This is a genomic window from Streptomyces sp. NPDC059917, from assembly GCF_042730635.1.
GTDB lineage: Bacteria > Actinomycetota > Actinomycetes > Streptomycetales > Streptomycetaceae > Streptomyces.
Window position 1 is genome coordinate 66,378 of sequence record NZ_JBHWLC010000019.1, and the last position, 56,689, is coordinate 123,066.

49 protein-coding genes and 2 pseudogenes (1 of these 51 running past the window's edge) are annotated in these 56,689 nt (G+C 71.7%); 17 read left to right on the plus strand and 34 right to left on the minus strand.

The window, feature by feature from the left end:
- A pseudogene (locus ACFWAR_RS14040) lies at window positions 1-497 on the minus strand (hypothetical protein); the annotation flags it as partial.
- A 343-nt stretch (window positions 498-840) separates the two neighbouring features.
- A complete protein-coding gene (locus ACFWAR_RS14045; RefSeq protein WP_385776604.1) occupies window positions 841-1,623 on the minus strand; it encodes an IclR family transcriptional regulator in 783 nt (260 codons plus the stop codon).
- Between the two features lie 134 nt (window positions 1,624-1,757).
- Here ACFWAR_RS14045 and ACFWAR_RS14050 point away from each other — a divergent pair, with 134 nt between their 5' ends.
- From ACFWAR_RS14050 to ACFWAR_RS14065, 4 genes are all read left to right on the plus strand, one after another.
- The gene (locus ACFWAR_RS14050; protein ID WP_385776606.1) at window positions 1,758-3,344 is read left to right on the plus strand and encodes an aldehyde dehydrogenase (NADP(+)); all 1,587 of its coding nucleotides are present in this window, start codon (window positions 1,758-1,760) and stop codon (window positions 3,342-3,344) included.
- A 107-nt stretch (window positions 3,345-3,451) separates the two neighbouring features.
- Window positions 3,452-3,673 carry a hypothetical protein gene (locus ACFWAR_RS14055; protein ID WP_354382227.1) on the plus strand — a complete coding sequence of 74 codons (222 nt, stop codon included), beginning with the start codon at window positions 3,452-3,454 and terminating at the stop codon, window positions 3,671-3,673.
- Window positions 3,674-3,760: 87 nt separating this feature from the next.
- Window positions 3,761-4,954: a TerD family protein gene (locus ACFWAR_RS14060; RefSeq protein ID WP_385776608.1), complete on the plus strand. Its 1,194-nt coding sequence runs from the start codon at window positions 3,761-3,763 to the stop codon at window positions 4,952-4,954.
- Window positions 4,955-5,068: 114 nt separating this feature from the next.
- A complete protein-coding gene (locus tag ACFWAR_RS14065; protein WP_354382225.1) occupies window positions 5,069-5,248 on the plus strand; it encodes a hypothetical protein in 180 nt (59 codons plus the stop codon).
- A 125-nt stretch (window positions 5,249-5,373) separates the two neighbouring features.
- On the opposite strand, the gene ACFWAR_RS14070 is transcribed toward ACFWAR_RS14065, so the two are convergent.
- Window positions 5,374-6,813 carry an alkaline phosphatase PhoX gene (locus ACFWAR_RS14070; protein ID WP_385776611.1) on the minus strand — a complete coding sequence of 480 codons (1,440 nt, stop codon included), beginning with the start codon at window positions 6,811-6,813 and terminating at the stop codon, window positions 5,374-5,376.
- Between the two features lie 149 nt (window positions 6,814-6,962).
- Entirely contained in the window at window positions 6,963-8,501 is a 1,539-nt protein-coding gene (locus ACFWAR_RS14075; RefSeq protein ID WP_385776613.1) for a hypothetical protein, read from the minus strand.
- Between the two features lie 258 nt (window positions 8,502-8,759).
- Here ACFWAR_RS14075 and ACFWAR_RS14080 point away from each other — a divergent pair, with 258 nt between their 5' ends.
- Window positions 8,760-10,604 (plus strand): endonuclease/exonuclease/phosphatase family protein, encoded by a 1,845-nt coding sequence (locus tag ACFWAR_RS14080; protein WP_385776616.1) that lies wholly within the window; start codon window positions 8,760-8,762, stop codon window positions 10,602-10,604.
- Between the two features lie 276 nt (window positions 10,605-10,880).
- Entirely contained in the window at window positions 10,881-11,135 is a 255-nt protein-coding gene (locus tag ACFWAR_RS14085) for a hypothetical protein (RefSeq protein WP_385776618.1), read from the plus strand.
- A gap of 101 nt (window positions 11,136-11,236) precedes the next feature.
- Here ACFWAR_RS14085 and dapD read toward each other — a convergent pair whose 3' ends face one another.
- Together dapD and ACFWAR_RS14095 are read right to left on the minus strand one after the other, a co-directional pair.
- Window positions 11,237-12,217, minus strand: coding sequence for a 2,3,4,5-tetrahydropyridine-2,6-dicarboxylate N-succinyltransferase (gene dapD / locus ACFWAR_RS14090; protein ID WP_385776620.1), 981 nt, complete (start codon window positions 12,215-12,217; stop codon window positions 11,237-11,239).
- A gap of 43 nt (window positions 12,218-12,260) precedes the next feature.
- Complete coding sequence (locus ACFWAR_RS14095) at window positions 12,261-13,496, minus strand: MFS transporter (protein WP_385776622.1); 1,236 nt, start codon at window positions 13,494-13,496, stop codon at window positions 12,261-12,263.
- A gap of 89 nt (window positions 13,497-13,585) precedes the next feature.
- On the opposite strand from ACFWAR_RS14095, the gene ACFWAR_RS14100 reads away from it, so the two are divergent.
- Window positions 13,586-14,461 (plus strand): winged helix-turn-helix transcriptional regulator, encoded by an 876-nt coding sequence (locus tag ACFWAR_RS14100; RefSeq protein ID WP_385776624.1) that lies wholly within the window; start codon window positions 13,586-13,588, stop codon window positions 14,459-14,461.
- Window positions 14,462-14,540: 79 nt separating this feature from the next.
- On the opposite strand, the gene ACFWAR_RS14105 is transcribed toward ACFWAR_RS14100, so the two are convergent.
- Both ACFWAR_RS14105 and ACFWAR_RS14110 read right to left on the minus strand, forming a co-directional pair.
- Window positions 14,541-15,098: a TetR/AcrR family transcriptional regulator gene (locus ACFWAR_RS14105; RefSeq protein WP_385776626.1), complete on the minus strand. Its 558-nt coding sequence runs from the start codon at window positions 15,096-15,098 to the stop codon at window positions 14,541-14,543.
- Window positions 15,098-15,418, minus strand: a complete 321-nt coding sequence (locus ACFWAR_RS14110) for a multidrug efflux SMR transporter (RefSeq protein ID WP_354382216.1) — start codon at window positions 15,416-15,418, stop codon at window positions 15,098-15,100. Before ACFWAR_RS14110 ends, ACFWAR_RS14105 begins: the two co-directional genes overlap by 1 nt.
- Before the next feature lie 224 nt (window positions 15,419-15,642).
- On the opposite strand from ACFWAR_RS14110, the gene ACFWAR_RS14115 reads away from it, so the two are divergent.
- Window positions 15,643-16,542, plus strand: a complete 900-nt coding sequence (locus ACFWAR_RS14115) for a GNAT family N-acetyltransferase (protein WP_385776629.1) — start codon at window positions 15,643-15,645, stop codon at window positions 16,540-16,542.
- A gap of 69 nt (window positions 16,543-16,611) precedes the next feature.
- Here the strand turns inward: ACFWAR_RS14115 and ACFWAR_RS14120 are convergent, their stop codons facing one another.
- The 11 genes and pseudogenes from ACFWAR_RS14120 to ACFWAR_RS14170 form a co-directional block, all read right to left on the minus strand.
- Window positions 16,612-17,940 (minus strand): hypothetical protein, encoded by a 1,329-nt coding sequence (locus ACFWAR_RS14120; protein ID WP_385776702.1) that lies wholly within the window; start codon window positions 17,938-17,940, stop codon window positions 16,612-16,614.
- Between the two features lie 44 nt (window positions 17,941-17,984).
- Entirely contained in the window at window positions 17,985-19,406 is a 1,422-nt protein-coding gene (locus tag ACFWAR_RS14125) for a DUF3616 domain-containing protein (RefSeq protein ID WP_385776631.1), read from the minus strand.
- 222 nt (window positions 19,407-19,628) lie between these two features.
- Entirely contained in the window at window positions 19,629-19,973 is a 345-nt protein-coding gene (locus tag ACFWAR_RS14130) for a metal-sulfur cluster assembly factor (protein WP_053681645.1), read from the minus strand.
- A complete protein-coding gene (gene sufU / locus ACFWAR_RS14135) occupies window positions 19,970-20,431 on the minus strand; it encodes a Fe-S cluster assembly sulfur transfer protein SufU (RefSeq protein WP_330329784.1) in 462 nt (153 codons plus the stop codon). The genes ACFWAR_RS14130 and sufU overlap by 4 nt, the downstream gene beginning before the upstream one ends.
- A 31-nt stretch (window positions 20,432-20,462) precedes the next feature.
- The gene (locus ACFWAR_RS14140; RefSeq protein ID WP_385776634.1) at window positions 20,463-21,719 is read right to left on the minus strand and encodes a cysteine desulfurase; all 1,257 of its coding nucleotides are present in this window, start codon (window positions 21,717-21,719) and stop codon (window positions 20,463-20,465) included.
- Window positions 21,716-22,483: a Fe-S cluster assembly ATPase SufC gene (gene sufC, locus ACFWAR_RS14145; RefSeq protein WP_385776636.1), complete on the minus strand. Its 768-nt coding sequence runs from the start codon at window positions 22,481-22,483 to the stop codon at window positions 21,716-21,718. Before sufC ends, ACFWAR_RS14140 begins: the two co-directional genes overlap by 4 nt.
- A gap of 7 nt (window positions 22,484-22,490) precedes the next feature.
- Window positions 22,491-22,808 carry a non-heme iron oxygenase ferredoxin subunit gene (locus tag ACFWAR_RS14150; RefSeq protein ID WP_385776638.1) on the minus strand — a complete coding sequence of 106 codons (318 nt, stop codon included), beginning with the start codon at window positions 22,806-22,808 and terminating at the stop codon, window positions 22,491-22,493.
- Window positions 22,808-23,986 (minus strand): Fe-S cluster assembly protein SufD, encoded by a 1,179-nt coding sequence (gene sufD, locus ACFWAR_RS14155; RefSeq protein ID WP_385776640.1) that lies wholly within the window; start codon window positions 23,984-23,986, stop codon window positions 22,808-22,810. The genes ACFWAR_RS14150 and sufD overlap by 1 nt, the downstream gene beginning before the upstream one ends.
- 68 nt (window positions 23,987-24,054) lie before the next feature.
- Window positions 24,055-25,470, minus strand: coding sequence for a Fe-S cluster assembly protein SufB (sufB, locus tag ACFWAR_RS14160; protein ID WP_385776643.1), 1,416 nt, complete (start codon window positions 25,468-25,470; stop codon window positions 24,055-24,057).
- Window positions 25,467-26,246: a helix-turn-helix transcriptional regulator gene (locus tag ACFWAR_RS14165; RefSeq protein ID WP_385776645.1), complete on the minus strand. Its 780-nt coding sequence runs from the start codon at window positions 26,244-26,246 to the stop codon at window positions 25,467-25,469. Before ACFWAR_RS14165 ends, sufB begins: the two co-directional genes overlap by 4 nt.
- A 110-nt stretch (window positions 26,247-26,356) precedes the next feature.
- Window positions 26,357-27,091, minus strand: a pseudogene (locus ACFWAR_RS14170) (formate/nitrite transporter family protein); the annotation flags it as partial.
- Between the two features lie 162 nt (window positions 27,092-27,253).
- On the opposite strand from ACFWAR_RS14170, the gene ACFWAR_RS14175 reads away from it, so the two are divergent.
- From ACFWAR_RS14175 to ACFWAR_RS14190, 4 genes are all read left to right on the plus strand, one after another.
- The gene (locus tag ACFWAR_RS14175; RefSeq protein ID WP_385776647.1) at window positions 27,254-28,180 is read left to right on the plus strand and encodes an ABC transporter ATP-binding protein; all 927 of its coding nucleotides are present in this window, start codon (window positions 27,254-27,256) and stop codon (window positions 28,178-28,180) included.
- The gene (locus ACFWAR_RS14180; protein WP_385776649.1) at window positions 28,177-28,944 is read left to right on the plus strand and encodes an ABC transporter permease; all 768 of its coding nucleotides are present in this window, start codon (window positions 28,177-28,179) and stop codon (window positions 28,942-28,944) included. Before ACFWAR_RS14175 ends, ACFWAR_RS14180 begins: the two co-directional genes overlap by 4 nt.
- 125 nt (window positions 28,945-29,069) lie before the next feature.
- The gene (locus ACFWAR_RS14185) at window positions 29,070-30,227 is read left to right on the plus strand and encodes a hypothetical protein (RefSeq protein ID WP_385776651.1); all 1,158 of its coding nucleotides are present in this window, start codon (window positions 29,070-29,072) and stop codon (window positions 30,225-30,227) included.
- Window positions 30,228-30,231: 4 nt separating this feature from the next.
- On the plus strand, window positions 30,232-31,221 hold the full coding sequence (locus ACFWAR_RS14190; protein WP_385776653.1) for a heme A synthase: 990 nt from the start codon (window positions 30,232-30,234) through the stop codon (window positions 31,219-31,221).
- Window positions 31,222-31,232: 11 nt separating this feature from the next.
- Here ACFWAR_RS14190 and ACFWAR_RS14195 read toward each other — a convergent pair whose 3' ends face one another.
- The 3 genes from ACFWAR_RS14195 to ACFWAR_RS14205 all read right to left on the minus strand — a co-directional run bounded on the left by ACFWAR_RS14195 (window position 31,233) and on the right by ACFWAR_RS14205 (window position 34,486).
- Complete coding sequence (locus ACFWAR_RS14195) at window positions 31,233-32,357, minus strand: amidohydrolase family protein (protein WP_385776655.1); 1,125 nt, start codon at window positions 32,355-32,357, stop codon at window positions 31,233-31,235.
- 146 nt (window positions 32,358-32,503) lie between these two features.
- On the minus strand, window positions 32,504-33,520 hold the full coding sequence (locus ACFWAR_RS14200) for a hypothetical protein (protein WP_385776657.1): 1,017 nt from the start codon (window positions 33,518-33,520) through the stop codon (window positions 32,504-32,506).
- A gap of 24 nt (window positions 33,521-33,544) precedes the next feature.
- A complete protein-coding gene (locus tag ACFWAR_RS14205) occupies window positions 33,545-34,486 on the minus strand; it encodes a heme o synthase (RefSeq protein ID WP_385776659.1) in 942 nt (313 codons plus the stop codon).
- Between the two features lie 280 nt (window positions 34,487-34,766).
- Between ACFWAR_RS14205 and tkt the strand changes: the two genes are divergently transcribed.
- From tkt to pgl, 5 genes are all read left to right on the plus strand, one after another.
- A complete protein-coding gene (gene tkt, locus ACFWAR_RS14210; RefSeq protein WP_385776661.1) occupies window positions 34,767-36,869 on the plus strand; it encodes a transketolase in 2,103 nt (700 codons plus the stop codon).
- A 34-nt stretch (window positions 36,870-36,903) separates the two neighbouring features.
- A complete protein-coding gene (tal, locus tag ACFWAR_RS14215) occupies window positions 36,904-38,022 on the plus strand; it encodes a transaldolase (RefSeq protein WP_385776663.1) in 1,119 nt (372 codons plus the stop codon).
- 2 nt (window positions 38,023-38,024) lie between these two features.
- The gene (gene zwf, locus ACFWAR_RS14220; protein WP_354382306.1) at window positions 38,025-39,557 is read left to right on the plus strand and encodes a glucose-6-phosphate dehydrogenase; all 1,533 of its coding nucleotides are present in this window, start codon (window positions 38,025-38,027) and stop codon (window positions 39,555-39,557) included.
- Complete coding sequence (opcA, locus tag ACFWAR_RS14225; protein ID WP_385776665.1) at window positions 39,554-40,606, plus strand: glucose-6-phosphate dehydrogenase assembly protein OpcA; 1,053 nt, start codon at window positions 39,554-39,556, stop codon at window positions 40,604-40,606. The genes zwf and opcA overlap by 4 nt, the downstream gene beginning before the upstream one ends.
- Window positions 40,607-40,721: 115 nt before the next feature.
- Window positions 40,722-41,504, plus strand: a complete 783-nt coding sequence (gene pgl / locus ACFWAR_RS14230) for a 6-phosphogluconolactonase (protein WP_385776667.1) — start codon at window positions 40,722-40,724, stop codon at window positions 41,502-41,504.
- Between the two features lie 84 nt (window positions 41,505-41,588).
- Here pgl and pgi read toward each other — a convergent pair whose 3' ends face one another.
- The 12 genes from pgi to ACFWAR_RS14290 all read right to left on the minus strand — a co-directional run.
- Entirely contained in the window at window positions 41,589-43,241 is a 1,653-nt protein-coding gene (gene pgi / locus ACFWAR_RS14235; RefSeq protein ID WP_385776704.1) for a glucose-6-phosphate isomerase, read from the minus strand.
- 189 nt (window positions 43,242-43,430) lie between these two features.
- Window positions 43,431-43,766 carry an RNA polymerase-binding protein RbpA gene (locus ACFWAR_RS14240; RefSeq protein ID WP_008741068.1) on the minus strand — a complete coding sequence of 112 codons (336 nt, stop codon included), beginning with the start codon at window positions 43,764-43,766 and terminating at the stop codon, window positions 43,431-43,433.
- A 179-nt stretch (window positions 43,767-43,945) separates the two neighbouring features.
- A complete protein-coding gene (secG, locus tag ACFWAR_RS14245) occupies window positions 43,946-44,185 on the minus strand; it encodes a preprotein translocase subunit SecG (RefSeq protein WP_385776669.1) in 240 nt (79 codons plus the stop codon).
- Between the two features lie 119 nt (window positions 44,186-44,304).
- Window positions 44,305-45,081: a triose-phosphate isomerase gene (gene tpiA, locus ACFWAR_RS14250; RefSeq protein ID WP_385776671.1), complete on the minus strand. Its 777-nt coding sequence runs from the start codon at window positions 45,079-45,081 to the stop codon at window positions 44,305-44,307.
- Window positions 45,082-45,087: 6 nt separating this feature from the next.
- Complete coding sequence (locus tag ACFWAR_RS14255; RefSeq protein ID WP_385776673.1) at window positions 45,088-46,299, minus strand: phosphoglycerate kinase; 1,212 nt, start codon at window positions 46,297-46,299, stop codon at window positions 45,088-45,090.
- Window positions 46,300-46,439: 140 nt separating this feature from the next.
- Window positions 46,440-47,444, minus strand: coding sequence for a type I glyceraldehyde-3-phosphate dehydrogenase (gap, locus tag ACFWAR_RS14260; protein WP_385776675.1), 1,005 nt, complete (start codon window positions 47,442-47,444; stop codon window positions 46,440-46,442).
- A gap of 209 nt (window positions 47,445-47,653) precedes the next feature.
- Window positions 47,654-50,617, minus strand: a complete 2,964-nt coding sequence (locus ACFWAR_RS14265; protein WP_385776677.1) for a M14 family zinc carboxypeptidase — start codon at window positions 50,615-50,617, stop codon at window positions 47,654-47,656.
- 141 nt (window positions 50,618-50,758) lie between these two features.
- Window positions 50,759-51,754 (minus strand): DNA-binding protein WhiA, encoded by a 996-nt coding sequence (whiA, locus tag ACFWAR_RS14270; protein WP_385776680.1) that lies wholly within the window; start codon window positions 51,752-51,754, stop codon window positions 50,759-50,761.
- Window positions 51,745-52,815: a uridine diphosphate-N-acetylglucosamine-binding protein YvcK gene (gene yvcK, locus ACFWAR_RS14275; RefSeq protein WP_385776682.1), complete on the minus strand. Its 1,071-nt coding sequence runs from the start codon at window positions 52,813-52,815 to the stop codon at window positions 51,745-51,747. Before yvcK ends, whiA begins: the two co-directional genes overlap by 10 nt.
- A complete protein-coding gene (gene rapZ / locus ACFWAR_RS14280) occupies window positions 52,812-53,759 on the minus strand; it encodes an RNase adapter RapZ (RefSeq protein ID WP_385776683.1) in 948 nt (315 codons plus the stop codon). The genes yvcK and rapZ overlap by 4 nt, the downstream gene beginning before the upstream one ends.
- Complete coding sequence (uvrC, locus tag ACFWAR_RS14285) at window positions 53,756-55,834, minus strand: excinuclease ABC subunit UvrC (RefSeq protein WP_385776684.1); 2,079 nt, start codon at window positions 55,832-55,834, stop codon at window positions 53,756-53,758. Before uvrC ends, rapZ begins: the two co-directional genes overlap by 4 nt.
- Window positions 55,835-55,919: 85 nt before the next feature.
- Window positions 55,920-56,689, minus strand: partial view of a hypothetical protein gene (locus tag ACFWAR_RS14290; protein ID WP_385776706.1) — the 3' portion only. It continues 61 nt past the right edge of the window; only the last 770 of its 831 coding nucleotides appear in the window; its start codon lies beyond the right edge, outside the window; its stop codon occupies window positions 55,920-55,922.

The following is a 56,689-nucleotide window of genomic DNA, read 5'->3' on the forward strand; positions in this document are numbered from 1 at the left end:
CGCGGGTACAGCCGGGCCGAGCCGCCCACCCCCATGAACAGTAACGACGCCCCCACCCCCTGCCCCACCACCGCCGCGGCCCCCCCCACCCCCCCGGTGGGTGCGGGGAGCCGCCGGCCCGGCACGCCCTGCCACCGGTGTCCCCAGCGCCGCGACGCGTAGGGCACGAACAATCCGGCGAGGGCGAGTCCTTGAACGATGAAGCCGCCGTAGACGAGGTCGAACACCCACGGTTCGAGGAAGGGCTTGCGGACGGCCCGCGCCGAGGCCGTGTCCGTCTCCACCCCCAGCACCCGTATGAGCAACTGCCCCGGGTACCCCGCGAGGATCGGCGTCAGCAACCCGGTGGCCACGAAGGCCGGGGTGATCAGCAACCAGCCCGGCACCCGCAGCCCCCAGGGCCGGGTGAGCACGAGAACGAGCACGATGACGCACGCGTCCATCGCCAGCGTGACGGAATTGGCCACGACGAAGAAGGACCCGGGATCCAGCAGCACGCTCCCCTCCGGTATCCCGATCCTGCCCCCGCCCAGCCAGACGGCTTTGAGCGCCAGGTAGGGCACGGTGGCGGCAACGGCCGCCGCCCGCAGGACCCTTCGCGCGGTACCCAGGTGTGCCGGATGTACCGGATGTACCGGGTGTTTTGACTGTGTCGGGTGTGTCGGGTGTGTTGGCTGTGCCGTCTCCACGGCGTTCGTGGCGACGGCCCTCGTCTTCGTGGCTCGCGTGTTCATGGGTCAACGGTCCCGCCCCGGCCGCCCCGCCACCTCCCCCGCGAAGGTGATCCGTCTCCCCCAGGTGGGGGAGACGCATCACTTGCGACGCACCACATCCGTGGCGTCACATCCGACGCGTCACGACCGCCAGCCGGTCCCGCGCCTCGAACAGCGCCGCCTTGATCGCCCGTTCGTGCCCGGGCGTCAGCCGTGCCACCGGCACCGAGCAGCTCACCGCGTCCCGCGCCGGAGTGCGGTACGGCACGGCCACCCCGAAGCAGCACAGCCCCAGCGTGTTCTCCTCCCGGTCCACCGCGTACCCCTGCTCGCGCACCAGCGCCAGCTCCTCGATCAGCACCTCCCGGTCCGTGATCGTGTGCTGCGTGACGGCCTGCAACCGCTCCGGCAGCAGCAGCCGCACCTCCTCGTCCGTGTGCGTGGCCAGCAGCGCCTTGCCGAGCGCGGTCGAGTGCACGGGCAGCCGCCGCCCGACCCGGGTGAAGGGCCGCAGGTAGTGCTGGGACTGCCGGGTGGCGAGGTAGACCACGCTCGTCCCGTCGAGCCGGGCCAGGTGGATGGTCTCGGTGGTCCCGTCCGAGAGCCGGTCCAGGGCCGGCCGGGCGGCCGCGACCACCTCGTCCCCGTCGATGTACGAACTGCCGACCAGCAGCGCCCGTACGCCGATCCCGTACCGGGTCCCCTGGGCGTCCGTCTCCACCCACCCCATGCCCACCAGCGTGCGCAGCAGCATGTACAGGCTGGACTTGGGCAGTCCGAGGTCGTGCTGGATGTCCGCCAGGCTGTGCAGCCCGGGCCGCGCCGCGAAGTGCTCCAGCAACTGCACCGTCCGCACCGCGGACTTCACCGGAGCACCCGGCGCCTCGACCCCCGACTCGGCTGTCGTCATGCGCGTTATCGCCCCTCTGCCTTGTCAACCCCGAAGACACGGAAATAGAGTCCGCAGCGGACGTGATCATTCATCCACCGGAACGGCGTTCAGAATACTGAACGATCCATCTCCAGCCCAGGAGGCAGTGAGTCATGGCAGGAACACCAGTCTGGAGTGTGGACCCCCGTACCGGGAAGCAGCGCGAGCAGGTTGCGGTCGAGGCCACGCCCCGCGAGGTGGACCGGGCCGTTCGGGCGGCGGACGCCGCCCGCGGCGCGCTCGCCGACCGCGCCGCCCGCATCGGCTTCCTGCGCGCCGCCGCCGATCTGCTGGACGCCTCCGCCGCGCAGGTCGTCGAGGCGGCCGACGCCGAGACGGCGCTCGGCCCCGGCCGCCTCACCGGCGAGCTGGCCCGGACGACGTACCAGCTGCGGGCGGTCGCCGACGCCGTCGAGGACGGCGCGTACCTCGACGTCCGGATCGACCGTCCCGACCCCTCGCTCGCCCCGCCCCGCCCCGATCTGCGCCGCTACAAGGTGCCGCTCGGCGTGGTCGCGGTCTACGCCGCCTCCAACTTCCCGCTCGCCTTCTCCGTCCCGGGCGGCGACACCGCCAGCGCGCTCGGCGCGGGCTGCCCCGTGGTCGTCAAGGTCCATCCCGACCACCCGGCCACCTCCGAGCTGTGCGCCTCGCTGCTGCGCCGCGCCGCCGAGGACAGCGGGCTGCCGGCGGACGTCGTGTCCGTCGTCCACGGGTTCGACGCGGGCCTGGAGCTGATCCGTCACCCGCTCGTCGCGGCGGCCGGGTTCACCGGCTCCGTCCGCGGCGGCCGGGCCCTGTTCGACGCGGCCGCCGCCCGGCCGGTCCCCATCCCCTTCCACGGCGAACTCGGCTCCCTCAACCCCGTCGTGGTCACGCCCGCGGCGGCCGCCGAGCGCGCCGAGGAGATCGGCGCCGGGCTCGCGGGCTCGGTGACGCTCGGCGTCGGCCAGTTCTGCGTCAAGCCCGGACTGGTGCTCGTACCCGAAGGAGCGGACGGCGACCGGCTCACCGGTGCGCTCACCAAGGCGCTCGGGGAGACCGAGCCGGGGGTCCTGCTCGACCACCGGATGCGGGACGGCTTCGTCGCCGGGGTCGGCGAGCGGGCGGCGCTGCCCGGGGTCGTCGCCCCGGTCACGCCCGGCGCCGGCGGCGACCACACGGTCGGCGCGGGCTACCTGACCCTCGCCGCGCGCGGTCTGCTGGCCGATCCGCGGGCGTACGGGACGCTGCTGGAGGAGTGCTTCGGCCCGGTCACCGTCGTCGTGCGCTACGCCGACCAGGGCGAGGCGTCCGCCGTACTGGCCCTGCTCCCCGGCAACCTCACGGCCACCCTCCAGCTGTCGGCCGCGGAGTGCGCCGGCGACACCGCCACGGCCACGCCCACGCCCGCTCCCACGTCCACTCCCACTCCCGCGCCCGCCCCCGCGGAGCAGCTGATCGGGCAGGTCACGCGGCTGGCCGGGCGGGTCGTGGTGAACGCCTGGCCGACCGGGGTCGCGGTGGCACCGGCCCAGCACCACGGCGGCCCGTACCCGGCCGCGACCTCGCACTCCACCTCCGTCGGCGGGACCGCGATCGAGCGGTGGCTGCGCCCGGTGGCCTACCAGTCGGTGCCGGACCCCTTGCTGCCGCCGGAGCTGCGCGAGGCCAACCCGCTGGGACTGCCCCGCCTGGTGACGGGCGCGCCCACGGCCTGACCGGGCCGCGCTCCTCGCGGCTCCTCGCTCCCGGCCGCCCCGGCGTTCCCGGCCGCCCCGGCCAAATGCGGTTGCCCGCCCCGCCCCCCGCGGGGCAGGCTGCCGCCATGCCGAGACCCCACGGATTCACGTACGCGCAGCGCCACGACGGCACGGTCGTCATCACCCATCAGGGCCGCGAGGCGAGCACGCTGCGCGGGTCCCGGGCGGAGAAGTTCCTGGCCGAGGTGGAGTCGGGGGACGCCCAGCTGGTCATGGCCCGCTGGACCGGCGCGTACAAGTTCGGCAACGAGCGAATGGCGAAGAACCACCCCCGCAATCGCCGCTAGGACTCCCTTCCCGGCCCCGCGGCCGCCGTCCGGGGAAGGGACCCTCGGGTAAGGGAACGGCAAAGGGCCTTCGGTCGTTCTCCGGGCATGACCGCTATGACCCCTGGTTCGAACCTGCCGCTCAATGCCGTCCGCGTGACGGTGGATGTGGCTGCTCCGGTACGGCTGGATGTATCCGGGCTCCTGCTCGCCGCGGACGGCAAGGTGCGCTCCGACGCCGACTTCATCTTCTACAACCAGCCCGCCGGCCCCGGTGTCAGCTACCGGTCCGGCGGCGGTTCGGCGCCGGACTCGATCACCGTGGACACCTCCGCGGTCCCGCCCGGCATCGAGCGCATCGTGGTGACGGCCAGCCCCGACGCCGCCGGGCAGAGCTTCCAGGGCGTCGAGCCCACGGCCACCGTGCGCAACGCCGACGGCGGCGCGGTGATCGCCAGCTTCACCCCGCCGCAGCTGGGCACCGAGACCGCGCTCGTCGTCGTCGAGGTCTACCTGCGGGGCGGCGTGTGGAAGGTCCGCGCCGTCGGCCAGGGCTACGCCAACGGGCTCGCCGGGATCGCCACCGACTTCGGCGTCTCCGTGGACGAGGAGCCCGCCGCCCCGGCTCCCGCGCCCGTCCCCGCGGCCGCCTTCCCGTCGGCGCCGCCCGCGCCGCCCGTCGCCCCGCCCGTGGCCCAGCCCGCCGCGCCCGCCCCCGGCGCCGGAAAGGTCAACCTCGACAAGGGCCGGGTCAGCCTCCAGAAGAACCAGACCGTCTCCCTGGTCAAGGGCGGCCGCCCGCTGCTGTCCCAGGTCAAGATGGGCCTCGGCTGGGAGCCCGCGTACGGCGGCCGGGACATCGACCTCGACGCCTCGGTCATCGCCTACGGCCCGCAGCGCAACCACATCGACAGCTGCTACTTCGGCAAGCTCTCGATCCTGGGCGGCGCCATCAAGCACTCCGGCGACAACCTGACCGGTGAGGGCGCCGGGGACGACGAGGTCATCGTCGTGGACCTCGGCCGCATCCCCGCCGAGGCCACCGGCCTCGTCTTCACCGTCAATTCCTTCTCGGGCCAGAAGTTCAGCGAGGTCGCCAAGGCGTACTGCCGGCTGATCGACGCGGCCAGCGGCGAGGAGCTCGTCCGCTTCGACCTCACCGGCGCCGAGCCGCAGACCGGCGTGATGATGGCCAAGCTGATCAAGCAGTTCTCCGGCGAGTGGGAGATGACGGCCATCGGAGAGTTTGTGAAGTCCCGCACAGTGCGCGGCATGGTCAAGCCCGCCGCCCAGGCGCTCTGACGCAGGTGGGCGGGGACTGACCGCTCCCCGCGGAGGGCCCGGGGTGACCCATGCCACCCCGGGCTCTCCTTAATACGGAGGTTGTTGTCAGTGCCCGCCCGTAGCCTTGACCCCATGTACAAGTCACTCCCGACCGCGGGTCCCGCCCGCCCGTCCGCCTCCGAGGCGAACGAGGCGATACGGCACCTCGTCGAGACCGGGGTGGACAGCGAGTGGCCCTCCGAGGCGTATGAGTTCCTCCTCGGCGAATGGGCCGCGGGAAGCCGCGAGGAAGTCGGCTCCGCGGCCCTGTAGGCCACCCGCCGCTCCCCCGGTCCCGGCGACGGCGCCTCGCCCACCACCGCCGCCGGCCCGGTCGGCCCCCCTCCGTCGGCACCACCGCCGACCCGGTCGGCCCCCGCCGTCGGTCCCTCCCCGCGTCAGTGCTTGCGCCGCCACGGTCCGGTGACGGCCAGCATGATGCCCGGGTCCTGGATGTTGGCGAAGAGGGTCCGCCCGTCCGGGGAGAAGCAGACGCCCGTGAACTCCGAGTACTCGGGCTCCGCCGCGGTCCCGATGTTCAGCTCGTTGCGCGCCAGCGGGTAGGTGCGCCCCTCCTCCGTCGCCCCGAAGAGGTGCTGGAGGCCGCTGCCGTCCTCCGCGATGATCAGGCCGCCGTACGGCGAGACCGTGATGTTGTCGGGGCCGTCCAGGCCGCCCTCCGCCGCCGGGTCGGCGTTCACGCCGAGGATCACGACCAGCTTCATCGTGCGCCGCTTCGGGTCGTAGAACCACACCTGTCCGTCGTGCGCCGCGCCCGGGCTCTCCGTGCGGGCGTAGGAGGACACGAAGTACGTCCCCCCGTCGGCCCACCACATGCCCTCCAGCTTCCGCGCCCGGGTCACCGCGCCCGTCGCGAACTGCTTGCGCACCGGGAGCGTGCGCGCGTCGCGGTCGGTGACCTCCGCCCAGTCCACCCCGTACACGGTCCCGACCTTGGTGGCGCGCGAGAGGTCGTCCACGAACTGCCCGGCCTTGTCGAAGCACTTGGCCGCCGCCAGCACGCCCGCGTCGGCCGCGAGCGTACGCAGCTTGCCGCGCCCGTGCCGGAAGCCCTGGGGCGGGGTCCAGCGGTACAGCAGCCCGTTGGGGCCCGAGGCGTCCTCGGTCAGGTAGGCGTGGCCGCTGCGCGGGTCGATCACCACGGCCTCGTGGGCGTAGCGGCCGAAGGCCTTCACCGGGCGCGGGTCGCGGTTGGCCCGGCGGTCGTGCGGGTCGACCTCGAAGACGTAGCCGTGGTCCTTGGTCATCCCGTTCTTGCCCGCGAGGTCCTCGGTCTCCTCGCAGGTCAGCCAGGTGTCCCAGGGGGTGGCCCCGCCCGCGCAGTTGGTCGACGTACCGGCGACGCCGACCCATTCGGCGACCTCGCCGCCGCGCCGGACCTCGACGACCGTGCAACCGCCCGCCGCCGCGGGGTCGTAGACGAGGCCCTCGGTCAGCGGGACGGGGTGGGGCCAGTCGGCCCGCTTGCCCTTCAGCTCGTGGTTGTTGACCAGCAGGGTGACCCCGCGGTGGCCCTCGAAGGCGGCCGTGCCGTCGTGGTTGGACGGGGTGCTCTCCCCGGAGTCCAGCTTCGTCACGCCGGTGCGCGTGATCACGCGGTACGAGAACCCGGCCGGCAGGGCCAGCAGCCCGGCCGGGTCCGGGACGAGCGGGCCGTATCCGGGCCGTCCCGGGCGGCCGCGCTCGTCCTGGCGGGCGGTGTCGTCGGCGGCGAGGGCTCCGGGCGCGGTGGCGAGGGCTCCGACCGTACCGGTGAGCGCGACGCCCGCTCCGGCGAGGACGGTGCGGGCGGTGAAGTCTCTACGGCTGAGCGGCATGGGGTCTCCAGGCTCGGGAGTGGGCTCGAATCGTGCGGTCGGCGAGGCCAGAATTCCGCCCCCGCGTGAACGGCGGCTGACTTCCCCACCAAGAGCAGTGGTCCCCTTCTCCGCCGCCGATTGGCCGACTCCCGACCAGGAACGGCGCGTTACGCCCCGGAGGACTGCCGCGAACGCGCCTTGAAGGCGGCCTTGCGGGCCTCCTTCGCCGACTTGCGGTCCGGGTGGAGCCGCCCCATCGCCTCCAGCACCTGCGCCGTGTACGGGTGCTCCACCCGCCACGCCGCGTCGAAGAAGCCGGTGTGATGTGCCGTCAGATTAGCCATCAATGCGGGCAGTTCGTCGGATTCGACGCCTTCGGCGAGCTGCGCCGCGATCGTGTCGACGGTCAGCCAGAAGACCATGGCCTCGGAAGGGGCGGGAACGTCGGTCGCGCCGCGCTCGGCGAGCCAGACGCGGGCGAGCCCGCCGAGTTCGGCGTCGTCCAGGACCGCCCTGATGACCGGTTCGGCGACCGGTCCGGCGGGGGCGAGGGCCTGCTGGCAGCGCAGCCGCCGCAGCGGCCCGCCCGGGTCGCCGCCGCGCGCGGCGGCGAGCAGTTCGCCGACGGCCTCGGGCAGGTCGCGACCCTCGATCCACTGCTCGATCTCGGCCTGCGCGGCGCCCTCGGGGTAGCCGGAGACGGCGTCGAGCAGCGCGTCCGCGCCCTTGTCGGCCAGGTCGCCGATGGCGGGCGCCTCGACCCCGGCCTCCCGCATGCGGGCGCGGATCCCGTACAGGCCGAGCGGGGTCAGGCGGACCATGCCGTAGCGGGAGACGTCCTCGTCGTCGAGGTCGTCGGACCCGTGGAGCAGCTCCTCGTCGTCCGCTTCGGCCATCAGCTCCTCGTCGACCGGACGGAAGTCGACCAGCCCGATCGGCTCCAGCTGCCGGAACTGGTCGTCCAGGCGCATCATCGCGTCCGAGACCTGCTCCAACACCTCGTTCGTGGGCTCGACCATGCCGTCGGGCACGACCATCGAGGCGGCCAGGACGGGCAGCGGTACGGGCGCGTCGGTGGCGCCGCCCTCCGCGACGGTCAGCAGGTACAGGTTGGCGAGCACCCCGTCGAGGAAGTCGGCCTCGCGTTGCGGGTTCCAGTCGAGCCGGGTGAAGTCGATCTCGCCGCCGGAGTCGAGGGCGTCGACGAGGTCGTCGAGGTCGGGCACGGCCGCGTCCGCGAGCACCGCGTCGAGCGCGGCGAGCCACAGGTCCAGTACGTCGCCGGGCGCTCCGCCGGTCACCAGGGCCAGGTCCTCGCCCGGCCCGGCGACCCCGAAGACGCCGTCGTCGTCGGCCGGATCCGCGACGTCCGGCTCGGCGCGCTCGGCGGCGGGGCCCTCGCCGCTCCCCTCGGCCAGGTCCTCGATGTCCGTCACCTCGACGAGGCCGGTGTCCACCGCCACCCGCCAGGCCTCGCTCGCGTACGCCGCCCCGTCCTCGTCGCCCTCGAAGCCGAGCAGCCGCACCGCCTCGGGCAGCCGGTCGGCCAGGAGTTCGCCGCCGGAGCCGACGGGGGTGCCGGGGGCGGTCCAGCGGGCCAGCCGGACGGCGCGGGCGAACAGCGGTGCGGCGAGGGCGTCGCGCGCCAGTTCGGCCTCGGAGTGCAGCCGGACCGGCGGCAACGTGGGGTGCGCCTCAGCGGACATGGGGTGGTTCTCCTCGCGTGAACTGTGTGACAGCGCTCACCAGCGTAGACGCACGGGGCCCGCTCTCCGGGGGTCATCGCCTTTGGTTCATCCCACAGTCGGCCGCCGTATTCCCTGGAGGCCTTGACAACGTCGCTGGCCAGGAACGAAATTGACGCGCGTAGATATGTACGTGGACCTGTTCGGCGTCCCCTGCGGACCCCGGACGGATCGCGCGACCGCTCCGCTTCACCCACCCACACACCGGAGTTCCTGCCCATGCGCTCCTCGCATCCCCGTTCCGCCGCCGTCGCGGCCCTCGTGGCCACCGCTCTGGCCACCGGTCTGCTCGCCGGGTCCGCCGACGCCGCCGAAGGCGGCGCGAGCGCCGACCCGGTACGCATCCACGACATCCAGGGCACCACCCGCATATCGCCCCTGAACGGCAAGGCGGTCGCCGACGTCACCGGCATCGTGACCGGCGTCCGCACCTACGGCTCGCGCGGATTTTGGATCCAGGACCCCGACGCGGACGACAACGACGCGACGAGCGAGGGCATCTTCGTCTTCACCAGCTCCGCGCCGACCGTCGCCGTCGGCGACGCGGTGAAGGTCTCGGGCACGGTCGGCGAGTACATCCCCGGCGGCGTGTCCTCCGGCAACCAGTCGGTCACCCAGATCGCCAAGCCGGTCGTGACCGTGGTCTCCTCCGGCAACGCGCTCCCGGCCGCCGTCTCCGTCAACGAGTACTCGGTCCCGGCCGAGTACGCCCCGGCGGGCGACCCGGCCGCGGCGGGCAGCATCAACGCGCTGACCCTGGACCCCTCGCGCTACGCCCTGGACTACTACGAGTCGCTGGAGGGCATGAACGTCAAGATCGGCACCTCCCGCGTGGTCGGCGCGACCGACCCGTACTCGGAGCTGTGGGTCACCGTGAAGGGCTGGGAGAACACCCTCAAGCGCGGCGGCACGCTCTACGGTTCGTACGAGTCCCAGAACACGGGCCGCCTCCAGGTCCAGCAGCTCGCCCCCGTCGCCACCCAGCCCTTCCCCGTGGCGAACGTCGGCGACAAGCTGACCGGCACCACCGAAGGCCCGCTGGACTTCAACCAGTTCGGCGGCTACACCCTGGTGGCCCGCACCCTCGGCACGGTCAAGGCGGGCACCCTCGCCCCCGAGAAGACCAAGCCCCAGGCCGCGGGCGAGCTCGCGGTGGCGACGTACAACGTCGAGAACCTCGACCCGACCGACCCGCAGACGAAGTTCGACAACCTGGCGAAGGCCGTCGTCGAGAACCTCGCCTCCCCCGACGTCCTCGCCCTGGAGGAGATCCAGGACGACAACGGCGCCAAGAACGACGGCACGGTCTCCGCCGAGCAGACGCTGACGAAGTTCACCGCGGCCATCACCGCCGCGGGCGGCCCGGCGTACCAGTGGCGCACGATCAACCCGGAGAACAACAAGGACGGCGGCGAGCCCGGCGGCAACATCCGCCAGGTCTTCCTCTTCAACCCGCTGCGCGTCTCCTTCACCGACCGCGCCCCGGGCGACGCGCTCACCCCGACCGCCGTGACCACGGGCGACAAGGGCCAGGCGGCCCTGACCCACTCCCCCGGCCGGATCGACCCGGCGAACCCGGCGTGGGCGGACAGCCGCAAGCCGCTGGCGGGCGAGTTCGTCTTCCAGGGCAAGACGGTCTTCGTGATCGCCAACCACTTCTCCTCGAAGGGCGGCGACGAGGGCCTGACCTCGGTGCACCAGCCCCCCGTGCGCTCCTCGGAGGCCAAGCGGCTGCTCCAGGCGCAGGCCGTGAACGGCTTCGTCAAGAGCCTGCTGGCCACGCAGAAGGACGCGAAGGTCCTCGCGGTCGGCGACATCAACGACTTCGACTTCTCGGGCACCACGGCCGGGCTGACGGACGGCGGGGCCCTGTACCCGGCGATCCAGTCGCTGCCGAAGGCGGAGCGCTACTCGTACGTCTACCAGGGCAACGCCCAGGTGCTGGACCAGATCCTGACCAGCCCGGCGGTCAAGGGCTTCACGTACGACAGCGTGCACATCAACGCCGAGTTCTCGGCGCAGAACAGCGACCACGACCCGCAGGTGCTGCGCTTCCGCCCGTGACCCGTGTCGCGTGATCCGGGTCGCCCGACCCGCGTCGCGCGACCCGCGTCAGCCGACGCACACCCCGTGATCCGCAGGGGGCCCGGCCGCCGTCCCGGCCGGGCCCCCTGTCGTGCGCCCGGGGCTCCGCGGAGCCGGTCGAAACGGGCCCTCCACTGCACAGGTCGGGGCTTTCGGCCCTGGCGTGATACTGGCCACACCCCTACTCAATCCGCGATTTGTCGTGTTGAGTATCCCCACGCCCGATCTTGTACCCCCGCACCCTTGGAGGACCGCGTGTTCCCCTCCATCTCCCTCGCGCAGGAAATCGGCATCGCCGTGCTGCTCGTGGCCTCCTTCGTCTGGATCCTCGGCCTCGGCCACATGATGTTCGACAGTCGGTTCCACCACCCGGAGCCAGGCGCCTTCGAGGGGCTCGCGGTGATCCCGGCCCAGCGCGATTCCAGTGCCCACCCCCTGGAACGCGTCGAGCTGACCGAGGCGGAGCAGCAGGCCTTCGCGGGCCTGGTCCGCACGATCCCGCTGCACTGACGCGTACGACGCACACCGCTGACGCGGAAGCGGCCCCCGGAAGGATCTCCGGGGGCCGCTTCCGCGTCGGCGCGGGGCCGCGGACCTGCCGCGGACCGGCGTCAGTTGTGGCTGTGCAGGACCTCGTTGAGGCCGCCCCAGACCGCGTTGTTCGGGCGGGCCTCGACGGCGCCGGTGACCGAGTTGCGGCGGAAGAGGATGTTGCTGGCGCCCGAGAGCTCCAGCGCCTTGACGATCTGGCCGTCCGGGAGGGTGACGCGGGTGCCCGCGGTCACGTACAGACCGGCCTCGACGATGCACTCGTCGCCCAGCGCGATGCCGACGCCCGCCTCGGCGCCGACCAGGGTGCGCTCGCCGATCGAGATGATCTGCTTGCCGCCGCCGGACAGGGTGCCCATGGTGGAGGCGCCGCCGCCGATGTCGGAGCCGTCGCCGACCACGACGCCCGCGGAGATGCGGCCCTCGACCATGGAGGTGCCGAGGGTGCCCGCGTTGAAGTTGACGAAGCCCTCGTGCATGACGGTGGTGCCCTCGGCGAGGTGCGCGCCGAGGCGGACGCGGTCGGCGTCGGCGATGCGCACGCCCTTGGGGGCGACGTAGTCGGTCATGCGCGGGAACTTGTCGATCGAGGTGACCTGGAGGTGCAGGCCCTCGGCGCGCGCGTTCAGCCGTACGGTCTCGACCTGGTCGACGGCGACCGGGCCGAGCGAGGTCCAGGCGACGTTGGTCAGCAGGCCGAAGACGCCGTCCAGGTTCTGGCCGTGCGGCTTGACGAGGCGGTGGCTGAGCAGGTGCAGGCGCAGGTACGCGTCGTGCGCGTCCAGCGGCTTGTCCTCCAGGGAGGAGATCACGGTGCGGACCGCTACGACCTCGACGCCGCGGACCGCGTCCTGGCGGATCGCCTTGGGCGCGGTGGCGCCCAGCAGCTCCACGGCCTGTTCGGCGGTGAGGCGCTCGGTGCCGGCCGGGCCGGGCTCGGCGACCAGCTGGGGGGCGGGGAACCAGGTGTCGAGGACGGTGCCGTCGGCGGTGAGGGTGGCAAGGCCGGCGGCGACGGCGCCGGTGGTACGCGTAGCAGTCATGCCCGAAACCTAACCGGCGACGGCCCGCCGGAGCGAACCGGTCTCATGTGCCGGTCGCGGCGCGCGTCCCCGTGCCGGTCGCGGCGCGCGTGTCACGTGCCGGTCGCTCGCCCCGGGCGGACGCGTACAGGACGGCCGCCCCCGCGCCGCCCGCGAGCAGGGCGCACACCGGCCACAGCAGCCCGGGCGCGGCGTCGTACAGCGCTCCGCCCAGCGGCGGGCCGAGCACCACGCCGCTGACCGAGACCCCGGCGTACAGGCTCTGGAAGCGGCCGACGGCGTGTTCGGGGGCCCGGTCCGCGACGTAGGCCGTGGCGGTGGTCTTGTACAGGATCTCGCCGACGCTCAGCAGCAGCATCATGGTGACCGCGGCGGCCACTCCGGCGCCCAGGACCAGCGCCCCGTACCCCGCCCCCACCAGGAGCAGTCCGGCGCCGATGACGCGCAGCGGCGGGTGGGCGCGCAGGGCGACGGCGGCGGGCATCTCCAGCAGCAGGACGACGGCGCCGTTGAGGGCGACGGCGAAGCCGAAGACGCGGGCGTCGAAGCCGTGGTCGGCGAGGAAGACGGGGAAGGCGCCGTACTGCTGGCGGTAGACGAGGTCGACGACCAGGATCGCGCCGAGCAGCAGGAGCACGGCGGGCCGCGCGCGCAGCTGCGACCAGAGGCCGCCGCGGCCCGGACCCCCGTCCCGGGCCGCGGCGGAGCGGGGGGCGCCGCGGGCCGGCACGGCCCGGGCGGTCCACAGGGCGAAGAAGAGCGTGCCGAGACCGTCGGCGACGAAGAGCCAGTCGTACGAGATCCCGGTGGCGACCAGGGCGCCGAGCGGCGGGCCGATGGCGAAGCCGCCGTTGGAGGCGCTGCGCACGACGGCGTACGCCTGGCGGCGGGAGCCTTCGGGGACGGTCACCGCGACCAACGCGGAATTGGCGGCGCGGACCACTCCGGAGGCGTACTGGGCCAGGGGCAGGGCGCCGAACAGCAGCGGGGTGGGCAGCAGCGGAAAGGCCATCAGGACGAGCCCGCCGAGTCCGGAGGCGGCCAGCAGCACCCGGCGGTGGCCGAAGCGGTCGCCGTACCAGCCGCCGGTGAAGTTCCCGGCGACCAGGCCGATGCCGCCGACTCCGGTCGCCAGGCCCGCTCCGGTGACCGCGAGTCCGCGCGGGCCGGTCAGGTAGAGGAAGACGAAGACGAAGGTGAAGCTGACGACGGCGTTGACGAAGACCCCCGCCGCCAGGAGCCACACCGCGCGCGGCACGTCCTTGAATCCCCGCAACACGTCCGCCCCCGGATCCCATCGAGTTAGTTCCTTTTGGGAACGGACTATGTCAGCATGACAGCCTCGGGTCAACGGACGAAGGAGTTCCCATGGCCCAGCGCACCCAGCTCGGCGACGCCGACTGCGCCATCGCCCAGGCCCTCGACGTCGTGGGCGACTGGTGGACGCTGCTGATCGTGCGCGACGCCGCGCGCGGCGTCGCCCGCTTCGACGCGTTCCAGCGGGAGCTCGGCATGTCCCGCAAGGTGCTGACCGAGCGACTGCGGCTGCTCGTCGAAGCGGACGTGCTGACGCGCGAGCCGTACCAGGACCGTCCGGTGCGGCACGAGTACCGGCTCACCCCGCGCGGGCGGGCGCTGCTGCCGGTGCTGGTGGCCCTCCAGGACTGGGGGGACACCTGGATCCTGGGAGAGGGAGAGATGACGGCGACCACCGAAGAGGCTTCGCGCGAGGCGGCGCGGGTGCGGGCGCTCAAGGGCACGCGGGTGCCGGAGCTGCTGCTGCCGGACGCCGCCGGGGAGCCGCGCGACCCGGTCGCGGACAGCCCGTTCACCGTCCTGTACTGCTTCCCCGGCGCCTACGCCCGCGCCGAGTCCTACCCGCCCGGCTGGGCCGGGATCCCGGGGGCGAAGGGCTGCACGCTGGAGTCGTGCACCTACCGCGACCAGCTGGCGCAGTTCACGGCGGCGGGGGCGACGGTGCACGGCGTCTCGACCCAACGGCCGGACGAGCAGCGGGAGTTCGCCGCGGCCGAGGAGCTGCGCTTCCCGCTGCTGTCGGACGCGGGGCTCGACCTGGTGACGGCGCTGCGGCTGCCGACCTTCCGGGCCGCGGGGGTGAGCCGGATGAAGCGGCTGACCCTGGTGGTGGCCCGGGACCGGACGGTGGTCGAGGCGATCTACCCGATCACGGACATCGAGGCGAGCGTCTCGGCGGCCCTCGCCGCGGTCCGCTCGGCCTCCTGACACCGCGCCGAGCACCGCACCGAAGCACCGCGTCGAGCACCCCACCGCGCCGAGCACCCCGCGGCGCGCCGCGGCGCGGTCAGCCGGCCGTCGGCCGCAGCACCCGGGCGAGGACCTCGCGGGCGTACGGCTCGTCGTAGTCGGAGCCCGTCAGGAGCACCTGGAGGCCGATCCCGTCCAGGGCCGCCACCAGCGCCCGCGCCGTCAGCGCGTCCGTGCGCCGCGCGAGGATCCCGGCGACCGCCTCGCCCCACTGCGCGGCCACCGGCCGCAGCGCGGGGCGGCGCAGGGCGGCCAGGTAGAGCTCGTACTCCAGCTCCACCCGCCCCCGGTCCGCGGCCAGGGCCTCCCCCAGCACCCGGGCCAGCGCGGCCGCCAGGTCGGCCGTCGGATCGGCCAGGGCGGGGCTGTCGGCGAGGGCCCGCGCGAAGCCCTCGTTGGCCTGGCGCAGGGCCGCGACCAGGAGCTCGTCCAGGGTCTTGAAGTGGTAGGTCGTCGAGCCGAGCGGTACGTCCGCCGCCGCGGCCGCGCTGCGGTGCGTCAGCCCGGCGATCCCCTTGTCGCCCACGACCCGGATCGCCGCGTCGATGATCCGCTGCCTGCGCTCGGGGTCGTGGCGGCGCGCGCCCGCCGCCATCAGTGCGCACCGCCCATGTTCAGCAGGACCACCCCGCCGATGACCAGCGCGATCCCCGCGATCTTCGCCGCCGTCGCCGGTTCGCCCATGAAGACCATGCCGATCGCGGCGATGGCGGCGGTGCCGACCCCGGCCCATATCGCGTACGCCGTGCCGACCGACATGCTCTTGAGGGTCTGCGCCAGCAGGGTGAAGGCGATGACGTAGCCGAGCAGGGTCCCGAGCGAGGGCCACAGCCGGGTGAAGCCGTCGCTGTACTTCATGGCGGTGGTGCCGGCCACCTCGGCGGCGATGGCGGCGGCGAGCAGTACGTAGGGCATGTGTACGAGGGTACACATCGTTGCGTACGCCCGTACACAGTCAGAAATCCGTGGACGGACCCGCACAGGACCGCATACCGTGTGGCTCCACGCCTTGAGACCTACGGAAGGAGGCGAGTGCCGTGCAGTCCACACACATCCAGCGCTCCCTCTTCCGCTGTCCCGGCGTGCTTCGTCCGTTCTGACCGGGAGCGCTCCGCACAGCTCTTTTCCCGGAGGAACCCATGACCGATCCGGTCATCCGCACGCTTTCCGCGAACGACGACGTCCTCTTCGACGCGCTCCCCGACCCCCTGGGCGCCCGCGAGGGGCATCGGCTCACCCGCTTCCGCCCCGACTGGAAGCGCGTCGCCCTGCGCGACGGCGAGGTCGTCGCACGCGGCGCGTGGTGGGGCGGGCCCGACGACGCGGAGCCCGTCAACATCAACTGGTTCGACGTGGCCGAGGGCGAGGAGGAGGCCGGGGCCGCCCTCCTGCGCTCCGCCCCCCGCCAGGTCGAACTGGAGATCAACCTGCCCGGTGACTGGCGGGAGGACCCCCGCCTGCGGGCCGCCGCCGAGACCCGTTTCGCCGCCGCGCGCGCCGCCGGGTACGCGCTCCTGGTGGAACGCTTCCTGTACCGCTGGACCCCGCAGCGGGGTCTGCCCGAGCGGCCCGGACGGCTGCGCTTCCGCCCCGAACCGGACGACGCGGTGTTCTTCGACGCCGTGCGCCGCATCCACTCCGCCACCCTGGACGCCCACGCGCAACGGGCCTTCGCGGAGGGCGGCTTGGACCGGGCGGCCCAGGAGGAACTCGACTTCTTCCACTGGTGCCCCTCCCCGCGGGAGTGGTGGCAGCTCGCGCACACGCCGGACGGCGAACCGGTCGGCATCCACATCCCGGCCCACAACCCCTCCGGCCCGACCGTCGGCTTCATCGGGGTCCTCCCTGAGCAGCGCGGGCACGGCTACGCCTACGACCTCCTCGCGGAGTGCACCCACTTCCTGGTGGAGCGGGGCGCGGAGTTCGTCACCGGAGCCACGGACCGGGGCAACTACCCCATGGCCGCCCACTTCACCAAGGCCGGTTTCCCGGTCGTCCGCGAACGCCTCAACTTCCACCCGGCGGGCCGGGTGGACTAGCGGGGCGCAGCCGGTGGCCGGCGGTCCGGACCCGCCCCTCGGGCAGGTCCGGACCGTCGGCCGTAGTACTTAGCCGACCGTGAACCAGCCCGAGCGCGACTTCTTCCACTCCGCGTGCGTCAGGTCCTTGGCCTCGGTGCCGTCGCCGTACAGGTCGGCCGACCCGCAGTCGGTGATCAGCTGCACCCGGGCCCCCGGCACCTTCAGGTCCGGTACGTCGACGATGGCCTCCCAGCCGCCCGCGTCGCTGGTCGGCAGGTCGGTCCGCTTCACCGGGGCGTGCCCGGGGACCCCGTCCCAGGAGTAGAGGGCGTAGGGGTCGGTGTTGTCGTCGGCGGCCCAGGAACCGGCCAGGATCAGGTACTGGTTCGCCGCGTTCTTGCGGATGTCGCGGATCGCGAGCCCGCCCAGGTCCAGTTCGATGCCCGCGCCGAAGGTGGCCTTGGAACCGCTGGAGAGCACCTTGTCGAAGTTGGTGACGGGCACGATCAGCGCCTTGCCCCCAGGCACGGCGGGCGCGAGCGGCGCGCGGAAGCCCAGGTAGGCCGTGGTCGTGGAGCCCGGCGCGAACTCCAGCCCCTCCACGTTGAATCCGTCGATCTGCTTGGGCGCCTCGCCGTCGGCGGTGCCCGCCGCGAAGCCGTAGCGGTTCCCGTTCGCCTTGTCCCAGGCCACGAGGTCGTCGCGGAGCTTCTTGTACGAACGCCCGTACGCGAGCTGCGTGGTGGACCCGGAGCCGCTCAGCGTCGTGGTGAACACCGTGTTCCGGGGGGCCTTGTACTCGCCGTCCTTGTTGTTGCCGAGCGAACCGGTCCAGTAGATGGTGTTGCCGACGCGGGTGGCGCCCTCGATGTCCACCTCCTTGCTGACCCCGAGCTGAGAGCTGAAGTCCCAGGTCCTGACCGGCGCGCCGGACTGGGAACGGTCGTACAGGCGCAGGACGTTGGACTCGTCGTCCGCGACGACGGTGTAGCCGCCGCCGACGTCCACGGCGGCCGAGGAGTCCGAGGACCCGGTGAGGTAGCGGGCGTCGGCCGGGTTCTGCACGGCCGCCGAGGCGGCGTACGCCAGGGTCTTGGTGGCGCTCTTGCCGCCCAGGCCGGTCACCTTGACGGTGAGGTTGGTGTAGCCGCGACCGCGCGCCGTGACGGCGAGCCGCCGTACCGCTCCGGCTCCGGTGACGCTCACGTCGCCGGTCCCGGCCACCGAGGACTTGCTCGACGCGGAGGCGCTCACGGTGAGCGCGGAGACGTCGGCGCCGCTCTGGGCGACGGTGACGTCGACGAGCGGGTCGCCGACCCCGCCCACGGCCCCGGAGAGGTAACCGGCGGACAGCGAGATGGTCGGCGTGCCGTAACTGGCGGCCTGGGCGGGCATGTTCATCAGACCGGCGAGCATCAGCGCGGCGATCGCGGCGGTACCCAGCTGCTTCTGCGGTGACTTCAACGGGTGCTCCCACGGACGTTGTCGAGCGTGAACCATGCGGACCGGGACTTCTTCCACTCGGGGTGGCCGAGGTCCTTGGCCTCGGTGCCGTCGCCGTACAGGTCGGCGGAGCCGCTGTCGGTGATCAGCTGGACGCGGGCGCCGGGCGCCCGCAGGTCGGGTACGGCGACCACGGCTTCCCAGCCGCCGGGGTCGGTGGTGGGCAGGTCGAGGCGCTTCTTGGGAGCGTGCCCGGGGACCCCGTCCCAGGAGAAGAGGGCGTAGGGGTCGGTGTTGTCGTCGGCGGCCCAGGAACCGGCCAGGATCAGGTACTGGTTCGCCGCGTTCTTGCGGATGTCCCGGATCGCGAGCCCGCCCAGGTCCAGCTCGATGCCCGCGCCGAAGGTGGCCTTGGCACCCTTCGCCACCACCTGGTCGATGTTCGTGACGGGCACGATCAGCGCCTTGCCGCCGCGCACGGCGGGCGCGAGCGGCGCGCGGAAGCCCAGGTAGGCCGTGGTCGTGGAGCCCGGCGCGAACTCCAGCCCCTCCACGTTGAATCCGTCGATCCGCTTGGGGACCTGTCCGGCGGCGGTGCCCGCGGCGAAGCCGTAGCGGTTGCCGTTCGCCGTGTCCCAGGCGATGAGGTCCTCGCGCAGCCCCTTGTAGGCGGCGGAGAAGGTGACCTCGGTGGCGGCGCCGGAACCGGTGATCTTCGTGGTGAAGACCGTGTTCCGTTCCGCCTTGTACTTGCCGTCCTTGTTGTTGCCGAGCGAACCGGTCCAGTAGACGGTGTCGCCGACCCGGGCGGCGGCCTCGATGTCGACTTCCTTCTTCACCCCGAGGGCGGCGCCGAGGTCCCAGGTCTTGACCGGCGCGCCGGAGCGGGAACGGTCGTACAGGCGCAGCACGTTGGACTCGTCGTCGGCCACCAGCGCGTACCCGCCGCCCGCGTCCACGGCCGCCGAGGCGTCCGAGGAGCCGGTGAGGTAGCGCGTGCCCGCGGCCCCGCCGCTCACCCGCGCGGAGGCGGCGTAGCCGAGGGTGGCGGTGGCGCTCTTCCCGCCGCGGCCGGTGACCCGCACGGTCAGCTCGGTGTAGCCGCGCCCGCGCGGGCGCACGGTCAGCTCGCGCCCGCCCCGGGTCCGCTCGATGCGTACGTCGCCGGGCGCGGCGACCGCCGGATCGCTGGAGGCGATCACCTCGACCTTGAGCGCGGCGTCGCGGAGCGGGGTGCCCGTGGCGGCGGACTGCGCCACCCGCACGCCCACGCCCGGGTCGCCGACGGCCCCGACGGCTCCCGACAGGTATCCGGCGGAGAGCGTGATGGTCGGCGCGAGCGCCTCCGCCGACGGCGCGGGCGCCTGCGCCGCGAAGGCGGGCGCGGTGAGCCCCGCGACGAGCAGGGCCGCGGCCCCGGCGGCTCCCGCGGCGGCCACACGGCGTGCCGGTGAAGGACGAACGGTCACAAGGGGTCCTCTCGACTGCTGCGCCGCCACGACATGACGGCCGTCGAGAAGATTCGGCCACCGTGGCCAACTCCCGGTGCACGCGATCCGTCCGCCGGGATAACAGCGGACCCCGGAAGACCGCCGCGGCCCCCGGAACGCACGGAACCCCCCGCACTCGCGTGCGGGGGGTTCCGTGGGGAACATCTGGAATCAGACGTTGAAGCCGAGTGCGCGCAGCTGCTCGCGGCCGTCGTCGGTGATCTTGTCCGGGCCCCACGGCGGCATCCACACCCAGTTGATGCGCAGCTCGTTGACGATGCCCTCCGTCGCCGACTTCGCCTGGTCCTCGATCACGTCGGTCAGCGGGCAGGCCGCGGACGTCAGCGTCATGTCGAGGGTGGCGATGTTCGCGTCGTCGACGTGGATGCCGTAGATCAGGCCCAGGTTGACGACGTCGATGCCCAGCTCGGGGTCGACCACGTCGTAGAGGGCCTCGCGGACCTCTTCCTCGCTGGCCGGCTTGATCGACGCCTCGGGCGTCGCGTTCTCGGTCATGCCGTCTTCCTCTCCGCGTCGCCCAGAACCTGGGCGGTCGCGTCCTTCCACGCCATCCAGCTCAGCAGAGCACACTTGACCCGCGCGGGAAACTTGGCGACGCCGGCGAACGCGACCGCGTCCTCCAGCACCTCTTCCATGGCCTCGTCGGGCTCGATCTTGCCCTTCGACTGCATCAGCTCCAGGAAGGTCTCCTGGATCCGGCGCGCGTCGGCGAGGTCCTTGCCGACCAGCAGCTCGTTCAGCACGGACGCGCTGGCCTGGCTGATGGAGCAGCCCTGGCCCTCGTACGAGACGTCGGTGAGCGTCTCGCCGTCGTACTTCACGCGCAGCGTGATCTCGTCACCGCACGTCGGGTTGACGTGGTGCACCTCGGCGTCGCCGTCGCGCAGGCCACGCCCGTGCGGGTGCTTGTAGTGGTCCAGGATCAGTTCCTGGTACATCGAATCCAGCTTCACCGCTGCCCCAGTGCCTTCGTCATGTCCGTCACTATCCGAAGAAGTTCCGTACGTGCTCCAGCCCGTCGACCAGTGCGTCGACCTCGGCCGGAGAGGAGTACAGGTAGAACGACGCCCGTGTGGTCGCGGGAATTCCGTAGCGCAGGCAGACGGGGCGCGCGCAGTGGTGTCCCACGCGGACCGCGATGCCCTGCTCGTCCAGGACCTGGCCGACGTCGTGGGGGTGGATGTCCCCCAGCGTGAAGGAGATGGCCGCGCCGCGGTCCTCGGCCGTGGTGGGGCCGATGATCCGCAGGTCGGGGACTTCGAGCAGGCGCTTGACCGCGTACTCGGTGATCGCGTGCTCGTGCGCGGCGATCTTGTCCATGCCGATCGCGGTCAGGTAGTCCACGGCCGCGCCGAGGCCGACGGCCTGGGCGATCGGGGGCGTGCCCGCCTCGAACTTGTGCGGTGCGGGAGCGTAGGTCGAGGCGTGCATCGACACGGTCTCGATCATCTCGCCGCCACCGAGGAACGGGGGCAGGTCCTCCAGCAGCTCCTGGCGTCCCCACAGGACGCCGATGCCGGTCGGGCCGCACATCTTGTGACCGGTGAAGGCCACGAAGTCGGCGCCGAGCGCCTGCACGTCGAGCGGCATGTGCGGAGCGGCCTGCGAGGCGTCGATCAGCACCAGCGCGCCGACCTCCTGCGCGCGCCGGACGATCGCCTCGGTCGGGTTGACCGTGCCCATGATGTTGGAGACCAGCGTGAAGGAGACGATCTTCGTCTTCTCCGTGATGACCTCTTCGATGTTGGACAGGTCGAGCCGGCCGTCGTCGGTGAGGCCGAACCACTTCAGCTTCGCGCCGGTGCGCTGCGAGAGCAGCTGCCACGGCACGATGTTGGAGTGGTGCTCCATCTCCGTGATGGCGATCTCGGTGTCGCGGTCGACCCGGTAGGGCTCGTCCGCCCAGCCGAGCATGTTCGCGACCAGGTTGAGCGACTCCGAGGCGTTCTTGGTGAAGATCACCTCGTCGCGGCTCGGCGCGTTGATGAAGGCGGCGACCTTGTCGCGGGCGCCCTCGTACAGCGCCGTGGCCTCCTCGGCGAGCACGTGCACGCCGCGATGGACGTTGGCGTTGTGCTGCTCGTAGTACTCGTTCAGCGCGTCGAGCACCTGGCGCGGCTTCTGCGAAGTCGCCGCGTTGTCCAGGTAAACGATCTTCTTCCCGTCGTGGACCACACGATCCAGCAGGGGGAAGTCCTTGCGGATCGCCTCGATGTCGAGGAGGCCAGGCAGCTGTGTCACGCGGTAGCGCCACCCTTCGTGCTGTACGCCTCGTAGCCCTCGGCCTCGAGCTTGTCGGCGAGTTCGGCGCCGCCGGACTCGACGATGCGGCCCTCGGAGAAGACGTGGACGAAGTCGGGCTTGATGTAGCGGAGGATCCGCGTGTAGTGCGTGATCAGCAGGGTGCCGACCTCGCCGGTCTCGCGGACGCGGTTGACGCCCTCGGAGACCTGGCGCAGCGCGTCGACGTCGAGGCCGGAGTCGGTCTCGTCGAGGATCGCGATCTTCGGCTTGAGGAGCTCCAGCTGGAGGATCTCGTGGCGCTTCTTCTCACCGCCGGAGAAGCCCTCGTTGACGTTGCGCTCGGCGAAGGCCGGGTCCATCTGGAGCTGCTCCATCGCGGACTTGACCTCCTTCACCCAGGTGCGCAGCTTGGGGGCCTCGCCGCGGATCGCCGTCGCCGACGTGCGCAGGAAGTTGGAGACCGAGACGCCGGGGATCTCCACCGGGTACTGCATGGCGAGGAACACGCCGGCGCGGGCGCGCTCGTCGACGGACATCTCCAGGACGTCTTCGCCGTCGAGGGTCACGGTGCCGCTGGTGATGGTGTACTTCGGGTGACCGGCGAGCGCGTACGCGAGGGTGGACTTGCCGGAGCCGTTCGGACCCATGATGGCGTGCGTCTCACCCTGCTTGATGGTGAGCTCGACGCCCTTGAGGATCTCGCGGGCGCCGTTCTCGGCCTCGACGGAGACGTGCAGGTCGTGGATTTCAAGCGTTGCCATGGATACCTCAGGACTCCTGGGTGAGGGAGACGAGCACGTCGCCCCCTTCGATCTTGACGGGGTATACGGGTACGGGGCGCGTGGCCGGGAGGCCGGACGGCTTGCCGGTCCGCAGGTCGAAGGCCGAGCCGTGCAGCCAGCACTCGATCATGCAGTCGTCGACCTCGCCCTCCGAGAGGGACACGTTCGCGTGCGAGCAGATGTCGTTGATCGCGAACACCTCCCCCTCGGTGAGGACGACGGACACCGGCGTGCCGTCGAGTTCCACCCGCTTCGGGGTGTCGCTCTCCAGCTCGCTCAGCGCGCAGGCCTTGACGTAGGTCATCAGACCGACGCCTGCAGCTCGAGGTCGATCTTCGCCAGCAGGCGCGCCTCGATGTCGTCGACACCGATCTGCTGGACCAGCTCGGCGAAGAAGCCGCGCACGACCAGGCGGCGGGCCTCGTCGGCCGGGATGCCGCGGGACTGGAGGTAGAAGAGCTGCTCGTCGTCGAAGCGGCCGGTCGCGGAGGCGTGGCCGGCGCCGACGATCTCGCCGGTCTCGATCTCCAGGTTCGGCACCGAGTCGACCCGCGCGCCGTCCGTGAGGACGAGGTTGCGGTTCATCTCGTAGGTGTCGGTGCCCTCGGCGGTCTTCTCGATGAGGACGTCACCGATCCACACCGCGTGCGCGTCCTGGCCCTGCAGCGCGCCCTTGTAGACCACGTGGGACTTGCAGTGCGGGGCGACGTGGTCGACCAGGAGGCGGTGCTCCTGGTGCTGGCCCTTGTCGGTGAAGTACAGGCCGAGGAGCTCGGCCTCGCCGCCGGGACCGGCGTAGTTCACGCGCGGGTGCAGTCGGACGAGGTCACCGCCGAAGGTGATCACGATCGACTTGAAGCTCGCGTCACGGCCGATCAGCGCGTTGTGCTGGGAGCAGTGGACGGCGGTGTCGTCCCAGTCCTGGACCGAGACCACGGTGAGCTTGGCGCCGTCGCCGACCAGGAAGTCGACGTTGGCGGCGCGGACGCCGTCACCGGTGTGGTCGATGACGATGATCGCCTCGGCGAAGGCCTGCACGTCGAAGACCGTGTGGCCGAAGGTGGTGCCGCCCTCGCCGTGCAGCGAGACGCGCACCGGCTCGGTGAGCACCTGCTCCTTGGGCACGGTGACGACCGTGGCCTTGGCGAAGGACGAGAACGCCTGGGCCGCGACGCGGTCGACCGGCGTACCGGCCTTGCCGACGCGGGCGTCCTCGCGGTCCACCGACTCGATGGTGACGCCCTCGGGCGCGTCGATCTGCGCCTTCATGGTGCCGTTCGCGACCGCGGTGCCGTCGTGGAGACCACGCAGGCGGGCCAGCGGGGTGAAGCGCCACTCTTCCTCACGGCCGTGCGGCACGGGGAAGTCCGCCACGTCGAAGGACGGGGGCGCGCTCATCCGGGTGGCGACGGTGGACTCGGCGGCCACCGCGATCGCGCCGGCGGTGGTGGAGCCCACCGGAATGCTCTGAGCCTCTGCCATGGCTGTCGTCTTGCTCTCTTCCTGCGTCGTGCGTCAAAGGGATCTGCGCTGCGGGGCGGGCGGCCGTACTAGCCGACCGAACCCTCCATCTGCAGCTCGATCAGCCGGTTCAGCTCCAGCGCGTACTCCATCGGCAGCTCGCGCGCGATCGGCTCGACGAAGCCGCGCACGATCATCGCCATCGCCTCGAACTCGGTCAGACCGCGGCTCATCAGGTAGAAGAGCTGGTCGTCGGAGACCTTGGAGACGGTGGCCTCGTGGCCCATGGAGACGTCGTCCTCGCGGACGTCCACGTACGGGTACGTGTCCGAGCGGGAGATCGTGTCGACCAGCAGGGCGTCGCAGAGCACGTTCGACTTGGAGCCGTGCGCGCCCTCGCCGATCTCGACCAGACCGCGGTACGAGGTGCGGCCGCCACCGCGGGCCACCGACTTGGAGACGATGTTCGAGGAGGTGTTCGGCGCCATGTGGACCATCTTGGAGCCGGCGTCCTGGTGCTGGCCCTCGCCCGCGAAGGCGATGGAGAGGGTCTCGCCCTTGGCGTGCTCGCCCATCAGGTAGACGGCCGGGTACTTCATGGTGACCTTGGAACCGATGTTGCCGTCGATCCACTCCATGGTCGCGCCCTCGTACGCCACGGCGCGCTTGGTGACCAGGTTGTAGACGTTGTTCGACCAGTTCTGGATCGTCGTGTAGCGGCAGCGGCCGCCCTTCTTCACGATGATCTCGACCACGGCGCTGTGCAGCGAGTCCGAGGAGTAGATCGGGGCGGTGCAGCCCTCGACGTAGTGGACGTAGGCGTCCTCGTCCACGATGATCAGCGTCCGCTCGAACTGGCCCATGTTCTCCGTGTTGATGCGGAAGTAGGCCTGGAGCGGGATGTCGACCTTGACGCCCTTGGGGACGTAGATGAACGAGCCGCCCGACCACACGGCGGTGTTCAGCGACGCGAACTTGTTGTCGCCGACCGGGATGACCGTGCCGAAGTACTCCTGGAAGAGCTCCGGGTGCTCCTTGAGCGCGGTGTCCGTGTCGAGGAAGATCACGCCCTGCTCCTCCAGGTCCTCACGGATCTGGTGGTAGACGACCTCGGACTCGTACTGGGCCGCGACACCGGCGACGAGGCGCTGCTTCTCCGCCTCCGGGATGCCGAGCTTGTCGTACGTGTTCTTGATGTCCTCGGGCAGGTCCTCCCAGGAAGCGGCCTGCTTCTCGGTCGAACGCACGAAGTACTTGATGTTGTCGAAGTCGATGCCCGAGAGGTCGGAGCCCCAGTTGGGCATGGGCTTCTTGCCGAACAGCTTGAGGCCCTTGAGGCGGAGCTTCAGCATCCACTCCGGCTCGGACTTCTTCGCCGAGATGTCGCGGACGACCTCTTCGGACAGACCCCGCTTGGCCGTGGCACCGGCCGCGTCGGAGTCGGCCCAGCCGTATTCGTAGGTGCCCAGGCCATCCAGCTCAGGGTGAGCGATCTCCGTGGTCATGCGGGGTTCCTCCCGGCGGTGCGTACAGAAGTTGATGCTGATGTGTCGGTCTGTGGGGCGTGCGCGCCCGGCCCGCTGCCGCGCGGGATGAAGGTGGTGCACACCCCGTCGCCGTGGGCGATGGTGGCGAGCCGCTGCACGTGCGTCCCGAGCAGGCGGGAGAAGACCTCGGTCTCCGCCTCGCACAGCTGTGGGAACTGCTCGGCCACGTGGGCGACCGGGCAGTGGTGCTGGCAGAGCTGCTCTCCACTGTGTGGCCCCGGGGCGCTCTTCGCCGTAGCAGCGTACCCGTCCGCGGTCAACGCCCTGGCAAGGGCCTCGGTGCGGTCCGCGGGGTCCGCCGCGTCGACCGCTTCGCGGTAGGTCTGCTCCGGCGCGTCCATCCTCGCCCGGGCGAAGGCGGCGACCGCCGCTTCGCCCTGCTCCCCGCCGCCGGCGGCCCGTGCGATCCAGCGCAGGGCCTCGGTGGCGAGGGCGTCGTAGGACTGGTCGAAGGCGTCCCGGCCGCAGTCGGTGAGCGCGAAGACCTTGGCGGGTCGGCCCCGGGTACGGGCGCCGTACACCCGCTGTTCCCGGGCGGCGACCACGTCGTCCGCGAGGAGCGCGTCGAGGTGGCGCCGAACGGCGGCCTGGGTGAGGCCGAGCCGCTGGGCCAGGTCGGCGACGGTCGACGGACCGTGGTCCAGGATCGACCGCGCGACCCGGTTGCGGGTGGACCGCTCTCCGGTCGCGAGTTCCCCCGGAGGGGTCTCGGTCAGCCGTTCGCCGTATTTCACAACGCCATTGTTGCGTAATTACCCGGGGACCGACAAGCCGTGATGGAGGCCACCACTGGTGGCCTCCATCACTAAGGGTTACCTAATTTGTCGACGCAGCGTGACGCCAATCAACCGGAAGCGACTATTCCGTAATCCCGGCGGGACCCTCCGGTGAACCAGTAAACGGCCCCCACCAGCAAGCCTCCGCCCACGATGTTTCCCGGCACCGTGAACATCAGGTTCCGCGCGAGGTCACCGAATCCGGCCTGCCCGTCCAGGATCGCCAGGCTGAAGACCGCCATGTTCGCCACGCAGTGTTCGAATCCGACCGCCACGAACACCGCCACCGGCAGCCACAGCACGAAAATCTTGGCCGCGTCCCCGCGCGCCCGGGTGAACATCCAGATCGCCAGGCAGACCAACATGTTGCAGAGCACCGCGCGCCAGAAGAGCTGCCCGCCGCCGAGCGCCGTCTTCCCGTGCACCATCTCGGCCAGCATCGCCCGCGCGGAGGGCGAGGAGGTCACGCCCGAGGCGTGCACCATGGCGCCGAAGCCGAAGGCCCCCACGAGGTTCCCGCCCAGCGAGAGCACCCAGGAGGCGACCAGGTCCTTCACCCCGGTGCGGCCGGACAGCGCGCCGACCAGCATGATCATCACGTTGCTGGTGAAGAGCTGGGCGCCCGCGAACATCACGATGGTGAGCGCGATCGGGAACACCGCGCCCTCCAGCAGCTTCACCGCCGCCGACCCCTTCGCCACGAAGGGCGAGACGGCGACCAGCAGCAGGATCTCCCCGATCCCGATATAGGCGCCGGCGAGCATCGCCGAGACGAAATAGCGCGTCGGGTGCCCGAGATCGTGCGCCCCGAGGTGGCTTCGACGTTCTGCGCGATGCTGTTCACCTTTCGAAGTTAGATCCTCCCCAGTGCTCCGTTCGGTATGAAAAAGTCATGAAAGGGCGGACCCGGGACCTTGTGGACCCGGGACCTAGGACCCCCGCACCGGCTCCGTAGACTCACCCGCATGAGCAACGACCCCGCCGTGGAGATCCGCGGACTGGTGAAGCGGTACGGCCCCAAAACGGCGGTGGACGGCCTCGACCTCACCGTCCCAAGGGCCTCGGTCACCGCGGTCCTAGGTCCCAACGGCGCGGGCAAGACGACCACTGTGGAAATCTGCGAGGGCTACCACCGCCCCGACGCCGGAACCGTCCGCGTCCTCGGCCTGGACCCCGTCGCCGACGCGCCGGCCCTGCGCCCGCGGATCGGCGTGATGCTCCAGTCCGGCGGGATCTACTCCGGCGCCCGCGCGGTCGAGATGCTGCGGCACATGGCCGCGCTGTACGCCGACCCCCTCGACGTCGGCATGCTGGTGGAGCGGCTCGGGCTCGGCGACTGCGGCCGCACCGCCTACCGCCGCCTCTCCGGCGGCCAGCAGCAGCGCCTCTCCCTCGCCATGGCCGTCGTCGGCCGCCCCGAGCTGGTCTTCCTGGACGAGCCGACCGCCGGCCTGGACCCCCAGGCCCGCCGCGCCACCTGGGACCTCGTCCGGGAACTGCGCGCCGACGGGGTCACCGTCGTGCTCACCACCCACCACATGGACGAGGCCGAGCAGCTCGCCGACGAGGTCGCCATCGTCGACGCGGGCCGCGTCATCGTGCACGGCAGCCCCGAGCGGCTGTGCCGCGGCGGCGCCGAGAACACGCTGCGCTTCACCGGTCGCCCCGCGCTCGACCTCGGCTCGCTCCTCAAGGCGCTGCCCGACGGCACCCAGGCCGCCGAGACCACCTCCGGCGTCTACCGCCTCACCGGCGACATCGACCCGCAGCTGCTGGCCACGGTCGCCTCCTGGTGCGCCCAGCACGGGGTCATGCCGGACAGCCTCACGGTCGAGCGGCACACCCTCGAAGACGTCTTCCTGGAACTCACGGGCAAGGAGCTGCGCGCATGAGCGCCGGTACGTTCACCCCCGGGCCGGGGGCCGCGCCCGTGTCCCGCATGATCTTCGCGCAGACCGCGCTGGAGACCCGGATGCTGCTGCGCAACGGCGAGCAGCTGCTGCTCACCGTGATCATCCCGGCGCTGCTGCTGGTGCTGTTCTCGGCCGTGGACATCGTCGACACGGGCGCGCAGCGGTCCGTGGACTTCCTCGCTCCCGGCATCCTGGCCCTCGCGGTGCTGTCGACGGCCTTCACCGGCCAGGCCATCGCCACCGGCTTCGACCGCCGCTACGGGGTCCTCAAGCGGCTGGGGGCCTCGCCGCTGCCGCGCTGGGCCCTGCTGGCCGCCAAGACCCTGTCGGTCCTGGTCACCGAGGTGCTCCAGATCGCCCTGCTGTCGGTGATCGCCCTCGGGCTCGGCTGGTCCCCGCACGGCGACCCGCTGTCGGTGGCCGCGCTGGTCCTGCTCGGCACCGCCGCCTTCTCCGGGCTCGGGCTGCTGATGGCGGGCACCCTGAAGGCCGAGGCGACGCTGGCCGCCGCGAACCTGGTGTTCCTGCTCCTGCTGGTCGGCGGCGGGGTGATCGTGCCGATGGAGAAGTTCCCGGAGGCGGTGCGCACGGTCTTGGAACTGCTGCCGATCAGCGCCCTGTCCCACGGGCTGCGGGCGGTGCTCCAGGAGGGCGCGTCGCTGCCCTGGGCCGACGCGGCCGTGCTGGCGGCCTGGGCGGCGCTGGGGCTGGGCGCCGCGGGGCGGTTCTTCCGCTGGGAGTAGCGGGCCCGCCGCGCGCCGTCCGGGAGTGACCGGTTCCTGTTGCGCCGCGAGAGAAGACCTTCCCCCTCCCGCGGCCTTCCCGCGAGGATGGACGCCTCCACACGACACGAAGCCGGGGGGCGGGCATGGCGCAGCGAGAGGCCGCACTGCGGCTCGACGAACAGTGGTCCCGGATCCGTTCAGGCGCCGCGCACGCGGAGCCGGGTGAGCGCGAGCGGCTGCTGGGCGAACTGATCTCCGCGCTGCGGGAGCCCGCGCGCAGCGACCCCGAGTGCGCGGCCCGGCTCGGCCTGCGCCTGGGCGACCTGGCGGCCCGCCGCTTCGCGGACGGGGACCGGGCCGGGGCGCTGTCGGCCCTGGAGGAGGGGCTGCGGCACGCGCAGCAGGCCGCCGCGCACGACCCGGAGTACGCCCGCTGGTACGCCCGGGGCCTGATCAACCAGGGGGTCTGGCTGGCCTGGCCGCTGAGCGACGCGGACCGGCTGCCCCGGCACCCGCTGGGCGCCGCGGCCGAGGAGGGCCCGAGCCCGATGGAGCGGGCCGCCGGCGAGCGGGCCCTGGACGTGACCCGCTCGGCGGTGGACGTGCTGGCGGGGCTGGACCCGCACGATCCGGTCAACCAGCGCGGCCTGGCCCAGGCCAAGGTGTTCCTCGGGGACCGGCTCGCCGAGCTGGGGCTGGCCGAGGACGCGGTGGCCTGGGCGGTGGACGCCGAGCGGGACTTCCGCCGGCTGCTCCAGGTCGGCCCGGGGCCGGAGGAGGCCCAGGAGGCCGAGGACGCGCTGGCGCACATCGAGCGCCAGCTGGAACTGCGGCTGCGCTTCCTCGACTTCGAGTCCCTGGTGGGTCTGCGCGCGGACGGGCTGCTGCCCGAACGGCTGCTCCCCCAGGCCGTGCTGGCCGCCCGGATCCAGGGCGTGGAGCCGCGGCGGATCACGGCCGGGCTGCGCCTCGACGGCGACCGGGTGGCCGAGACGCTCGACACCCTCCCCTGGCTCGCGGTGTGGCGGTTCGACGTCCGGGGTCCTGACGGACTGTGGAACGTACAGGGACATCCCTGGCACAACGCCGCAGAAGTAACGAACAGGACGGCGGAGGAGGTGGCGACCGACCTCTTCCGGGGCTTCACCGAGTCCCCGGACTACCCCGGCCCCGGCGCGCATTGGCGGATCCGGGTGTGGTGGCAGGAGGAAGGGGACCCGGCGGGCGCCCGGTTCCGGCTGATGATCGCCCCCGAGACCCCAAGTGACGCGCCTGACACACCTGACGGCACCCCCTCGTGAAAGTTTGCACAAGGCGCCGCCTACGATAGGGGGCGTGTTCTCCCCCCTCGCTTACATCGCCAGCCGCTGGACGCCGTCGCCGCGCACGGTCCAGCGGGCCGCGCTCGCCGCACTCGTGATGAGTGTGGTCATCGTCGTCACCGGCGGCGCCGTCCGCCTGACCGGCTCCGGTCTGGGCTGCGACACCTGGCCCAAGTGCACCGACGACAGCCTGTTCGCGACGCCCGCCCAGGGCTTCCACGGCGCCATCGAGTTCGGCAACCGCATGCTGACGTACGTCCTGTGCGCGGCGGTCGGCTGGGGCATCGTCGCGGCCCGCTCGGCGAAGCCGTGGCGCCGGTCGCTGACGAAGCTGGGGTGGATCCAGTTCGCCATCGTCATGGGGAACGCCGTGCTCGGCGGCATCACGGTGATGACGGGCCTCAACCCCTACAGCGTGGCGGGCCACTTCCTGCTCGCCACCTCGCTCATCACGGTCACCACCATCACCTGGCAGCGCACCCGCGAGGGTGACACCGCGCCCCGGCCGCGCGTTCCCGCGCCGGTGCGCAAGCTGTCGTGGACGATGCTCGCGGCGACGCTGGTGCTGATCGCGGCGGGCACCGTCGTCACCGGTTCCGGCCCGCACGCCGGTGACAGCAGCGACATCAAGCGGATGCCGTTCGACTGGACCACCACCGCGCACGTGCACGCCGTCGCGGCCTGGCTGGTGTGCGCGCTGGCCGTCGCGATGTGGCTGGTGCTGCGCGTGGTGGACGCTCCGGACGACACCCGGGCGCGCGCCCGCGACCTGCTGGTCGTGCTGCTCGCCCAGGGCGCCATCGGCTACGTCCAGTTCTTCACCAAGGTGCCCGAGGTGCTGGTGGCCGTCCACATGCTCGGCTCGTGCCTCGTGTGGATCGCCGTCCTGCGGGTGGCGCTCGGCCTGCGCGAACGCCCCGGGGCGCGGGCGGAGATCCCGGCGCAGGACGCGGCGCTCCCGGCGTCCGTCTGAGGCGGACCGGTTCAGGGCCGGTCCAGGCCGTAGACGCGGCGGGCGTTGCCCGCCGCGAGCAGGGCCGCCACCCGCTCGGCGTCCCGCCAGGACCAGGAGCCGTCGGCGACCCAGCCTCCCAGCACCCGACCGAGCGCCTCCCGGAACACCCGGGCCGCGACCACGTGCAGTTCGGGCAGTTCGCGGCCGCCGCTGGAGTAGAGCAGCTTGCCGAAGGGCGCCGTCTCCAGGAGTTCCGCCAGTACCGCGTCGGCGCGCGCCCCGGTGCGGGCGAGGGCCGGACCGAGGTCGGCGTAGACGTGCGGGAAGGCGGCCGCCAGGTGCGCGGCGTGCCGGTGGTACGGGTATCCGTGCAGCAGCACCAGGTCGGTGCCCAGGCCCGCCGTCGCCCGGACGAAGTCCGTCAGCAGGGCCGGATCGCCGCGGTCGAGGCGTTCGCGCGGATCCCCCGCACCGGCGTGCAGCTGGAGCGGCAGCCCCGAGCCGACCGCGCTCCACAGCAGGTGCCGCACGAGTACGGGGTCCCGCACCGGCCCGCCCTTGACCCGCCGGGCCAACCACCGCGCCGCCGCGCCGCGCACCTCGTCGGGGCCGGGCGGCTCGGGCGCGAACGCCAGGGCCGTGCCGTGACCGGCGCCCGGACCGGTCCCCGCGGTGAAGGCAAGGGCTCCCGCGGCCGCGTGCTGGAAGGCCTCGGCGAGATTGGCGAGGAAGCCCTCGGCGGTGCCGGAGGTATCGGCGACGTGCTCGGCCAGTAACTCCAGCCGGACGATCTCGTGGGCCTCCGCGTCGGCGGCGAGCGCGAGCTCCTTGGGACCCGTCAGGTCCCCCGACGCCCCGGTGTCGACGAGGAAGGTGGCGGTGCCGGAGCCCCGCAGCAGCAGCCGGTCCGCCTCCAGGACGCCCAGTTCGCGGCGGCGGGCCAGGTAGTGGGCGGGCGGGCAGTGGGCTTCCAGCCCGAGCAGCGGCGGACACCAGCGGCGCACGGCGAAGCCGGCCTGGGTGTCGAAGAAGGTGGTCCCGGCGGCTGCCGGTCCCACCGACCCGCCGAGGCGGGCCTCGAAGGTGCCGAGGCCCAGCTCCGTGCGGAGCACTCCCTGGCAGTACTGGTCCACCAGGGGCGGCGTTTCGATCATCCGGTCATCCCGTTGCGGACGTGGGCGAACGTGCGGGTGCGCTTCCACACGTCCTAACGGGTGAGCGGGGTGTGAGGTGTTGCTCGCGCTGTTGACCGAGCCGGTCGCCTCGCGGCGGGCCCCGCCCGCACCCCCGCCCCGCCGCCCTACTCGGCGGCCTTCGCCTCCGTACCCTCCGCCTCAGCGGCGACCTCGGACTCACCCTTCGCCTCAGCGGCGGGCGCACCCTTCGCCTCAGCGGCAGGCTCGACCTTGGCCTCGGCAGCCGGGGCAGCCTTCGGCGCCTCAACGGCGGGCTCGTCCTTGACCTCGGCGACGGGCGCAGCCTTCGCCTCGGGGGCCTCGGGCTCGGTCTTCGCCTCAGCGGCGGGCGCAGCCTTCGCAGCAGGCGCGGGCTCCACCTTGGCCTCCGCAGCCGGGGCGGCCTTCGGCGCCTCAGCGGCGGGCTCGTCCTTGACCTCGGCGACGGGCGCGGCCTTCGCCTCAACAGCGGCCTTGGGCGCCTCGGGCTCGACCTTCGCCTCAGCGGCCGGGGCAGCCTTCGCAGCAGCAGGCTCGACCTTGGCCTCGGCAGCCGGGGCGGCCTTCGCAGCAGGCGCGGGCTCAACCTTCGCCTCCGCAGCGGGCGCAGCCTTCGCCTGAGCAGCGGGCTCGACCTTGGCCTCAGCGGCCGGGGCAGCCTTCGGAGCAGCAGGCTCGACCTTCGCCTCCGCAGCGGGCTCGACCTTCGCCTCCGCAGCAGGCGCAGCCTTCGCGGCGGGCTCGGGCTTCGTGGGGGGCGGCTCCTCCTCCGCCGCGGGAGCGGGAGCCTGCTTCGCGGCGACCGGCGGGTTCGCGGGGCCGCCCACTTGGATGCCCGCCATCCGGGTCCACTCGTACGGGCCGGTCCGCACCCGCGCCGCCATCTCGCCGTCGAAGGCGTCCTGGAGCGTCAGGCCCGCCTTCTCGGCCGCGAGCCGCGCGACCTCGTAGGCGGGGGCCACCAGGTCGCCCCAGCCGCCGTCGGCGCCGACGAGCACGATCCGGGTGCCCGCCTGCCCGATGTGCGCGAGCTGGCCCTCGGCGCCGCCGTGCAACTTGGCGAAGGCGTCGATCTGCTTGGCCAGCTTCGCCGCGGTGCGGTCCTGCTTCTTGTCGGGAGTGACTGCTGCGGTGTCTGCCATGGACCGCATGCTACCGGTGAGTAATCAGCGGAGGAAGGGATCCACGGCCACGGCCACGAACAGCAGCGACACGTAGGTGATCGACCAGTGGAACAGCCGCATCTCCTTGAGCTTCGCACCCGTCACCCCGGCCTTGGCCCGGGCGTGCAGCGCGTGCGCCTCCCACAGCCACCAGCCACCGGCCACCAGCGCCACCGCGGTGTAGAACCACCCCGTGTAGCCCAGCGGGGTCAGCAGCAGCGAGACCGCCACCATCACCCAGCTGTAGAGGACGATCTGGCGCGCCACCACCCGGTTGCCCGCGACCACCGGCAGCATCGGCACGCCGACCCGCGCGTAGTCGTCCTTCACCTTCATGGACAGCGGCCAGTAGTGCGGCGGCGTCCAGAAGAAGATGACGAGGAAGAGGATGACCGCGGCCCAGGACACCTCGTCCTTGACCGCCGACCAGCCGATGAGCACCGGCATGCAGCCCGCGATGCCGCCCCACACGATGTTCTGCGAGGTGCGCCGCTTCAGCAGCATCGTGTAGATCACGACGTAGAAGAGGAGCGCACCGAGCGAGAGCGCGGCCGACAACCAGTTGACCAGCAGGCCGAAGAAGAGGGTGGAAATCACCCCGAGCGAGATGCCGAAGACCAGGCATTCCCGCGGACTGACCATTCCGGTGACCAGCGGCCGCTGCGAGGTCCGGTCCATCAACGCGTCGATGTCGCGGTCGATGTACATGTTCAGCGCGTTCGCGCCGCCCGCGGACAGGTAGCCGCCGAAGCAGGTCACGAGGACCAGCCACATCGACGGAACGCCCTGCTCGGCGAGGAACATCACCGGCACGGTCGTGATGAGCAGCAGCTCGATGATCCGCGGCTTCGTCAGCGCCACGAAGGCCATGGCCCGGGCCCCGAACGGCCGGTGACCGGAAGGGGTACCGAGCACCCCCGCTGGACGGGATTCGACGGCCGTCACGCACACCCCTGACAGAGACTCCCAGCAAGCTCCGGACATGAGGATCCGGTAAAGACTTGCGCGTACCACGCCACTGTAGACGTTGCCCTTACGTCGCCCCGCGCGGGGGTCGCCCCGTGTTGGGCCGATCGGCACCGGCGCGCTGAACCGGACGTGGCAAGGTGGTGACGGTGTGGAGGCACTCGAATAGCTGCACGCCCGGTCGAGGGTAGGCTCGGAATCGCGCCGGTGCACGGTACGTCACCGGGATTCGACATGTGGAGAGGAGCCCTGACCCACGGTGAGCACCAAGCCGACGACCACAGAGCTCGAGTGGACCGAACTGGACCAGCGCGCCGTTGACACGGCCCGCATTCTCGCCGCCGACGCGGTGCAGAAGGTCGGGAACGGCCACCCCGGTACGGCCATGAGCCTGGCCCCCGCCGCCTACACCCTCTTCCAGAAGGTGATGCGGCACGACCCGTCGGACCCCGAATGGGTCGGCCGGGACCGTTTCGTGCTCTCCGCGGGGCACTCGTCCCTCACCCTCTACACGCAGCTCTACCTGGCCGGTTTCGGCCTGGAGCTGGACGACCTCAAGGCGTTCCGCACCTGGGGTTCGAAGACCCCCGGTCACCCCGAGTACGGGCACACCGCGGGCGTCGAGACCACGACCGGCCCGCTGGGCCAGGGCGTGGCCAACGCGGTGGGCATGGCCATGGCCGCCCGCTACGAGCGCGGCCTGTTCGACCCGGAGGCCGCCCCGGGCACCTCCCCGTTCGACCACATGGTCTACGCGATCGCGGGCGACGGCTGCCTGCAGGAGGGCATCTCCGCGGAGGCGTCCTCGCTGGCCGGCCACCAGAAGCTCGGCAACCTCGTGCTCCTGTGGGACGACAACCACATCTCGATCGAGGGCGACACGGAGACGGCCGTCTCCGAGGACACCATCGCGCGCTACGAGGCGTACGGCTGGCACGTCCAGCGCGTCGCCCAGCAGGCGAACGGCGACCTCGACCCGAAGGCCCTGTACGCCGCGCTGGAGGCCGCCAAGGCCGAGACCGGGCGTCCGTCCTTCATCGCCGCCCGCTCGATCATCGCCTGGCCCGCGCCGCACGCGCAGGGCACCGAGGCCTCGCACGGCTCGGCCCTCGGCAACGACGAGATCGCGGCCACCAAGGTCGTCCTCGGCTTCGACCCGGAGCAGACCTTCGAGGTGTCGGACGCGGTCATCGCGCACACCCGCAAGGCCCTGGACCGCGGCCGCGACGCCAAGGCCGCCTGGGAGAAGGACTTCTCCGCCTGGCGCACCGCCAACCCGGAGCGCGCCGCCTCGTTCGACCGCATCCAGGCGAACGAGCTGCCCGCGGGCTGGGAGGAGCGGATCCCCGCCTTCGAGACCGGCAAGGGCGTCGCCACCCGCGCGGCCTCCGGCAAGGTGCTCGAAGCGCTCGGCGCGGTCATCCCGGAGCTGTGGGGCGGCTCGGCCGACCTCGCCGGCTCCAACAACACGACCATCGACAAGAACTCCTCGTTCCTGCCGGAGGGCAACCCGCTGCCGGAGGCCGACCCGTACGGCCGCACCGTCCACTTCGGCATCCGCGAGCACTCCATGGCCGCGGCCATGAACGGCATCGCGCTGCACGGCCACACCCGCATCTACGGCGGCACCTTCCTGGTGTTCTCCGACTACATGCGCAACGCCGTCCGCCTGTCCGCGCTGATGCACCTGCCGGTGACGTACGTGTGGACGCACGACTCCATCGGCCTCGGCGAGGACGGCCCGACGCACCAGCCGGTCGAGCACGTCGCCTCGCTGCGCGCCATCCCGGGCCTGAACGTGGTCCGCCCGGCCGACGCGAACGAGACCGCCATCGCCTGGCGCGAGATCCTGCGCCGCCACACCAAGGTGTTCGGCAAGGGCGCCCCGCACGGCCTGGCGCTGACCCGCCAGGGCGTGCCGACCTACGAGCGCAACGAGGACGCCGCCAAGGGCGGGTACGTCCTGTTCGAGGCCGACGGCGGTCCGGCCGAGGTCGTCCTCATCGGCACCGGTTCCGAGGTCCAGCTCGCCGTCGCCGCGCGCGAGGCGCTCCAGGCCGAGGGCGTCCCGGCCCGCGTGGTCTCGATGCCGTGCGTCGAGTGGTTCGAGGAGCAGTCCCAGGAGTACAAGGACAGCGTCCTGCCGCCGTCGGTGAAGGCGCGCGTCGCCGTCGAGGCGGGCATCGGCCTGACCTGGCACCGTTACGTGGGCGACGCCGGCCGGATCGTCTCGCTGGAGCACTTCGGTGCGTCGGCCGACGCGAAGGTGCTGTTCCGCGAGTTCGGCTTCACCCCGGAGGCCGTCACCGCCGCCGCCCGGGCCTCTCTCGAACAGGCACGGCTGGCCGCCACCGCGCGCTGACGCCCGTACAAGACAAGTAGGAGATGCAATTCCCATGACAGACGCACTCAAGCGCCTCTCCGACGAGGGCGTGGCGATCTGGCTGGACGACCTGTCCCGCAAGCGCATCACGTCCGGCAACCTGGCCGAGCTCATCGACCAGAGCCACGTGGTCGGTGTCACCACCAACCCGTCGATCTTCCAGAAGGCGATCAGCAGCGGTGACGGCTACGAGCAGCAGCTCGCCGACCTCGCCGCCCGCAAGGTCACCGTCGACGAGGCGATCCGCATGATCACCACGGCGGACGTCCGCGACGCCGCCGACATCCTGCGCCCCGTCTACGACTCCACCGAGGGCCAGGACGGCCGGGTCTCGATCGAGGTCGACCCCCGTCTGGCGCACGAGACCACGGCGACCATCGCCGAGGCCAAGCAGCTCGCCTGGCTGGTGGACCGTCCCAACACGCTCATCAAGATCCCGGCGACCAAGGCAGGCCTGCCGGCGATCACCGAGGTCATCGGCAAGGGCATCAGCGTCAACGTCACGCTGATCTTCTCGCTGGAGCGCTACCGCGAGGTCATGGACGCGTACCTGGCGGGTCTGGAGAAGGCGAAGGCCGCGGGCCTGGACCTCGCCAAGATCCACTCGGTCGCCTCCTTCTTCGTGTCCCGCGTGGACTCGGAGATCGACAAGCGCCTGGACTCCGTCGGCACCGACGAGGCCAAGGCCCTCAAGGGCAAGGCGGCGCTCGCGAACGCCCGTCTGGCCTACGAGGCGTACGAAGAAGTGTTCTCCGGCGAGCGCTGGGCGGCCCTGGACAAGGCGCAGGCCAACAAGCAGCGTCCGCTGTGGGCCTCGACCGGCGTCAAGGACCCGGCCTACAAGGACACCCTGTACGTGGTGGACCTGGTCGCCCCCGGCACCGTCAACACCATGCCGGAGGCCACCCTGGAGGCCACCGCCGACCACGGCGTGGTCGCCGGCGACACCATTCGCGGCACCTACGACCAGGCTCGCGCGGAGCTGGACGCGGTCGCGAAGCTGGGCATCTCGTACGACGATGTGGTGCAGCTGCTGGAGGACGAAGGCGTCGAGAAGTTCGAGGCGTCCTGGAACGACCTGCTGAAGTCCACCGAGGCGGAGCTCGAGCGCCTCGCCCCCACGGAGGCCTGAGAATTTTGTCTGTGAACGGAGCGAACCCGCTTCGTGACGCACAGGACCGGCGGCTCCCGCGCATCGCGGGGCCGTCCGGCCTGGTCATTTTCGGCGTTACGGGTGACCTGTCGCGCAAGAAGCTGATGCCCGCCGTCTACGACCTGGCGAACCGCGGCCTGCTGCCCCCGGGCTTCTCGCTGATCGGTTTCGCCCGGCGCGAATGGCAGGACGAGGATTTCGCCCAGGAGGTGCACGACGCGGTCAAGGAGCACGCCCGCACGCCCTTCCGCGAGGAGGTCTGGCAGCAGCTGGTACAGGGCTGCCGGTTCGTCCAGGGCGACTTCGACGACGACGAGGCGTTCGAGACGCTGAAGTCGACGATCGAGGAGCTGGACAAGGCGCAGGGCACGGGCGGCAACTTCGCCTTCTACCTGTCCGTCCCGCCGAAGTTCTTCCCCAAGGTCGTCGCCCAGCTCAAGAAGCACGGGCTGGCGGACCAGAAGGAGGGCTCCTGGCGGCGCGCGGTCATCGAGAAGCCGTTCGGCCACGACCTGACCAGTGCCCAGGAGCTCAACCAGCTGGTGCACGACGTCTTCCCGCCGAACGAGGTCTTCCGGATCGACCACTACCTCGGCAAGGAGACCGTCCAGAACATCCTGGCGCTCCGCTTCGCGAACACGATGTTCGAGCCGATCTGGAACCGGTCGTACGTCGACCACGTGCAGATCACCATGGCCGAGGACATCGGCATCGGCGGCCGGGCCGGGTACTACGACGGCATCGGCGCGGCCCGTGACGTCATCCAGAACCACCTGCTCCAGCTGCTCGCGCTGACCGCGATGGAGGAGCCCGGCTCCTTCCACCCCAAGGCGCTGGTGGCGGAGAAGCTCAAGGTGCTGACCGCCGTGGAGCTGCCCGAGGACCTGGGCAAGCACACCGTGCGCGGGCAGTACTCGGCCGCGTGGCAGGGTGGCGAGAAGGTCGTCGGGTACCTCGAAGAGGACGGCATCGACCCCAAGTCGAAGACCGACACCTACGCCGCGATCCGCCTGGAGATCAACAACCGCCGCTGGGCGGGCGTGCCGTTCTACCTGCGGACGGGCAAGCGCCTGGGCCGCCGGGTGACGGAGATCGCGGTGGTCTTCAAGCGGGCCCCGTACCTGCCCTTCGAGTCGGGCGCGACCGAGGAGCTGGGGCAGAACGCCCTGGTCATCCGGGTCCAGCCGGACGAGGGCGTCACCGTGCGCTTCGGCTCCAAGGTTCCGGGCACCTCCATGGAGGTCCGGGACGTCACGATGGACTTCGCCTACGGCGAGTCCTTCACGGAGTCGAGCCCGGAGGCGTACGAGCGGCTGATCCTGGACGTCCTCCTCGGCGACGCGAACCTCTTCCCGCGCCACCAGGAGGTCGAGCTGTCCTGGAACATCCTCGACCCGATCGAGGAGTACTGGGACAAGCACGGCAAGCCCGCCCAGTACCCCGCGGGCACCTGGGGACCGGTCGAAGCGGACGAGATGCTCGCACGAGACGGACGGAGCTGGCGCCGGCCATGAAGATCGACCTCACGGAGACCACCTCCAGCAAGATCAACGCCGCGTTGGTGCAGGCGCGCCGGGACATCGGCACGCCCGCCATCGGCATGGTGTTGACGCTGGTGATCGTGACCGACGAAGAGAACGCGTACGACGCGCTCAAGTCGGCCACCGACGCGGCCCACGAGCACCCCTCGCGGATCGTCGTCGTGATCAAGCGCGTCAGCCGATCGGCCCGTAGCCGCCGCGATGCCCGACTCGACGCGGAAGTCCGCGTCGGGGCGGACTCCGGCACGGGCGAAACGGTTGTGCTGCGGCTGCACGGCGAACTGGTGGACCACGCGCAGTCGGTGGTCCTCCCGCTGCTGCTGCCGGACGCCCCGGTGGTCGTGTGGTGGCCGCAGGGCGCGCCGTCCGACCTGGCGGGCGACCCGCTGGGAGCCCTGGGCCAGCGCCGGATCACGGACACCTACGCGTCGGAGGAGCCCATCGGGGCCCTCGCCACCCGGGCGGCCGCCTACGCGCCCGGCGACACGGACCTGTCCTGGACCCGGATCACCCCGTGGCGTTCGATGCTCGCGGCCGCGCTCGACCAGCAGCAGGCGCTGCGGATCGTGTCGGCCACGGTCGAGGGCGAGGACGAGAACCCGAGCTGCGAGCTGCTGGCCATGTGGCTGGCGGACCGCCTGGGGGTCCCGGTCACCCGCACCCTCTCCGACGGGCCGGGCCTGACGGCCGTACGGCTGGAGACCAAGGACGGCGCGATCGTCCTGGACCGGGCGGACGGGGCGCTGGCCACCCTGTGCATGCCGGGGCAGCCCGACCGCGCGGTGGCGCTCAAGCGCCGCGACACGGCCGAGCTGCTGGCGGAGGAGCTCCGCCGGCTGGACCCGGACAACACCTACGAGGCCTCGCTGAAGTTCGGCGTGGCCGGGCTGGCCTCCGGGGCGGTGGACGCTCCGGCGCCCGCCGCGCCCGCGGCCGAAGCCCCGGCGAAGGCCCCGGCGGCGAAGCCCGCCGCGGCCAAGCCGACCAAGACGGCCGCGGCGAAGAAGACCGCGGCCAAGTGAGCACGGCGCGGCGCCGTACGCACCCCCTCGACGGGGGCGCGTACGGCGCCGCGGTCGTTCTCCCGCACCACCGACGCACCCCGACACCGACCAAGAAGGCGGCACCATCATGGGCATGACGACTCCTCAGGTCGTCGTCCACCGGGACAAGGAGCTGATGGCGCAGGCCGCCGCGGCGCGACTGATCACGAAGGTCGTCGACGCCCAGGCCGCCCGCGGCAGCGCTTCGGTCGTCCTCACCGGCGGCCGCAACGGCAACGGCCTGCTGGCCGCCCTCGCCGCCGCCCCCGCCCGGGACGCGATCGACTGGGCCCGACTGGACCTGTGGTGGGGCGACGAGCGCTACGTCCCCGGTGACGACCCCGAGCGCAACCACACCCAGGCCCGCGCCGCCCTGCTGGACGCCGTCCCCGTCGACCCGGCGCGCGTGCACGTCATGCCCGCCTCCGACGGACCGTACGGCTCGGACGTGGACGCGGCCGCCGCGGCCTACGCCGAGGAGCTGCGCAAGGCCTCCGCGCCGGAGGACCACGGCCCCGTGCCCCGCTTCGACGTGCTGATGCTGGGCGTGGGCCCGGACACCCACGTGGCGTCCCTCTTCCCCGAGCACCCCGCCGCCCGGGAGACCGAGCGCACGGTGGTCGGCGTGAACGGCGCGCCCAAGCCGCCGCCCACCCGGATCTCGCTGACCCTCCCGGCCATCCGGGCCGCCCGCGAGGTGTGGCTGCTCGCGGCCGGCGAGGACAAGGCCGGCGCGGTGGCCGTCGCGCTCGGCGGGGCGGGCGAGGTCCAGGCCCCGGCCGCCGCCGCCTACGGGCGCTCGCGCACCCTGTGGCTGCTGGACCGCGCGGCCGCCGCGAAGCTGCCGCCGGCGCTCTACCCCCCGGCCTCCTCCTGAGCCGCCCCGCACGCGAAGAGCGCCCCGCACCTTCCGGTGCGGGGCGCTCTGGCGTCCGTACGGCCGTGGTGGGCCCGTGGGGCCTCAGCGGCCGCGCAGCTCGCGGTACGTGGCCACCAGGGCCCGCGTGGAGGCGTCCAGGCCGGGCACCTCGGCGCCCTCGGTGAGCGCGGGCTCGACCCGCTTGGCCAGGACCTTGCCCAGCTCCACGCCCCACTGGTCGAAGGAGTCGATGTTCCACACGGCGCCCTGGACGAAGACCTTGTGCTCGTAGAGCGCGATCAGCTGGCCGAGCACCGACGGGGTCAGGTCCCGCGCCAGGATCGTGGTCGTCGGGTGGTTGCCGAGGAAGGTCTTGTGCGGGACCAGCTCCTCGGGGACGCCCTCCGCGCGGACCTCGTCCGGGGTCTTGCCGAAGGCCAGCGCCTGCGTCTGCGCGAAGAAGTTCGCCATCAGCAGGTCGTGCTGGGCGGCGAGGGCCGGGGAGAGCTCGGCGACCGGGCGGGCGAAGCCGATGAAGTCCGCCGGGATCAGCTTCGTGCCCTGGTGGAGCAACTGGTAGTAGGCGTGCTGCCCGTTGGTGCCGGGCGTGCCCCACACGACGGGGCCGGTCTGCCAGTCCACCGGATTGCCCTCGCGGTCCACGGACTTGCCGTTGGACTCCATGTCCAGCTGCTGCAAGTAGGCCGTGAACCGGGAGAGGTAGTGGCTGTAGGGGAGCACCGCGTGCGCCTGCGCGTCGTGGAAGCCGCCGTACCAGATCCCCAACAGGCCCATCAGGAAGGGGGCGTTCTGCTCCGGCGGGGCGGTGCGGAAGTGCCGGTCCATGGTCCGGAAGCCTTCGAGCATCTCGCCGAAGGCGCCGGGGCCGATCGCGATCATCAGGGAGAGCCCGATGGCCGAGTCGAAGGAGTAGCGGCCGCCGACCCAGTCCCAGAACTCGAACATGTTGTCCGGGTCGATGCCGAAGTCGGTGACCTTCTCGGCGTTGGTCGACAGGGCGACGAAGTGCCGTGCCACGGCCGCCTTGTCGCCGCCGAGGCCCGCGAGCAGCCATTCCCGCGCCGACGTGGCGTTCGTGATCGTCTCGATGGTGGTGAAGGTCTTCGAGGCGATGATGAAGAGGGTCTCGGCCGGGTCCAGGCCCTGGAGCGCCTCGTGCAGGTCGGCGCCGTCCACGTTGGAGACGAAGCGCAGGTTCAGCCGGCGGTCGGTGAAGGCGCGCAGCGCCTCGTAGGCCATCGCCGGTCCGAGGTCGGAGCCGCCGATGCCGATGTTGACGACGTTCTTGATCCGCTCGCCGGTGAAGCCGCGCCACTCCCCCGAGCGGATCCGGTCGGCGAAGCCGCCCATCTTCGCGAGCACGGCGTGGACGGCGGGCACGACGTTCTCGCCGTCGACCTCGACGACGTCGTCCGGCGCGGCGCGCAGCGCGGTGTGCAGGACCGCGCGGTCCTCGGTCGTGTTGATCTTCTCGCCGCGGAACATCCGCTCGCGCAGCTCCTCGACGCCCGTCGCGGCCGCCAGCTCGCGCAGCAGCCCGAGGGTCTCGTCGGTGACGAGGTGCTTCGAGTAGTCGATGTGCAGGTCGCCGGCCCGCACGGTGTACCCGGTGCCCCGGCCCGGGTCGGCTTCGAACAGCTCCCGCAGATGCGTCTGCCCCAGCTCTTCCCGGTGCTTGCCGAGTGCGAGCCACTCCGGCGTCCGGTTGAGCCTCGTACGTCCGTCTGCGTTCATCTCGGACATCAACCCACTTCTTCCGTCCTGTTGTGCCCCGCCGTACTCCAACCTAAGGGATCAGAAGCCGGACAACGCACACAAAGAGACCCGGCCCGCGGAAGAAGCTCTTCCGCGGGCCGGGCCCGAAGTCGTGTGTGGCCGGTCAGGTGTCACCGGTCGCGTGTCACCGCCGTGGGTGCGCGCCGCTCAGATCTCGCCGCGGAGCTTGGCGAGGGCTTCGGCGAGGATCGCCTCGCCGTCCGCGTCCGTGCGCCGCTCCCGTACGTACGCCAGGTGCGTCTTGTACGGCTCGGTGCGCGGGGGCGCCGGAGGGCTGTCCCGGTCCTGGCCCGCTGGGAACCCGCAGCGCGGGCAGTCCCAGGTGTCCGGCACCTGTGCGTCGCTGGCGAAGCTGGGCTGCGTCTCGTGCCCGTTCGAGCACCAGAAGGAGATGCGCAGGCGGGGCGCGGACTCGCCGCGCTCGGCCTCGCCCATCGGCCCCGCTCCGACCCGACTTCCACGGATCGCGTTGCCACTTGCCACGGTCGTAACTCCCTGCGTGATGGTGCCGCGAAGCGTGAATGGAATTCCGCTGCGGGCGCCCCAGTCTACGTAAGGCCCAACGCGCGTCCAGTGACCGGAGTTACTACTTCCGGACCACTGACGCGGACCTCATGATAGATCGGGCGGGACCTGCCGGACCGCCGAAATGGCCGGATCGCTCAGTTACCGCTCGACTTCATCAACAGACCGAGCGCGACGATGCTCGCGAACCAGAGCAGGCCGATCACCATGGTGATGCGGTCGAGGTTGCGCTCGGCGACCGAGGAACCACCGACGGACGACTGCATGCCGCCTCCGAACATGTCGGAGAGGCCGCCGCCCTTGCCCTTGTGCATCAGCACCAGGAGCATCAGCAGCAGGCTGAAGACGATCAGGGCGATCGAGAACCCCATAATCACGGCTGATTCCTACTTTCTGGCTTTCCCTGGCGTGCTGTGGAACCCCGGCGGGGGCCAGCGGCTGTTGGTTCAGCCTGCTGGCCCCCGCAAGGGTACGACGGATCCGTCCTACCGCATACTCACTGGTCGCGGAAGCGGACGATCTTGACGAACTCGTCGGCGTCCAGCGCCGCGCCGCCGATGAGGGCGCCGTCGACGTCGGGCTGCGCCATGATCGCGGCGATGTTGCCGGACTTGACCGAGCCGCCGTACTGGATGCGGACCTTGTCGGCCAGCTCCTGCGAGTACAGCTCCGCGAGGCGGGTGCGGATCGCCCCGCAGACCTCCTGCGCGTCGTCCGGGGTGGCGACCTCGCCGGTGCCGATGGCCCAGACCGGCTCGTACGCGATCACGATGGACTCGGCCTGCTCGGCCGGCAGGTCCTTGAGACCGCCGTCGAGCTGCGCCAGGGTGTAGGCGACCTGGTCGCCGGCCTTGCGGACGTCCAGGCCCTCGCCGACGCACAGGATCGGGGTGATCCCGTTCGCGTAGGCGGCCTTGACCTTGGCGTTGCAGAGCTCGTCGGTCTCGCCGTGGTACTGGCGGCGCTCGCTGTGACCGACGGCCACGAAGGTGCACTTCAGCTTCGACAGCATCGCGCCGGAGATCTCGCCGGTGTACGCGCCGGACTCGTGCGCCGAGATGTCCTGGGCGCCGTACTTGATCTTCAGCTTGTCGCCGTCGACCAGGGTCTGGACCGAACGCAGGTCGACGAAGGGCGGCAGGACCGCCACCTCGACCGCGTCGTAGTCCTTGTCGGCGAGCGCGAAGGCGAGCTTCTGGGTGTGCGCGATGGCCTCGAGGTGGTTGAGGTTCATCTTCCAGTTGCCGGCCATGAGAGGGGTGCGCGTGGTCATGCGGGGTCAGACCTCCAGAGCGGCGATGCCGGGGAGCGTCTTGCCCTCGAGGTATTCGAGGGACGCGCCGCCACCGGTCGAGATGTGGCCGAACTTCGTCTCGTCGAAGCCCAGGTTGCGGACGGCGGCGGCGGAGTCGCCACCGCCGACCACGGTGAAGCCCTTGCTGTCGAGCAGCGCCTGCGCGACGGCGGTGGTGCCGCCCGCGTAGTCGGGGTGCTCGGCGACGCCGACCGGACCGTTCCAGAAGACGGTCTCGGCGTCGACGATCTTCGACGCGAACAGCTCGCGGCTCTTGGGGCCGATGTCCAGGCCCTCCTTGTCCGCGGGGATCTTGTCCGCGTCGACGACCTCGAAGTCGGCCGGGGCCTTGGTCTTGAGGTCGGGGAAGTCCTTGGAGACGAGCACGTCCACGGGCAGGACCAGCTCGACGCCGTTCTTCTTCGCGCGCTCCATGTACTCGAGCACCGTCGGGATCTGGTCCGCCTGGAGGAGGGAGATGCCGACCTCGTGGCCCTGCGCCTTGAGGAAGGTGTAGGCCATGCCGCCGCCGATCAGCAGGCGGTCGGCCTTGCCGAGCAGCTCGTCGATGACGGCGAGCTTGTCGGAGACCTTGGCGCCGCCGAGGATGACCGTGTACGGACGCTTGACGTCCGAGGTCAGCTTCTTCAGGACGCCGACCTCGGTGGCGATCAGGTAACCGGCCGCGTGCGGGAGGCGCGCGGGCAGGTCGAAGACCGAGGCGTGCTTGCGGTGGACCGCGCCGAAGCCGTCGCCGACGTAGACGTCGGCCAACTCGGCGAGCTGGTCCGCGAAGGCGCCGCGCTCGGCGTCGTCCTTGGCGGTCTCACCGGCGTTGAAGCGCAGGTTCTCGATGACGGCGACCTGGCCGTCGGTGAGGGCGGCGACCGTCTCCTTGGCGGAGGCACCGACGGTGTCGGTGGCGAAGGCGACGTCCTGGCCGAGCAGCTCACCGAGCCGGGCGGCGGCGGGAGCCAGCGAGAAGGCCGGGTCCGGGGCGCCCTTGGGGCGACCCAGGTGGGACGCGACGATGACGCGGGCGCCGGCCGCGGCGAGCTTCGCGATCGTCGGCTGGACGGCGCGGATGCGGCCGTCGTCCGTGATGGTCGTGCCGGCGAGCGGCACGTTCAGGTCGGCGCGGACGAAGACCCGCTTGCCGGAGACGCCCTCGGCGAGAAGTTCGTCGATCGTCTTCATGTGTATTTCTACTCCTTATCCCCATACATGGCATTCGCCTGTGCGGAGCGAGAGGTACGAGGCAAACAACAGGGCCCGCACAGCGCTTCATCGCGCTGCCCGAGCCCTGATGCTTCACATCGCGGTGCCTGCCCTGAAGATTAGAGCTGGCCGCCGACGAAGACGGTGAGGTCGACGAGACGGTTGGAGTAGCCCCACTCGTTGTCGTACCAGCCGATGACCTTGACGCTCTTGCCCTGGACCATGGTCAGGGAGGAGTCGAAGGTGCAGGAGAACGGCCAGTTCACGATGTCGGAGGAGACGATCGCGTCCTCGGTGTAGTCGAGGATGCCCTTCAGCTGGCCCTGGGAGGCCTTCAGGAAGGCGGCGTTGACCTCTTCCTTGGTGGTCTCGCGCTCGAGCTCGATGACGAGGTCGGTCACGGAACCGGTGGGAACCGGGACGCGCATCGCGATGCCGTCGAGCTTGCCCGCCAGCTCCGGGATCACCAGCGCGGTGGCCTTGGCGGCACCGGTGGTGGTCGGGATGATGTTCTCGGCGGCGGCGCGGGCGCGGCGCAGGTCCGAGTGCGGGAAGTCCAGGATGCGCTGGTCGTTCGTGTACGCGTGCACCGTGGTCATCATGCCCTTGACGATGCCGAAGTTCTCCAGGAGAACCTTGGCCATCGGCGCCACGCAGTTGGTGGTGCAGGAGGCGTTGGAGATGACGTGGTGGTTGGCCGCGTCGTACTTCTCCTGGTTGACGCCCATCACGATCGTGATGTCCTCGTCCTTGGCCGGAGCCGAGATGAGGACCTTCTTCGCGCCGGCCGCGATGTGCTTGGCGGCGTCGGCCTTCTTCGTGAAGATGCCGGTCGACTCGATGACGATGTCGGCGCCCAGCTCGCCCCAGGGGAGGTTCGCGGGGTCGCGCTCGGCGAAGGTCTTGAAGGTGTTGCCGCCGACCGTGATGGTGTCGGCCGTGTGGGAGACCTCGTGCTTGAGGCGGCCCAGGATGGTGTCGTACTTGAGCAGGTGCACCAGGGTCGCGTTGTCAGTCAGGTCGTTGACACCGACGATCTCGATGTCCGCTCCCTGCTCCAGGAGCGCCCGGAAGTAGTTACGGCCAATTCGGCCAAAACCATTGATGCCTACGCGGATCGTCACGAACCGATCTCCTCGTTGGTGCGCCGGCCTGTCCGCCGGCGAGCTGTATGGGATGTCCCCGACCGCTTATGACCCTACCTCTCCGTGAGCTTCGGGGTGACATCGACAGGGGCCTGACACGCCCCGGCGGCCCGTACCACGCGCTCCGGTACGGGCCGACGGGGACTTTCGCCCCCCTCACGCTGCGTGAGCGCGGAAGGGGGCGCAGGTCAGTGGTTCAGCGAGCGGAGGGCCTTACCGACGAGTACCGCTCGGTCCTTCGCGGCCGGCAGGTGCTCCAGGCCGAAGCCGAGGAGCACGGTGTCACGCGTAGTGACAGCGGCGTAGGACTTGAACAGCTCGCCGGAGCGGGACCAATCTCCCGGAACTTCGGGACTTCCGGCAGGTGCGCCCTGGGCGGTCCAGACCCCGAGCGAGGTCTCGAAGCCCTCGGCCGCCTGGTCGGCGCCGCCCACCGACAGGCGCGCCTCGTCCGCGAAGACCCCGCGGCCGCCGGAGCCCGGGTCGGTGATGGAGGAGAGCGAGACCTCGACGGTCCTGCCCGCGTAGGCGCTCAGGTCGAAGGAGACCTGCTTCCAGCCGCCGGAGGACCCGGTGAAGCTGTTCCAGGCGCCGCTGCTGCCCTGCGCGGTGCAGCCGCCCGCACCGAGGGTGAGGTAGCGGCGCAGGAAGGGGTGCTCGTTGATGAAGAAGCCGCCCCCGCACTCCGCCGGGACCGCGGCGCCGGTCTGGCCGTTCGCCTCCGGCAGGGTGGTCCAGTCCTCGGCGCCCGTGGTGTGGGCCTCCAGGACGGCGTGGTCGTAGCCCGGCTCGGTGTCCCAGTTGAGGGCCATCTTGAGCTGGGGCCTGTCCGCCGCGGTGACCCCGGTCAGGTCGATCGTGCGGACCAGGCGCTTCCAGTCGTTGTCGTTGTGGACCGCCGAGGCCATCCAGGACCCGGCGTAGGGGGCGTACGGGTTGACGATGCCGTCGTACCGGCCCGCCTGGGCGCTCTTGAACTGCGGGTACTGCGCGGCGGGCAGCGCGTCGGAGGTGACGCTGTAGGCGCCGGGCTTGTCGAGCGGGTTGCCGGGGGTGCCCGGCGCGTCGCCGAGCGCGCCCTTGACCCCGCCGAGCGCGCCCGCGCCGGCGAAGCCGGTGGCGCCGCTGCCGCTGCTGCGGTCGTAGGCGCCGAGGTAGTACTGGCTGAAGTCGTCGGTGACGGCTCGGCCGACCTTGGCGTTGCCGCCCGCCAGCTCGCCGGCCTCGATCAGCTTGCCGCCCTCGTTGAGGAAGTCGCGGACCGCCAGCTGCGTGTCCCCGCCGGGGGCCTGGGCGCCCGTGTAGTGGACGGCCGTGCCGAAGTGCGAGAGCACCCCGAGGTGGTGCGGGGCGCCCTGCGCGGCGACGTCCCAGACGGCCGCCGAGCGCCCGTTGGCGCGCAGCGCGTCGACGTACTTCTGCGCGTGCTGGGCCTTGGCCCCTTCCTCCGCGATCACCAGGACGTCCGCGCGCGGCCGCTCGGCCACGGAGTAGGTGAAGTGCTCGCTGGAGACCTGCTTGGCGCCGTCGCGGCCGGTGAACCAGACCTCGACCTTGTCGCCGGGCCTGGCGCCCTCCACGGAGGCGCGGTACTCGTCGAACCAGTTGTTGTCGTCGCCGCCGTAGCTCTCGCCGCCCTTCCAGGCCTTGAGGTCCTCGTCGTGGACGCGGCCGCCGTTGATCCGGTAGTTGAGTTCCTTGTCCTTCAACGCCTTGCGGGCGGTGACGGAGACCTTCTGGTCCTCACCGCGGGCCGCGTAGGAGGTGGTGAAGGGGTCGGTCGTGAAGTCGGCGGCGCTCAGGCCCACCGACGAGACCGGCTTGTCCGGGTGCGCGGCGGACTGGGCGACCGAGAGCGCGAAGGGGACGTTCTTCAGGAACTCCGCCTGGATGAGCTTCTCGTCGTCCGGGAAGTTGAATCCCGAGGCGCAGTCCTCGGACTTCCACTGGTCGTTCGGGTCGCTGTCGGAGGCGGTCTGGCAGGTGGTCATCTCCGGCGTGAACATCATGACGCCGTTGACGTTGGCCGCGTGGCCGTCCGCCTCGCCGTTGGTCGTGTACAGCTCCGAGGAGACCTGCGGGTAGTAGCCGGGGATCGCGGAGTGCTCCGGGGTGCCGGCGAGCGCCTTGTAGGCCACGTCGTCGGGGGTCGGGGTGGCGACCTGCCAGCCCACGCCGTAGAGCAGCAGCTCGGCGGCGGAGTGGTAGTTGACGGCGTACTTGAAGCCGATCCGCTTCTCGAAGGAGTCCAGGGCCCTGGTCTCGGGCTCGGACGCAGCCTTGGGGCCGCGGTAGGTCTGGTTCGAGGGGTCGTCCGAGGAACCCTCGTTGTCGTAGCCCCACTTGTAGGCGAAGTTGCGGTTGAGGTCGACGCCGTCGGCGGCGGTGGTCTTGCCGTCGCCGTTGTTGTCGCGCATGTTCTTGCGCCACAGCCGGTCGCCCTCGGGGGTGTGGGTGTAGTCGTAGCCGTCCGGGTTGGCGGAGAGGACGAACCACATCTCGCTGGAGTCGACCAGCTGGGTGACGCGCTGGTCCTTGCCGTAGTTGTCCAGGTAGTAGTGCATCAGCCGCCGGGTCATCTCGGGGGTGATCCACTCGCGGGCGTGCTGGTTGGACATGTACAGGACCGAGGGCTTGGAGCCGTCCTTCGCCTGCCGGGCGTTCTTGCTGATCTTGAGGGCGAGGATGTCCTTGCCCTGGACGGTCTTGCCGATGGAGACGACCTTGGTGAGGCCCGGATTGCCCTGGCCGGTCTTGACGATCTCCTCCTGGAGGCCGCCCTTGCCGCTGTAGGGGCGGAAGACCCCGTCGCCCGCCGCCTTGGCGCGCGCGGCGGCATTGGCCGGGACCTTGCGTTCGGCGAGCTTGACGCCCTGGGCGCCGAGCTTCTCGGCCTGCACGGTGGTGAGGAACAGTTCGACCTTGGCGGTGCCGTGCTCCGGCGCCTGCTCGGTCAGCTCGTGGGCGTCCTGGCCGGCGGCGAGGACGAGCGGGACCTGCTCCTTGGTGATGTCGGCGTCGTAGACCCTGACCTCGTCGGCGGCGGGTCCCGCGGCCGGTCCGTTCTGGGCCTGTGCGGTCACCGGTAAGGCGGCGAGTGAACCGAAGACGAGTGCGCTAGCGGCGAGGATCGATCTCGCGCGGTGCCTCATGTGCCCCCCTGGGCGTCGTCTGCCACGAAAGCGTTCGCACGACAGGCTCACGACCCCCCATGCCCATGTCAATGGGAAATGCCGAAAGGGGCCCGTACGCGATGCGTACGGGCCCCTTTCGGACGAGAGCGGACGGACCGGTCAGCCGACCAGGTTGTCGGCCAGCTCCTCGGCCTCGGTGATGTTCGACTCGGTGCCGGGGATGCCCAGGTCCTGGGCCCGCTTGTCGGCCATGGCCAGCAGGCGCCGGATCCGGCCCGCGACCGCGTCCTTGGTCAGCGGCGGGTCGGCGAGCGCGCCCAGCTCCTCCAGGGAGGCCTGCTTGTGCTCCATGCGCAGCCGGCCGGCCGCCGCCAGGTGCTCGGGCACCTCGTCGGCGAGGATCTCCAGGGCGCGCTGGACGCGGGCCCCCGCGGCCACCGCGGCCCGGGCCGAGCGGCGCAGGTTGGCGTCGTCGAAGTTGGCGAGCCGGTTGGCGGTGGCGCGGACCTCGCGCCGCATCCGGCGCTCCTCCCAGGCCAGCACCGAATCGTGGGCGCCGAGACGGGTCAGCAGGGCGCCGATCGCGTCGCCGTCGCGGACCACCACCCGGTCCACCCCGCGCACCTCGCGCGCCTTGGCCGCGATGGAGAGCCTGCGGGCGGCGCCCACCAGGGCCAGGGCGGCCTCCGGACCGGGGCAGGTGACCTCCAGGGAGGAGGACCTGCCCGGTTCGGTGAGCGAGCCGTGGGCCAGGAAGGCACCGCGCCAGGCCGCCTCCGCGTCGCAGGTGGCCCCGGAGACCACCTGCGGGGGAAGACCCCGGATCGGGCGGCCGCGGCCGTCCACGAGGCCGGTCTGGCGCGCGAGCTGGTCACCGCCCGCGACGACCCGGACGACGTACCGGTTGCCGCGGCGCAGCCCGCCGGGGGCCATGATCACCAGGTCCGAGGAGTGGCCGAAGATCTCCAGGATGTCCTTGCGCAGCCGCCGGGCCGCGATCCCCGCGTCCAGCTCCGCCTCGATGACGATGCGGCCGCTCACCAGGTGCAACCCACCCGCGAACCGCAGAATGGCCGAGACCTCCGCCTTCCGGCAGCAGGTTCGGGTGACGGGCAGCCGGGCGATCTCATCCTTCACCGCGGGCGTCATCGCCATGGGCCGATCCTTCCATGCATCCGAAAAATACGGTCGTACGCGGCGGCCAACAGCTCCGGATCGTGCTTCGGAGCCCCGTCGGGCCTGGCCACCGGCGCCAGCTCGACCGCGGCACCGAAGCGTTTTGCGGCATCGGCGAGGGACTCGCGATCGGGCACGGCGGCCTCGTCGGCCAGCACCACGTCCAGGGCGAGTTTAGGGGCGTGTCGGGCCAAAACCTCCAAATGACGCTGCGGAGAGAAGCCCTCTGTTTCGCCGGGTTGCGGCGCGAGGTTCAGCGAGAGCACCCGCCGGGCCTTCGTCTCGACCAGCGCGTCGAGCAGTTCCGGCACCAGCAGGTGCGGAATCACCGAGGAGAACCAGGAGCCCGGGCCGAGCACCACCCAGTCCGCGTCCAGTACCGCGGCGACCGCCTCCGGCACCGCCGGGGGGTCGTTCGGCACCAGCTGTACGGACTGCACCTCGCCCGGCGTCAGCGCCACCGTGGCCTGCCCGCGGACGGTGTCCACGTCGTCCGGCCGGGCCGGGTCGTGGCCGCGCACCAGCGCCTGCAGCTCCAGCGGCACCGCGGACATCGGCAGCACCCGGCCGTGCGCGCCGAGCAGCTTGCCGACCAGGTCCAGGGCCTGCACCGGGTCGCCGAGCTTCTCCCACAGGGCGACGATCAGCAGGTTGCCGACGGCGTGCCCGTGCAGGTCGCCCCGGGATTCGAAGCGGTGCTGGATGACCCGGGCCCAGGTCTGGCCCCAGTCGTCGTCACCGCACAGCGCGGCCAGCGCCTTGCGCAGGTCGCCGGGGGGCAGGACGCCCAGCTCCTCGCGCAGCCGACCGCTGGAGCCCCCGTCGTCGGCGACGGTGACCACGGCCGTGAGGTCGCCGGTGATCCGGCGCAGCGCGGCGAGCGAGGCCGACAGGCCCATGCCGCCGCCGAGGGCGACGACCTTGGGCGCCACCGCCTCGGGCGCGACGCCGCGGCGCAGCTCGGCGGCCGGGGCGCCGTTGTCGCCCCGGCCCGCCGTCAGCCGCCGCAGGCGGCGCAGCCGCAGGCTCCGTCCGGTCACTCGCGCCCCATGTCCCTGTGTACGACGACGGTCTCGACTCCCTCGGAGGCGAGGCGGGCGGCGAGCTTCTCGGACATCGCCACGCTGCGGTGCTTGCCGCCGGTGCAGCCGACCGCGATGGTCACGTACCGCTTGCCCTCGCGGCGGTAGCCGGTGGCGATGAGCTGGAGCAGCTCCGTGTAGCGATCGAGGAACTCCTTGGCGCCGGGCTGGCTGAAGACGTAGCCCGAGACCTCCTCGTTGAGCCCGGTGAAGGGGCGCAGCTCCGGGACCCAGTGCGGGTTCGGGATGAAGCGGCAGTCCACGACGAGGTCGGCGTCGACGGGCAGGCCGTACTTGTAGCCGAAGGACATGACGGTTGCCCGCAGCTCGGGCTCCTCGTCGCCCGCGAACTGGGCGTCCATCTTGGCGCGCAGCTCGTGCACGTTCAGGCTGGAGGTGTCGATGACGAGGTCGGCGTCACCGCGCAGCTCGCGCAGCAGGTCGCGCTCGGCGGCGATGCCGTCGACGATCCGGCCGTCGCCCTGGAGCGGGTGCGGGCGGCGGACCGACTCGAAGCGGCGCACCAGCGCGTCGTCGGAGGACTCCAGGAAGACGATGCGCCGGGTCACCCCGCGGGCTTCGAGGTCGGAGAGCGACTCGCGCAGCGCGTCGAAGAACTGCCGGCCGCGGACGTCGACGACGACGGCGATGCGCGCCACGTTGCCCTGGGAACGGGCGCCCAGCTCCACCATGGTGGGGATCAGCGCCGGGGGCAGGTTGTCGACGACGAACCAGCCCAGGTCCTCCAGGCACTTGGCCGCCGTACTGCGGCCGGCTCCGGACATGCCGGAGATGATCACCAGCTCGGGGATGGCCGCCTCGGCGGTATCTCCGGGCTCCACTGTCGTGCCCGTACTCACCTGTGCTCCGTCTCGGTCGCGCTCTGTTTCGTGCTCGGTCATTGCTCGCTCCCCCGTTCGGGCGATGCTCCCGCGGGCGCGGGGGCCTCGTCCTCAATGATCTCTCCTGTGGCCGTGTTGACGGCCGGAGCGGCGGGAGCCGCCTGGGCGAGGGCCGCGGCCACGGTCTCGGCCGTCTTGCGGCCTATGCCCGGGACCTCGCAGATCTGGTCGATTGTCGCCTGTCTCAGCTTTTTCACCGAACCGAAGTGCTTGATCAGCGCCAGCCTGCGGCTCTCGCCCAGGCCGGGCACGTCGTCCAGCGGTCCGGATTTCAGCCGCTTGGCCCGCTTGCCGCGCTGGTACTGGATGGCGAAGCGGTGGGCTTCGTCACGGACCCGCTGGAGCAGGTAGAGGCCCTCGCTGGTGCGGGGCAGCACCACCGGGTCGCTCTCGCCGGGCAGCCAGACCTCCTCCAGTCGCTTGGCGAGTCCGCACACGGCCACGTCGTCGATGCCCAGCTCGGCCAGGGCCCGCTGGGCGGCGGCGACCTGCGGTTGACCGCCGTCCACCACAACGAGCTGGGGCGGGTAGGCGAAACGTCTGGGGCGTCCGTCGTCCTCGACCACGGCCGGGACCTCGCCGCCGACCGCGGCCTCGACGTGCTCGGCGCCCTCATCGAGGTTCGCGCCCTCGGCGACACCCGCGTCCTCGGAAGGCGACCACTCCCCCGTCCTGAGCTTCTCGCGCAGGTAGCGCCGGAAGCGGCGGGAGACCACCTCGTGCATGGAGCGGACGTCGTCCTGCCCCTCGAAGCCCTTGATCTCGAAGCGGCGGTACTCGCTCTTGCGGGGCAGGCCGTCCTCGAAGACCACCATGGAGGCCACCACGTCGTCGCCCTGGAGGTGCGAGATGTCGAAGCACTCGATGCGCAGCGGCGCGGTGTCCAGCTCCAGCGCCTCGGCGATCTCCTCCAGGGCCCGGGAGCGGGTGGTCAGGTCTCCGGCGCGCTTGGTCTTGTGCAGGGCCAGGGACTGCTGGGCGTTGCGGTGGACGGTCTCCATGAGGGACTTCTTGTCGCCCCGCTGCGGGATGCGCAGGCTGACCTGGGACCCGCGGCGGCCGCCGAGCCACTCGGCCACGGCGGGCGCGTCCTCGGGCAGGGCCGGGACCAGCACCTCCTTGGGCACGGCCTCGCCCCGCTCCTCCCCGTACAGCTGCTGGAGGGCGTGCTCGACCAGGCCGGCCGTGTCGACGGCCTCGACCTTGTCGGTGATCCAGCCGCGCTGGCCGCGCACCCGCCCGCCGCGGACGTGGAAGATCTGGACGGCGGCCTCCAGCTCGTCCTCGGCGACCGCGATCAGGTCCGCGTCGGTGGCGTCGGCGAGGACCACCGCGTTCTTCTCCATGGCGCGGCGCAGCGCCCCGATGTCGTCCCGGAGCCGGGCGGCCTTCTCGTACTCCATCTCCTCGGCGGCCTCGTGCATCTCGGCTTCGAGGCGGGTGAGGTAGGTGCCGGTGCGCCCGGCCATGAAGTCGCAGAAGTCCTCCGCCAGTTCGCGGTGCTCCTCGGGGGTGACCCGGCCGACGCAGGGCGCGGAGCACTTGCCGATGTAGCCGAGCAGGCAGGGGCGGCCGATCTGGGCGGAGCGCTTGAACACCCCGGCGGAGCAGGTGCGTACGGGGAAGACCCGCAGCATCAGGTCGACGGTCTCGCGGATGGCCCAGGCGTGGCCGTACGGACCGAAGTAGCGCACGCCCTTCTTCTTCGGGCCGCGCATGACCTGGACCCGGGGGTACTGCTCGTTCAGGGTGACGGCGAGCGAGGGGTAGCTCTTGTCGTCCCGGTACTTGACGTTGAACCGGGGGTCGAACTCCTTGATCCAGGAGTACTCCAGCTGGAGCGCCTCGACCTCGGTGGAGACCACCGTCCACTCGACGGAGGCGGCCGTGGTCACCATGGTGGCGGTGCGCGGGTGCAGGCCCGCCACGTCCTGGAAGTAGTTGGCCAGGCGCTGGCGCAGGCTCTTGGCCTTCCCGACGTAGATCACCCGGTGGTGCTCGTCGCGGAATTTGTAGACCCCCGGGGAGTCGGGGATCTGTCCCGGTCTGGGGCGGTAGCTGGAAGGGTCGGCCATGGCATCAGCCTACTTGCGGGGTGTGACAACCGGACGCGCCGCGGGGCCCGACCGTCTGGCTGACGGCCGGGCCCCCTCCGGGCGGCTACACCCGCACCGCCCGGCGGCGGGAGCGGCGCACGGTCAGTGCGCCGGCGGTCGCGAGGACGAGCGCGCCCGCCGCGGCGCCGCCCACCAGGGGCAGGGCGTCGGGTGCGGCGGCAGCGGGCGCGGAGGCGGCCCGCACGGTGGCGGTCCGCGCGGTGTCGGCTTCCGTGGGGGCGAAGCCGCCCGCCTTGCCGCCCTTGGCGTAGGCGGAGCCGGGGAGTTTGTCCCCGTACGCCGTGGTGACGCGCTGGCGGTAGGCGGCCAGCGTGGTGCCCCGCGCGCCGACGGCCCGGGTGGCGTCCTCGTCCAGGGGCAGGACCTCGTCGCCCCCGGCGACGTACCAGGCGTCGATCTGCGGTTCGCGGAAGACGGTCCCGCCGGGGAGTTTGGCGGCTCCCAGTTGCGCGTAGCGGAACTCGTCGTCGCCGGTGGCGATGTTCACCACCTGCCAGCCCGCGTCGGTCCTGGCGGTCCACAGGGCGGCCTGCTGGCCGTCGGAGGCCACCGCCCTGCTGGCGAGGAACTCCAGCCGGGCGACGGGGGCGCCCGCCTTGCCCGCCACGAAGTCCGGGGAGAGGTAGCTGACGGGGATCGCGTCGCCCTCGATGCGGGGTCGGGCCGCGGTCAGCGAGACCTTGCCCTCGCGGGAGAAGAACCGGGAGAGGGTGGCCAGGGTCTCGGGTGCGGCGGCGGCCCGGTGGGCGGCCTCCCTGGTCTCGGCGGTGGCGGACTGGGGTTGCGGGACGGGGGTGGCCGAGGCCTGCGGGG

Excerpts from the sequence above, each read along its gene's own strand:
- ACFWAR_RS14045 (WP_385776604.1), bottom strand. The coding sequence starts at position 1,623 with ATGACGACAGCCGAGTCGGGGGTCGAGGCGCCGGGTGCTCCGGTGAAG.
- ACFWAR_RS14050 (WP_385776606.1), top strand. The coding sequence starts at position 1,758 with ATGGCAGGAACACCAGTCTGGAGTGTGGACCCCCGTACCGGGAAGCAG.
- ACFWAR_RS14055 (WP_354382227.1), top strand. The coding sequence starts at position 3,452 with ATGCCGAGACCCCACGGATTCACGTACGCGCAGCGCCACGACGGCACG.
- ACFWAR_RS14060 (WP_385776608.1), top strand. The coding sequence starts at position 3,761 with ATGACCGCTATGACCCCTGGTTCGAACCTGCCGCTCAATGCCGTCCGC.
- ACFWAR_RS14065 (WP_354382225.1), top strand. The coding sequence starts at position 5,069 with ATGTACAAGTCACTCCCGACCGCGGGTCCCGCCCGCCCGTCCGCCTCC.
- ACFWAR_RS14070 (WP_385776611.1), bottom strand. The coding sequence starts at position 6,813 with ATGCCGCTCAGCCGTAGAGACTTCACCGCCCGCACCGTCCTCGCCGGA.
- ACFWAR_RS14075 (WP_385776613.1), bottom strand. The coding sequence starts at position 8,501 with ATGTCCGCTGAGGCGCACCCCACGTTGCCGCCGGTCCGGCTGCACTCC.
- ACFWAR_RS14080 (WP_385776616.1), top strand. The coding sequence starts at position 8,760 with ATGCGCTCCTCGCATCCCCGTTCCGCCGCCGTCGCGGCCCTCGTGGCC.
- dapD (WP_385776620.1), bottom strand. The coding sequence starts at position 12,217 with ATGACTGCTACGCGTACCACCGGCGCCGTCGCCGCCGGCCTTGCCACC.
- ACFWAR_RS14100 (WP_385776624.1), top strand. The coding sequence starts at position 13,586 with ATGGCCCAGCGCACCCAGCTCGGCGACGCCGACTGCGCCATCGCCCAG.
- ACFWAR_RS14105 (WP_385776626.1), bottom strand. The coding sequence starts at position 15,098 with ATGGCGGCGGGCGCGCGCCGCCACGACCCCGAGCGCAGGCAGCGGATC.
- ACFWAR_RS14110 (WP_354382216.1), bottom strand. The coding sequence starts at position 15,418 with ATGCCCTACGTACTGCTCGCCGCCGCCATCGCCGCCGAGGTGGCCGGC.
- ACFWAR_RS14115 (WP_385776629.1), top strand. The coding sequence starts at position 15,643 with ATGACCGATCCGGTCATCCGCACGCTTTCCGCGAACGACGACGTCCTC.
- ACFWAR_RS14120 (WP_385776702.1), bottom strand. The coding sequence starts at position 17,940 with ATGCTCGCCGGTCTGATGAACATGCCCGCCCAGGCCGCCAGTTACGGC.
- ACFWAR_RS14130 (WP_053681645.1), bottom strand. The coding sequence starts at position 19,973 with ATGACCGAGAACGCGACGCCCGAGGCGTCGATCAAGCCGGCCAGCGAG.
- sufC (WP_385776636.1), bottom strand. The coding sequence starts at position 22,483 with ATGGCAACGCTTGAAATCCACGACCTGCACGTCTCCGTCGAGGCCGAG.
- ACFWAR_RS14150 (WP_385776638.1), bottom strand. The coding sequence starts at position 22,808 with ATGACCTACGTCAAGGCCTGCGCGCTGAGCGAGCTGGAGAGCGACACC.
- sufD (WP_385776640.1), bottom strand. The coding sequence starts at position 23,986 with ATGGCAGAGGCTCAGAGCATTCCGGTGGGCTCCACCACCGCCGGCGCG.
- sufB (WP_385776643.1), bottom strand. The coding sequence starts at position 25,470 with ATGACCACGGAGATCGCTCACCCTGAGCTGGATGGCCTGGGCACCTAC.
- ACFWAR_RS14175 (WP_385776647.1), top strand. The coding sequence starts at position 27,254 with ATGAGCAACGACCCCGCCGTGGAGATCCGCGGACTGGTGAAGCGGTAC.
- ACFWAR_RS14180 (WP_385776649.1), top strand. The coding sequence starts at position 28,177 with ATGAGCGCCGGTACGTTCACCCCCGGGCCGGGGGCCGCGCCCGTGTCC.
- ACFWAR_RS14185 (WP_385776651.1), top strand. The coding sequence starts at position 29,070 with ATGGCGCAGCGAGAGGCCGCACTGCGGCTCGACGAACAGTGGTCCCGG.
- ACFWAR_RS14195 (WP_385776655.1), bottom strand. The coding sequence starts at position 32,357 with ATGATCGAAACGCCGCCCCTGGTGGACCAGTACTGCCAGGGAGTGCTC.
- ACFWAR_RS14200 (WP_385776657.1), bottom strand. The coding sequence starts at position 33,520 with ATGGCAGACACCGCAGCAGTCACTCCCGACAAGAAGCAGGACCGCACC.
- tal (WP_385776663.1), top strand. The coding sequence starts at position 36,904 with ATGACAGACGCACTCAAGCGCCTCTCCGACGAGGGCGTGGCGATCTGG.
- opcA (WP_385776665.1), top strand. The coding sequence starts at position 39,554 with ATGAAGATCGACCTCACGGAGACCACCTCCAGCAAGATCAACGCCGCG.
- pgl (WP_385776667.1), top strand. The coding sequence starts at position 40,722 with ATGACGACTCCTCAGGTCGTCGTCCACCGGGACAAGGAGCTGATGGCG.
- pgi (WP_385776704.1), bottom strand. The coding sequence starts at position 43,241 with ATGAACGCAGACGGACGTACGAGGCTCAACCGGACGCCGGAGTGGCTC.
- tpiA (WP_385776671.1), bottom strand. The coding sequence starts at position 45,081 with ATGACCACGCGCACCCCTCTCATGGCCGGCAACTGGAAGATGAACCTC.
- ACFWAR_RS14255 (WP_385776673.1), bottom strand. The coding sequence starts at position 46,299 with ATGAAGACGATCGACGAACTTCTCGCCGAGGGCGTCTCCGGCAAGCGG.
- ACFWAR_RS14265 (WP_385776677.1), bottom strand. The coding sequence starts at position 50,617 with ATGAGGCACCGCGCGAGATCGATCCTCGCCGCTAGCGCACTCGTCTTC.
- whiA (WP_385776680.1), bottom strand. The coding sequence starts at position 51,754 with ATGGCGATGACGCCCGCGGTGAAGGATGAGATCGCCCGGCTGCCCGTC.
- rapZ (WP_385776683.1), bottom strand. The coding sequence starts at position 53,759 with ATGACCGAGCACGAAACAGAGCGCGACCGAGACGGAGCACAGGTGAGT.
- uvrC (WP_385776684.1), bottom strand. The coding sequence starts at position 55,834 with ATGGCCGACCCTTCCAGCTACCGCCCCAGACCGGGACAGATCCCCGAC.